General features: G+C 61.0%; 55 protein-coding genes (2 of these 55 cut by a window edge). 41 read left to right on the plus strand and 14 right to left on the minus strand.

The window, feature by feature from the left end:
* On the plus strand, positions 1-661 hold the 3' portion of the coding sequence (locus HUK72_RS22720) for an integrase arm-type DNA-binding domain-containing protein (RefSeq protein WP_176598774.1). The gene continues 626 nt to the left of window position 1, outside the view; only the last 661 of its 1,287 coding nucleotides appear in the window; the start codon falls outside the window, past its left edge; the stop codon is at positions 659-661.
* Here the strand turns inward: HUK72_RS22720 and HUK72_RS22725 are convergent.
* The gene (locus tag HUK72_RS22725; RefSeq protein ID WP_176598775.1) at positions 646-843 is read right to left on the minus strand and encodes an AlpA family transcriptional regulator; all 198 of its coding nucleotides are present in this window, start codon (positions 841-843) and stop codon (positions 646-648) included. The two genes, HUK72_RS22720 and HUK72_RS22725, sit on opposite strands and share 16 nt — an antisense overlap.
* 180 nt (positions 844-1,023) lie before the next feature.
* On the opposite strand from HUK72_RS22725, the gene HUK72_RS22730 reads away from it, so the two are divergent.
* Positions 1,024-1,827 (plus strand): fructosamine kinase family protein, encoded by an 804-nt coding sequence (locus tag HUK72_RS22730; protein WP_176598776.1) that lies wholly within the window; start codon positions 1,024-1,026, stop codon positions 1,825-1,827.
* A gap of 187 nt (positions 1,828-2,014) precedes the next feature.
* On the opposite strand, the gene HUK72_RS22735 is transcribed toward HUK72_RS22730, so the two are convergent.
* Complete coding sequence (locus tag HUK72_RS22735) at positions 2,015-2,482, minus strand: hypothetical protein (protein ID WP_176598777.1); 468 nt, start codon at positions 2,480-2,482, stop codon at positions 2,015-2,017.
* A gap of 175 nt (positions 2,483-2,657) precedes the next feature.
* Here HUK72_RS22735 and HUK72_RS22740 point away from each other — a divergent pair, with 175 nt between their 5' ends.
* From HUK72_RS22740 to HUK72_RS22780, 9 genes are all read left to right on the plus strand, one after another.
* Positions 2,658-4,376: an ATP-dependent endonuclease gene (locus HUK72_RS22740; RefSeq protein WP_176598778.1), complete on the plus strand. Its 1,719-nt coding sequence runs from the start codon at positions 2,658-2,660 to the stop codon at positions 4,374-4,376.
* 203 nt (positions 4,377-4,579) lie between these two features.
* Positions 4,580-5,706 (plus strand): IS3 family transposase gene (locus tag HUK72_RS22745; protein WP_218035957.1). Its coding sequence is split into 2 segments (ribosomal slippage): positions 4,580-4,811 and positions 4,811-5,706, totalling 1,128 coding nucleotides; the frame shifts between segments, so codons are not numbered across the junction.
* A gap of 123 nt (positions 5,707-5,829) precedes the next feature.
* Entirely contained in the window at positions 5,830-7,500 is a 1,671-nt protein-coding gene (locus HUK72_RS22750) for a helicase-related protein (RefSeq protein ID WP_255325923.1), read from the plus strand.
* A gap of 292 nt (positions 7,501-7,792) precedes the next feature.
* Positions 7,793-8,083: a type II toxin-antitoxin system ParD family antitoxin gene (locus HUK72_RS22755; protein WP_176598779.1), complete on the plus strand. Its 291-nt coding sequence runs from the start codon at positions 7,793-7,795 to the stop codon at positions 8,081-8,083.
* Positions 8,084-8,452 (plus strand): type II toxin-antitoxin system RelE/ParE family toxin, encoded by a 369-nt coding sequence (locus HUK72_RS22760; RefSeq protein ID WP_176598780.1) that lies wholly within the window; start codon positions 8,084-8,086, stop codon positions 8,450-8,452.
* A 344-nt stretch (positions 8,453-8,796) separates the two neighbouring features.
* A complete protein-coding gene (locus HUK72_RS22765; protein ID WP_176598781.1) occupies positions 8,797-9,999 on the plus strand; it encodes a DUF932 domain-containing protein in 1,203 nt (400 codons plus the stop codon).
* A gap of 167 nt (positions 10,000-10,166) precedes the next feature.
* Positions 10,167-10,385: a hypothetical protein gene (locus HUK72_RS22770; protein ID WP_176598782.1), complete on the plus strand. Its 219-nt coding sequence runs from the start codon at positions 10,167-10,169 to the stop codon at positions 10,383-10,385.
* A gap of 78 nt (positions 10,386-10,463) precedes the next feature.
* Positions 10,464-10,664 (plus strand): hypothetical protein, encoded by a 201-nt coding sequence (locus tag HUK72_RS22775; RefSeq protein ID WP_137708834.1) that lies wholly within the window; start codon positions 10,464-10,466, stop codon positions 10,662-10,664.
* Positions 10,665-10,749: 85 nt separating this feature from the next.
* Complete coding sequence (locus tag HUK72_RS22780; protein ID WP_176598783.1) at positions 10,750-10,956, plus strand: hypothetical protein; 207 nt, start codon at positions 10,750-10,752, stop codon at positions 10,954-10,956.
* Positions 10,957-11,083: 127 nt separating this feature from the next.
* Here HUK72_RS22780 and HUK72_RS27050 read toward each other — a convergent pair whose 3' ends face one another.
* The gene (locus tag HUK72_RS27050) at positions 11,084-11,422 is read right to left on the minus strand and encodes a hypothetical protein (RefSeq protein WP_218036211.1); all 339 of its coding nucleotides are present in this window, start codon (positions 11,420-11,422) and stop codon (positions 11,084-11,086) included.
* Complete coding sequence (locus HUK72_RS22790) at positions 11,419-11,640, minus strand: hypothetical protein (protein WP_176598785.1); 222 nt, start codon at positions 11,638-11,640, stop codon at positions 11,419-11,421. The genes HUK72_RS27050 and HUK72_RS22790 overlap by 4 nt, the downstream gene beginning before the upstream one ends.
* Before the next feature lie 223 nt (positions 11,641-11,863).
* On the opposite strand from HUK72_RS22790, the gene HUK72_RS22795 reads away from it, so the two are divergent.
* From HUK72_RS22795 to HUK72_RS22845, 11 genes are all read left to right on the plus strand, one after another.
* Positions 11,864-12,325 (plus strand): hypothetical protein, encoded by a 462-nt coding sequence (locus tag HUK72_RS22795; RefSeq protein WP_176598786.1) that lies wholly within the window; start codon positions 11,864-11,866, stop codon positions 12,323-12,325.
* Between the two features lie 23 nt (positions 12,326-12,348).
* A complete protein-coding gene (locus tag HUK72_RS22800; RefSeq protein ID WP_176598787.1) occupies positions 12,349-12,561 on the plus strand; it encodes a hypothetical protein in 213 nt (70 codons plus the stop codon).
* Between the two features lie 2 nt (positions 12,562-12,563).
* The gene (locus HUK72_RS22805; protein ID WP_176598788.1) at positions 12,564-13,004 is read left to right on the plus strand and encodes a hypothetical protein; all 441 of its coding nucleotides are present in this window, start codon (positions 12,564-12,566) and stop codon (positions 13,002-13,004) included.
* A 150-nt stretch (positions 13,005-13,154) separates the two neighbouring features.
* On the plus strand, positions 13,155-14,855 hold the full coding sequence (locus HUK72_RS22810) for an ATP-binding protein (RefSeq protein WP_176598789.1): 1,701 nt from the start codon (positions 13,155-13,157) through the stop codon (positions 14,853-14,855).
* A 76-nt stretch (positions 14,856-14,931) separates the two neighbouring features.
* Positions 14,932-15,360: a hypothetical protein gene (locus HUK72_RS22815; RefSeq protein ID WP_176598790.1), complete on the plus strand. Its 429-nt coding sequence runs from the start codon at positions 14,932-14,934 to the stop codon at positions 15,358-15,360.
* Entirely contained in the window at positions 15,357-15,557 is a 201-nt protein-coding gene (locus tag HUK72_RS22820; RefSeq protein WP_176598791.1) for a hypothetical protein, read from the plus strand. The genes HUK72_RS22815 and HUK72_RS22820 overlap by 4 nt, the downstream gene beginning before the upstream one ends.
* Before the next feature lie 64 nt (positions 15,558-15,621).
* Entirely contained in the window at positions 15,622-15,810 is a 189-nt protein-coding gene (locus HUK72_RS22825; protein WP_176598792.1) for a hypothetical protein, read from the plus strand.
* A gap of 216 nt (positions 15,811-16,026) precedes the next feature.
* Positions 16,027-16,605: a hypothetical protein gene (locus tag HUK72_RS22830; protein WP_176598793.1), complete on the plus strand. Its 579-nt coding sequence runs from the start codon at positions 16,027-16,029 to the stop codon at positions 16,603-16,605.
* A 504-nt stretch (positions 16,606-17,109) separates the two neighbouring features.
* Positions 17,110-17,625, plus strand: coding sequence for a DUF736 domain-containing protein (locus HUK72_RS22835; RefSeq protein WP_176598794.1), 516 nt, complete (start codon positions 17,110-17,112; stop codon positions 17,623-17,625).
* An 81-nt stretch (positions 17,626-17,706) separates the two neighbouring features.
* Positions 17,707-18,873, plus strand: a complete 1,167-nt coding sequence (locus HUK72_RS22840; protein ID WP_176598795.1) for a DUF2493 domain-containing protein — start codon at positions 17,707-17,709, stop codon at positions 18,871-18,873.
* Between the two features lie 48 nt (positions 18,874-18,921).
* Entirely contained in the window at positions 18,922-19,128 is a 207-nt protein-coding gene (locus HUK72_RS22845; protein ID WP_176598796.1) for a hypothetical protein, read from the plus strand.
* 184 nt (positions 19,129-19,312) lie between these two features.
* Here HUK72_RS22845 and HUK72_RS22850 read toward each other — a convergent pair whose 3' ends face one another.
* Entirely contained in the window at positions 19,313-19,549 is a 237-nt protein-coding gene (locus HUK72_RS22850; RefSeq protein ID WP_176598797.1) for a hypothetical protein, read from the minus strand.
* 456 nt (positions 19,550-20,005) lie between these two features.
* On the opposite strand from HUK72_RS22850, the gene HUK72_RS22855 reads away from it, so the two are divergent.
* Genes HUK72_RS22855 through HUK72_RS22870 form a run of 4 tightly spaced genes read left to right on the plus strand, consistent with a single transcriptional unit; the run spans position 20,006 to position 25,783 of the window.
* Positions 20,006-20,305, plus strand: a complete 300-nt coding sequence (locus HUK72_RS22855) for a CopG family transcriptional regulator (RefSeq protein WP_176598798.1) — start codon at positions 20,006-20,008, stop codon at positions 20,303-20,305.
* Complete coding sequence (locus HUK72_RS22860; protein ID WP_176598799.1) at positions 20,302-22,368, plus strand: type IV secretion system DNA-binding domain-containing protein; 2,067 nt, start codon at positions 20,302-20,304, stop codon at positions 22,366-22,368. Before HUK72_RS22855 ends, HUK72_RS22860 begins: the two co-directional genes overlap by 4 nt.
* Positions 22,365-25,274, plus strand: a complete 2,910-nt coding sequence (mobF, locus tag HUK72_RS22865) for a MobF family relaxase (protein ID WP_176598800.1) — start codon at positions 22,365-22,367, stop codon at positions 25,272-25,274. Before HUK72_RS22860 ends, mobF begins: the two co-directional genes overlap by 4 nt.
* On the plus strand, positions 25,271-25,783 hold the full coding sequence (locus HUK72_RS22870) for a lytic transglycosylase domain-containing protein (RefSeq protein WP_255325924.1): 513 nt from the start codon (positions 25,271-25,273) through the stop codon (positions 25,781-25,783). Before mobF ends, HUK72_RS22870 begins: the two co-directional genes overlap by 4 nt.
* A gap of 464 nt (positions 25,784-26,247) precedes the next feature.
* On the opposite strand, the gene HUK72_RS22875 is transcribed toward HUK72_RS22870, so the two are convergent.
* Positions 26,248-27,192: an NAD(P)-dependent oxidoreductase gene (locus HUK72_RS22875; RefSeq protein WP_176598801.1), complete on the minus strand. Its 945-nt coding sequence runs from the start codon at positions 27,190-27,192 to the stop codon at positions 26,248-26,250.
* 220 nt (positions 27,193-27,412) lie between these two features.
* On the opposite strand from HUK72_RS22875, the gene HUK72_RS22880 reads away from it, so the two are divergent.
* Genes HUK72_RS22880 through HUK72_RS22895 form a run of 4 tightly spaced genes read left to right on the plus strand, consistent with a single transcriptional unit; the run spans position 27,413 to position 30,673 of the window.
* Entirely contained in the window at positions 27,413-28,195 is a 783-nt protein-coding gene (locus tag HUK72_RS22880; RefSeq protein ID WP_176598802.1) for an SDR family NAD(P)-dependent oxidoreductase, read from the plus strand.
* Positions 28,196-28,208: 13 nt separating this feature from the next.
* Positions 28,209-29,414 carry an acetyl-CoA C-acetyltransferase gene (locus HUK72_RS22885; protein WP_176598803.1) on the plus strand — a complete coding sequence of 402 codons (1,206 nt, stop codon included), beginning with the start codon at positions 28,209-28,211 and terminating at the stop codon, positions 29,412-29,414.
* 15 nt (positions 29,415-29,429) lie between these two features.
* Positions 29,430-30,359: an enoyl-CoA hydratase-related protein gene (locus HUK72_RS22890; RefSeq protein ID WP_176598804.1), complete on the plus strand. Its 930-nt coding sequence runs from the start codon at positions 29,430-29,432 to the stop codon at positions 30,357-30,359.
* Entirely contained in the window at positions 30,356-30,673 is a 318-nt protein-coding gene (locus tag HUK72_RS22895; RefSeq protein WP_176598805.1) for a 2Fe-2S iron-sulfur cluster-binding protein, read from the plus strand. The genes HUK72_RS22890 and HUK72_RS22895 overlap by 4 nt, the downstream gene beginning before the upstream one ends.
* Before the next feature lie 4 nt (positions 30,674-30,677).
* Here the strand turns inward: HUK72_RS22895 and HUK72_RS22900 are convergent, their stop codons facing one another.
* From HUK72_RS22900 to HUK72_RS22920, 5 genes are read right to left on the minus strand one after another with little or no spacing between them, the layout of a single operon-like run.
* Positions 30,678-31,001, minus strand: coding sequence for a multidrug efflux SMR transporter (locus tag HUK72_RS22900; protein ID WP_176598806.1), 324 nt, complete (start codon positions 30,999-31,001; stop codon positions 30,678-30,680).
* Entirely contained in the window at positions 30,998-32,197 is a 1,200-nt protein-coding gene (locus HUK72_RS22905) for an MFS transporter (RefSeq protein WP_176598807.1), read from the minus strand. The genes HUK72_RS22900 and HUK72_RS22905 overlap by 4 nt, the downstream gene beginning before the upstream one ends.
* Positions 32,198-32,216: 19 nt before the next feature.
* The gene (locus tag HUK72_RS22910; protein ID WP_176598808.1) at positions 32,217-32,576 is read right to left on the minus strand and encodes an EthD domain-containing protein; all 360 of its coding nucleotides are present in this window, start codon (positions 32,574-32,576) and stop codon (positions 32,217-32,219) included.
* A 2-nt stretch (positions 32,577-32,578) separates the two neighbouring features.
* On the minus strand, positions 32,579-33,649 hold the full coding sequence (locus HUK72_RS22915) for an aldo/keto reductase (protein ID WP_176598809.1): 1,071 nt from the start codon (positions 33,647-33,649) through the stop codon (positions 32,579-32,581).
* A 14-nt stretch (positions 33,650-33,663) separates the two neighbouring features.
* Positions 33,664-34,383 (minus strand): ester cyclase, encoded by a 720-nt coding sequence (locus tag HUK72_RS22920; RefSeq protein WP_176598810.1) that lies wholly within the window; start codon positions 34,381-34,383, stop codon positions 33,664-33,666.
* A 246-nt stretch (positions 34,384-34,629) separates the two neighbouring features.
* Here HUK72_RS22920 and HUK72_RS22925 point away from each other — a divergent pair, with 246 nt between their 5' ends.
* The 3 genes from HUK72_RS22925 (at position 34,630) to aldA (ending at position 38,604) form a co-directional block, all read left to right on the plus strand.
* Positions 34,630-35,874 (plus strand): cytochrome P450, encoded by a 1,245-nt coding sequence (locus HUK72_RS22925; RefSeq protein ID WP_176598811.1) that lies wholly within the window; start codon positions 34,630-34,632, stop codon positions 35,872-35,874.
* 67 nt (positions 35,875-35,941) lie between these two features.
* Positions 35,942-37,159 carry an alpha-hydroxy acid oxidase gene (locus tag HUK72_RS22930; RefSeq protein ID WP_176598812.1) on the plus strand — a complete coding sequence of 406 codons (1,218 nt, stop codon included), beginning with the start codon at positions 35,942-35,944 and terminating at the stop codon, positions 37,157-37,159.
* 17 nt (positions 37,160-37,176) lie between these two features.
* Positions 37,177-38,604, plus strand: coding sequence for an aldehyde dehydrogenase (gene aldA / locus HUK72_RS22935; protein ID WP_176598813.1), 1,428 nt, complete (start codon positions 37,177-37,179; stop codon positions 38,602-38,604).
* Positions 38,605-38,619: 15 nt separating this feature from the next.
* Here the strand turns inward: aldA and HUK72_RS22940 are convergent, their stop codons facing one another.
* Entirely contained in the window at positions 38,620-39,675 is a 1,056-nt protein-coding gene (locus tag HUK72_RS22940; protein ID WP_218036212.1) for an AraC family transcriptional regulator, read from the minus strand.
* Positions 39,676-39,854: 179 nt separating this feature from the next.
* On the opposite strand from HUK72_RS22940, the gene HUK72_RS22945 reads away from it, so the two are divergent.
* From HUK72_RS22945 to HUK72_RS22955, 3 genes are read left to right on the plus strand one after another with little or no spacing between them, the layout of a single operon-like run.
* Positions 39,855-40,163 carry a Rieske 2Fe-2S domain-containing protein gene (locus HUK72_RS22945; RefSeq protein ID WP_176598815.1) on the plus strand — a complete coding sequence of 103 codons (309 nt, stop codon included), beginning with the start codon at positions 39,855-39,857 and terminating at the stop codon, positions 40,161-40,163.
* Positions 40,150-40,857: a glutathione S-transferase family protein gene (locus HUK72_RS22950; protein WP_176598816.1), complete on the plus strand. Its 708-nt coding sequence runs from the start codon at positions 40,150-40,152 to the stop codon at positions 40,855-40,857. The genes HUK72_RS22945 and HUK72_RS22950 overlap by 14 nt, the downstream gene beginning before the upstream one ends.
* Positions 40,850-44,329, plus strand: a complete 3,480-nt coding sequence (locus tag HUK72_RS22955; protein WP_176598817.1) for an indolepyruvate ferredoxin oxidoreductase family protein — start codon at positions 40,850-40,852, stop codon at positions 44,327-44,329. Before HUK72_RS22950 ends, HUK72_RS22955 begins: the two co-directional genes overlap by 8 nt.
* 3 nt (positions 44,330-44,332) lie before the next feature.
* Here HUK72_RS22955 and HUK72_RS22960 read toward each other — a convergent pair whose 3' ends face one another.
* Entirely contained in the window at positions 44,333-45,058 is a 726-nt protein-coding gene (locus HUK72_RS22960; protein WP_218036213.1) for a TetR/AcrR family transcriptional regulator, read from the minus strand.
* 64 nt (positions 45,059-45,122) lie between these two features.
* On the opposite strand from HUK72_RS22960, the gene HUK72_RS22965 reads away from it, so the two are divergent.
* Entirely contained in the window at positions 45,123-46,373 is a 1,251-nt protein-coding gene (locus HUK72_RS22965) for a cytochrome P450 (RefSeq protein ID WP_176598819.1), read from the plus strand.
* A 158-nt stretch (positions 46,374-46,531) separates the two neighbouring features.
* Complete coding sequence (locus tag HUK72_RS22970; protein WP_176598820.1) at positions 46,532-48,922, plus strand: TonB-dependent receptor; 2,391 nt, start codon at positions 46,532-46,534, stop codon at positions 48,920-48,922.
* Between the two features lie 267 nt (positions 48,923-49,189).
* Here HUK72_RS22970 and HUK72_RS22975 read toward each other — a convergent pair.
* Positions 49,190-50,340 (minus strand): IS3 family transposase gene (locus HUK72_RS22975; RefSeq protein WP_176598821.1). Its coding sequence is split into 2 segments (ribosomal slippage): positions 49,190-50,088 and positions 50,088-50,340, totalling 1,152 coding nucleotides; the frame shifts between segments, so codons are not numbered across the junction.
* Between the two features lie 248 nt (positions 50,341-50,588).
* Between HUK72_RS22975 and HUK72_RS22980 the strand changes: the two genes are divergently transcribed.
* The 3 genes from HUK72_RS22980 to HUK72_RS22990 form a co-directional block, all read left to right on the plus strand.
* Positions 50,589-52,706, plus strand: a complete 2,118-nt coding sequence (locus tag HUK72_RS22980; RefSeq protein ID WP_176598932.1) for a PQQ-dependent dehydrogenase, methanol/ethanol family — start codon at positions 50,589-50,591, stop codon at positions 52,704-52,706.
* Positions 52,707-52,790: 84 nt separating this feature from the next.
* Entirely contained in the window at positions 52,791-54,995 is a 2,205-nt protein-coding gene (locus HUK72_RS22985; RefSeq protein ID WP_176598822.1) for a TonB-dependent receptor, read from the plus strand.
* Positions 54,996-55,057: 62 nt separating this feature from the next.
* Positions 55,058-56,242 carry the 5' portion of an aldehyde dehydrogenase gene (locus HUK72_RS22990; RefSeq protein ID WP_176598823.1) on the plus strand. 288 nt of this gene lie beyond the right edge of the window, so the window shows 1,185 of its 1,473 coding nt (coding positions 1-1,185); the start codon lies at positions 55,058-55,060; the stop codon falls past the right edge of the window.

Raw genomic sequence — 56,242 nt, forward strand, 5'->3', positions numbered from 1 at the left:
GGAACTGCCGCGCTTCTATGCTGCGCTGAACGCGGACACCGGCTCACGGCTCAGCCATCTTGCCCTGCGGTGGACCATCCTCACTATGGTGCGGACCCAGGAAACCCGCCACGCCCAATGGAGCGAGTTCGAAGGGCTGGGCGGACCCAAGCCGTTGTGGCGCATTCCCGCGGCGCGGATGAAGATGCAGTTGGAACATCTGGTGCCGCTGCCGCTACAGGCCGTCGAACTGCTCCGCGAACTCAGGGAGCTCAACGTCTACGGCAAGTTCGGTAACGAGCGGTTCGGGCAATATCTTTTCCCGGTCATCGGCAACAATGATGACACGATCAGTTCGAGCCGGATGCTGGTCCTGCTGCGGCGCCTCGGCGTCGGGGACAAAGCGACCGTCCATGGCTTCCGCTCGGTTGCGAGCACGATCTTGAATGAGTCCGGCCTCTTCAACGCCGACTGGATCGAGATGCAGCTTGCCCATGTCCCCCAAGGGGTTCGGAGCGTTTACAATGCCGCGCTCTATCTCGATCCCCGCCGCAAGATGTTGAAATGGTGGGCGGACTATCTCGATGACGCCGAGCGCGCTTCGAAGGCTATCGTCATCGAGGACAAGACCCCGAAGAAGAAGCCGGTCGAAGCGCTGGGCTGGTTTCAGTCGTCTTGGTAATTGGCCGGAGATCGCATCCAACGCATGATCCGCGACAGGCGCCAGGCAACCGCCCTTGCGCCTATTTTTTCAGGCGCGGGAAAGGTACCAAGGTGGATGTCGCGATAGATGGAAGCTTTGGGCTTCCCTGTTTTCTGGATCACCGCCTTGAGGCGAAGAAATTGCTCACTCATATCGTCCATTGCAAACCAAGCTCCTGTCCCGGTCTGCCCGCGCCCATATTGTGCCGCTTTTACAATGGCCGATCAAGGGCATGTCGGCGCATAGGGGAGGCGTCCTGGCACGGTTTGAGCCGCCCGTCGTCGCTATGCCTGACAGCGCAAACCGCCTATCACCGATCGGAGATAATAAGGGATCGCTGTGTGAGGTCGATATTTGTGCGCGCGGGCCATTTGCTGGGAGCTGGCGTCGAAAGCGTGACGCAAATTTCCGGCGGCAGCCTTTCGTCGGTCAGCCGGCTTGGTCTGGTTGGTGGCGGGACCGCGATCGCGAAGACCGGTTCGCGGGTGACCGTGGAGGCCACGATGCTGGGGGCGCTCCGCAGCAAGGGGGTGCCGACGCCGGCGGTCCTTGCAGGGGAAGCCGAATTGCTGATCCTGGAGGATCTGCCGGCTGCGGGGCAGCTTGCACGGGCATGGGCGCAGCTCGCGGATGTGCTCGATCATCTGCATGTGCCGATCGACAACCCCTATGGTTGGGATCGTGATTATGCCTTCGGCAACGTGGCCATTCCGAATGGTCCGAGAAGCAGCTGGGTCGAATTTTGGGGCGACAATCGGCTGCGGTGTCATCTTCCCCATGTTGATCGCCATCTGGGCGATCGCCTTGAGGAACTGGTCCGGCGGTTGGGCGACTTCCTACCGGACCATCCGCCGGCCGCCCTGCTTCATGGCGATCTCTGGGGTGGCAACATCCTGGTCAACGACGTCAGCATTTCGGGCTTGATCGATCCGGCAGCCTATTACGGCCACCGGGAAGTCGATTTGGCGATGCTCAGCTTGTTCGACAATCCTCCGGTCGCATTCTACGAAGCCTGTGGTCTTGAAGAAGGGTGGCGTGAGCGGCAGCCCATATATCGCTTATGGCCGCTCCTCGTGCATGCACGCTTGTTCGGCGGTAGCTATGTCAGGCAGGCATCGGCCTGCCTGGGTGAGATTGGGTTTTAAGTCGACCCTTCTTTGCCGTAGAGGGACCAATTTTCGATCTCCAGGTCCGGATGGGCAGCTATGCAGTTCACGCACCTCAAAGTGGCCGTTAGCGGGCTGTCAACTGGTGGGTAGCATATGCCAAAAAGGGGACGTTGTTTCATGTCTTTCTCAGACCCACTGCGGCGGGCGTAATCGCGACCGCCGGTCAATAGAAACGGTCATAGTCACCGCCGAAATCACCCAGCGCGGCCAGCTCGGCCAGCACGGTGATGGTTAATTTGAGCAAGCGGCGCATGCGGGCCGGATCGTCCCACTGGTCGTGACCGTGTTTGCCGCCATGGAAAAGATTGTTCCGCACCGTCTTGGCGTAGGCCACGACCTTGTCGAGGTCGGCAGTGTTCGGAGAGAAGGGCAGATCCTCGAAGTCATGTTCCAGGTCGCCGACGATCTGGCGCCGGGGCTTTTCTGTAAGGAGCGCCTCGGCGGCAGGTGATACGACATAAGCGGTGCGATGCACTTTCACGAACTTGTCCCAACTGGGATCGGCACGCGCGCCGATGACCTCGTTCTTCAGGAAGCGCTTTTCCTTGAGCGCGAACTCGAAGCGGGAGAACCAGTAGAAGAAGTCAAAGGCTAGATTGCGCATGTCCTGATCGATATCATCGTGGCGCATTGCTTTTTCGGCTCCAAATGGTTGGTCCGGTCAGACCAAATTCCAGGGTAGGCAGATGGATGCGGACAGGGACCTAATGATCAGGTGGCTGACCCACACCAGCGGCGGACTTGACTATCGACAGACCGAGTTAACCGCTAGTCCTTCCCCTGCAGTATTGGAGGCATTGGACTGAATGGCGCGGATTCGTAAAATCGAAATCAGGAATTTCCGGTCGATTGCGCGGCTGGACTGGTTTCCCCTTGCCGGCATCAATTGCCTGGTGGGTCCAGGAGACAGCGGCAAATCGACGATTCTCGATGCGATCGACTTCTGCCTCGGCGCGCGGCGGAATCTCGCTTTTTGCGATGATGATTTCCACCGGCTCCAGCTTGAGCAGCCTATCCAGATCAGCGTGACGCTGGGGGAACTGGACAGCCATCTGCGTTCGATGGAGGCCTATGGCCTGTATCTGCGGGGCTTCAATTTCCAGAGCGGCGATATCGAGCCGGAACCCGGTTCGGGCCTCGATACGGTGCTGACCGTCGAGCTCGCGGTGGGCGACGATCTCGAGCCGCAATGGCGGCTTGTCTCCGATCGGGCAGCAGAGCTCGGGCAGTCGCGCAGCTTGAGCTGGGCGGATCGTGTGCGCCTTGCGCCCACCCGGCTGGGGCAATCGGGCGAGCATAATCTGAGCTGGAAGCGCGGCTCGATCCTCAACAAGGTCTCCGAGGAGCGGGCCAGCGCCGCTTCGGCGATTGCGCAGGCCGCGCGCGATGCGCGCATCGCCTTTGGCGACAAGGCCAAGGATCAGCTGGGCGAAGCCCTCGCCGCGGTCCAAATGACGGCCGGCAGGCTAGGCGTACCGATTGCCGGGCAGGTTCAGGCTCTGCTCGACGCTCATGGCGTGAACTTTACCGGTGGCACGATTTCGCTTCATGGCGGGGACGGCGTGCCGCTGCGCGGTCTCGGGCTGGGATCGGTCAGACTGCTCGTCGCCGGATTGCAGCGGCATGTCGCGGGCGATGCCCCTATGATCCTGATCGATGAACTGGAGCACGGCCTTGAGCCGCACCGGATCATTCGCCTTCTGACCGAGCTTGGTGCGAAGGAGACGACGCCGCCGTTGCAGGCTTTCGTGACCAGCCATTCGCCGGTCGCGGTGCGGGAATTGTCAGTACAACAACTCCATGTCGTGCGACCGGGGGCACTTGGGCATATAGTGTCCTGGATGGGCCGCGCGGGCGATGTGCAGGGCACAGTACGCAAATTCCCCGACGCGCTTCTTGCCCGGTCGGTCCTAGTTTGTGAGGGCGCGAGCGAGGTGGGGCTGATCCGGGGACTCGATCTCTATCGCCAGGCAACGAACCGGCCATCGCTGACCGCTCTCGGGGTGGCGCTGGTCGATGGCGGCGGTGACACGACGTTCGACCGCGCGATCGCTTTCCAGAAGATGGGCTATCGGACGGCGGTGTTGCGCGACAGCGACATCGCCGTACATGGCGATCTCGAGGCCGGCTTCCTTCAGGCGGGTGGGCAGGTCTTCAAATGGACCGACGGCCATGCGCTGGAGGATGAACTTTTCATGTCCCTGTCGGTAGGGGGAGCGAAGCTGCTTCTCGAACGGGCGATCGATCTCAAGGAAGAAAGCGTCGTTGGCGATCATATCCGATCGGTTTCCCAAAATGCCTATCAGCTGGAGAATGTGCGGAACCTGGCGGCCTTCGGCAGTCTCGACGCGCAGACGCGCGCCATGCTCGGCCGCGCCTCGCGGGTTCGAAAAGGATGGTTCAAGAGCGTCAGCGCCATGGAAGCGGTGGCGCTGGAGATCGTCGCGCCCGATCTGCATCAGACCATTGGTGGCCAATTGCTCCCGACCATCGACGCCCTCTTCACCTGGTTCGGCCATGTCTGACACCACGCCCGATTTGCTAACGATCGCGCTCGGTGCAATCGTTGCGCCTGCCGGCTGCGGGAAGACCGAATTGCTGAGCCGTGCGCTGGCGCATCATGGGGGAAGCAAGCCGATCTTGGTGCTCACCCATACCAATGCTGGACTTGTAACGGTTTTGTGCCGGTCACCTGAGAGTTTAAGGCTCATTCAAGGAGACCGACGAGATGATCAAGCATAGTGAAGAGTTCAAGCAGGAGGCGGTGCGTATTGCGCTGACCAGCGGGTTGTCGCGCGAACGGGTCGCGTCGGATTTGGGCGTAGGCAAGTCGACCTTGAACAAATGGGTGTCGCACTATCGGCCGTCGGACCTGGTGGCAGCGCCGCAGGCAGATCTGGCTCGAGAGAATGAGCGACTTCGCCTTGAGAACCGCGTGCTCCGGGAGGAGAGGGAAGTGCTAAAAAAGGCAACTCAGTTCTTCGCGGGCCAAAGGCCGTGAGGTTCGCCTTTGTGCACAGCTGGCGGCATCGTTGGCCGGTAGAGCTGATGTGCCGTGTCTTGCAGGTCAGCGAGCGTGGCTATCGTTCCTGGCGTTCGCGACCGATAAGCCACCGGGAGCGGACGGACATGAGGGTGCTGGCCCATATCCGGGAACAATATAGCCTGAGCCTTGGCAGCTATGGTCGTCCAAGAATGACGATGGAGTTGAAGGAGGCGGGGCTCGATGTCGGCGAGCGTCGTGTCGGCCGACTGATGCGGATCAACGGGATTAGGCCGGTCCGCACGCGCAAGCACAAGGTGACGACAGACAGCCACCATCGTTTGGGTGTCGCGGCGAACTGGATGGACGGCGACTTTGCGGCCGATGCGCCCAACCGCAAATGGGCGGGCGACATTACCTATATCTGGACGTCGGAAGGCTGGCTCTATCTTGCCGTCATCCTCGACCTGCATAGCCGTCGCGTCGTTGGCTGGGCGGTCAGCGACAGAATGAAGAAGGACCTGGCGATCCGGGCACTCGACATGGCGGTCCGGCTGCGAAGGCCACCACAGGGCTGCCTTTTCCATTCAGATCGCGGCAGCCAATATTGCTCCTATGATTATCAGAAGAAGCTGCAGGCCTACGGCCTGCTTCCATCGATGAGCGGCAAAGGCAATTGCTACGACAATTCCGCCGTCGAGACATTCTTCAAATCCCTGAAGGCGGAAATGATCTGGCGGCAGAGCTGGCCAACCCGGCGGCAAGCAGAGACCGCCATCTTCCAGTACATCAACGGCTTCTACAATTCCCGCCGGCGCCATTCATATCTGGGCGGCATCAGTCCGCTCGCATTCGAAGCCAAGGTGGCATAATGAGATAGGTGATCGGCGCAAAACCGTTACAAGTCCATAGCGGCGAATTTCGGCGATACGCGTACCGAACTCGAACTCCAGCCGAGCGGCAGCTACAAGCCGGTCACGCGCTTCTGCGAATTCGTGAACGTCGCCGACCTGATGGCGATGTACCGCTCCGTCGCCGACGTGGTGCTGAAGGACGATCTGCGCCAATATGTCCAGCTACCAACCATCAAGGGTGGGAAACGGCAGATCATCGTCGCAAAATCGGGAGCGCCCTTCAAAGCCTATCAGCGGGTTCTCGCCGGGCGCATCAAGGCGATCGAAAACCGCACTGGCCGACCGCAAAAGGGCGACGACATTCTCCTCTCTGTCATCACCGATGGCAGGCACTCCGCGATCGACCTGCGGTTCGTCGATACGGGTGTTGGAAACGAGGAGGGCAACAAGCTCAATCTCCTGATTGAGAACGCCTATCGCATCTGGGACGAGACGAGCGACCATCGCTACACCGACCCGGAAACCGGGAAACCCTATCCGCTGCCCGGCGCCGTTCAGATGATCTTCTCCGATCTCGGCACCGAAGCCGCGCTCGAGACGCGGGGCTTTTCCGCCTATGTCTGGATCCGCGATCGCCTGATCGAGATGGGCGTCCCCGCCGACCAGATCGCGTTCATGCAGCACTATAAGAAGAACAGCGCGAAGCAGCGCCTGTTCAACGACCTCAATCAGGGGCGCAAGCGCTTCGTTCTCGGCTCCACGGCGACCATGGGCACCGGAGTCAACGCGCAGCAGCGTTTGAAGGCTCTCCACCATCTCGATGTCCCCTGGATTCCCTCCGACATCGAGCAGCGCGAGGGCCGGATCGAGCGGCAGGGGAACCAGAATGAGGAAATCGAGCTCTACGGTTATGCTACCAGCGGCTCGATGGATGCCACCAACTGGCAAATGCTTGAGCGCAAGGCACGCTTCATCAACATGGCCATGTCGGGCGACCGCTCTATCCGGCGGATCGAGGACGTCGGTTCCAATGTGAACCAGTTCGCTCTCGCAAAGGCTCTCGCATCCGGCGACGAACGCCTGATGAAGAAGGCTGGTCTCGACGCCGAGGTTGCGAGGTTGCTGCGCCTGCGTGATGCGCATGTCGACGATCAGCTCAACATCCGCCGGACCATCAGGCGGACCACGGATAGCATCGAGGACTGCCACAGGCAGATCGCGAGGCTCGAATCCGACATTGCCCGGCGTATCCCGACGAACGGCGAAGAGGTCATATTCGATGCCGGTGCCGCGATCATCAGCGACCGCAAGGCTGTCGGCGAAAAAATCCTCCTGCGAGCGTACCAGATCCGGACGCATGGCGTGGCGGCGCGCGAGATGCTCGGCACCTTCAACGGCATCGACCTGGAAATCACGGGCCATGAGGCCATTGCCGATGAAGGAGATATCGTAATTTCCACCACGATCATCATGCTGCACCACGGGGAGCAACGCGGATTCGAGGTCACTGACAAGACGCGGTCGAGCACGGTCGTTGGCCGGATCGAGTCATCCATTCGCAACCTCGACACGGATCTCGCCAGTGTATGGGCGAACCTCGAAGCCAGCGAACGGCGCCTTCCCGCCTTCGAGGCACGTCTGGGCCAGACATTCCCCGACGCCGCATTGCTGGAAGATAAGCTCCAATTACTCGCCGAGCTCGAAGCGGAATTGGCGAATAGCAAGGGCGAGTTCGAACCGGGTAACGACGGCGAGGCCCCCGTGACCGATCGCGAAGGCATCGATGGCAAGCCGTTGTCGGAGGCGGCTTGACCGGCCCCAGGCGCCCTATCAGGCGGCAGGCCAGCGATACCAACAGCGTATCTCTACGGTGCAGCCTGCCTTCGATTGCCGGGTCTTGCTGAAAACCTGCGGAAATCCATAGTCCGGTCGGCTCCGAACCGTCCAAGCTCCAGGGCTATTCCGCCTCATAGCCCGACTGACTGGGACCTCGGTACGGTGGGATTGGGCTGTCGGACCGACAGCAACGGCGGGTAAAAATCGAACCCATTGGCATAATCTGCCATAAGATGTTATGACCTCACTGCCGGAGGAGATACCGTAAATGCCGACTCGCAATGTGGTGCTGACCGACCATCAGGCTGAACTCGTGGATTCGCTGGTTCGCTCTGGACGCTACCAGAATGCGAGCGAAGTCCTGCGTGAGGGGCTCCGGCTGGTCGAGCGAAACGCTGCTGAAGATGCCGCAAGGCTCGATGCCTTGCAAAAGGCGGCGCAAACCGGGTGGGATGACCTCGATGCAGGCCGCTTTGTCGATGTTGAAGAGCATCAACTCGGCGAATTCATTGCCGGCTTGGGTCGGCAAGCGAAGAAGCGGGCGCGCGTGGCGCAATAAATGGCGCGCTATCGGCTGTCCGCCTCGGCGCAAGCCGACATCATCGACATATTGGAATGGACGCAGGCCCGCTTCGGCGACGCAGCACGCGAGCGTTATGAGGTGCTGCTCGCCACCGCTATCCGGGATATCGCGACCCATCCTGATCGGCCCGGTGCGGTTGACCGCCCCGAATTGGGGAAGGATGCTCGCACTTGGCATCTGCGCCTTAGTCGTGAGCGGGCACGGACCGACGTCGGGGCCGTCCGTCGTCCGCGCCATTTCATCCTCTTTCGAGCTACCAATCCCGATGTCCTGGAGATTGGACGCGTCCTTTACGACGCAATGGAGCTGGCGCGCTATCGCTTGCGCGAAGAGGACTGGAACTGACCGCCGCCATATTGAATCGCGGCGGTCCAGGGTCAGCGAGGTCGCTATCGCGCGCCAACTAGGGAATTTGATCCCAGATTCCCTCCTTGCTTCTGGTTCTGGCCCTTGCAGTCTCTCTATCCCAAACCCGGCGGCAATGGCGTCCGCCCTGTCCTCGACAACATAATCGCAGAGCGGCAGCGATATCGCGTCTCTGACCGCGAGGTCCGTGCCGATTTCGCCGGCGCAGCAGCTTTCCTTCATCCCATCGCGATTGGAGGGAGGGGGAAGGGGGGGACGGCTGGATGGTGCTGATGGGCACGGGCTGGCCGATCTTGTAACCCACCTTCTCCGGAGAAACTCCCATGGCATCGCTTGCTCAAGCGCCCGCGCAAATTTCGCACGCCCCGTCCGGCGCCTATCACGTAGACGTCTCGCGCGGTACATCCAACACCCGCGTTTCCTCCGAATGGTTCTCCAGGCCGGACGACGAGCGCTTTCTCTCCCTTGGCGATCTTTACGTCAGCGTCCGGACCCGAGCGGAACAGTCGCATACCCGCATCATCGAGAGCCGCGCCATCAAGGTTGAAGCCCGTCGTGACGAGCCCGAGCGTCTCGCGCTGATCCTCCCCGACAACGACATGCCCGTTGCGCCCACCAACTGGTCATTCGGCCAGCTATGCAGTCTGGTGGGCGCGCCCGCCTCCTATATGCGCGAGCTGCCCGCGCCGCTTGCCGGCATCAATCTTCAATATGGTCTGCAAAATCACAGGAACGAGCATGTAAAGCTCCTCCAGACCAATATGGGACGCACGGAATTGCGCTCCGTGACCAGTGAATCGTACGGCCGGGTCTGGGACCACCGTCTCATCGAAGCGATCATGCGCTTTGCGGGCAACGGCACCGGCGACACGCGCTGGAAAGTGCCTGGCGTGCTGGACTGGCGAACGATGAACTATAATCCCCATGTCGATGTCACCAAGGAGACGACGACCTTCTATGCATCCGACCGCGATGTGTTCGTGTTCTTGGTCGATGATACGCACCCGATCGAGGCGGGTAAACTGCCGAATGGCGAACCGGATCTGTTCTTTCGCGGTTTCTATGCGTGGAACAGCGAGGTCGGCGCCAAAACCCTCGGCATCGCGACCTTCTACTTGCGCGCGGTGTGCGCCAACAGGATATTGTGGGGCGTTGAGAATTTCGAGGAGATCAAGATCCGGCACTCGAAATTCGCGGCCGGACGTTTCGCCCATCAGGCTGAACCGGCGCTCGCGCATTATGCCGACGCCTCACCTCGAACCTTCATCGACGGGATCAGGACCGCACGCGAACGGATCGTCGCGCGCAAGGACGAGGATCGCGTGGATTTCCTGCGCAGGCGCGGCTTCTCCAAGTCCGACACCTCCAAGGTGATCGAGGCCGTGCTGGCCGAAGAAGGAAGGCCCCCCGAGAGCGTCTTCGACTTCGTGAACGGCATCACCGCGCTGGCACGCGCCCGGCCGCACCAGGATGCGCGCATCGACCTCGAAAGCAAAGCCCGCGGGCTGCTTGAGCAGATCCACTGAGAGGAGATCGACCACGCCCGAATTCACGATCGAAACCACCTTCCGGCTGCCGGCCTATCGCCGGCGCACCTATCAGGCTGACACTGCCGAACAGGCTTGCGAGGCAGCACTGGAGGATGACGACTGGTCCGGCCAAAAGGAGGATTATGAGGTCCATGGGCCAGCCCATGTCAGAAGCCAACGAATGGCGCCTTCCCGCCTTTGAGGCACGGCTGGGCCAGACATTCCCTGACGCCGCATTGCTGGAAGACAAGCTCCAGTTACTCGCCGCGCTTGAGGAGGAACTGGCGAATAGCAAGGGTGAATTCGAACCGGGCAACGATGGCGAGGCCCCCGTGACCGATCGCGAAGGCATCGACGGCAAGCCGCTGTCGCAAGCGGCTTGACCGGCCGCCGGTCCCTATCAGGGGCCAGGCCGCCATCCCATCGCGATTGGAGGGAGGGGGAAGAGGGGGATCGGCTGAATGGTGCTGATGGGCACGAACCGGCCGATCTTGCAATCCACCTTCTACGGAGAAACTCCTATGGCATCGCTTGCTCAAGCGCCCGCCAGTCTTTTCGATTTCGTCCAGGGCATCACCGCCCATGCGCGGAAGAAATCCCATAAGGACAAACGCCTCGACGTCGAGGCCAAGGGGCGCAAGCTCCTGAAAAAGGCGCGCTGAGCGCCCGACGTAAACCCGCTTTTCCGAACCCCTTCGGCTCCGGCGCCCGCCGGGGCCGCAATTCTTCTTGCGAAAGGATTCCGCCATGAGCGCTTCCCCTCAAATGCAGACCTTCCTTGTCGAAGTCCAGTTCCTGAGCGGCGACGAGCAATATGGGATGGAACTCTACATGATCGACGCGCCGAACTGGTATCGCGCCGAGCAGCATGCGCTCGAACGCTCGGGCGAGAGCGTCTATGATAACCCGCTGATCCCTGATTTGCGTCGTCGCGTTGTTTCCAAGCAGGTCTGAGAAGCGGGAACCGATCTCCCGCGATCGGTCCCTCTTCTGCCTCTGCGTCGGACTCCTCAAATCCGGAGCATTTTCCATGTCCCGTTCCTCACGTGGGCTGGCATCCTTATTGTCAGCTTCTCCATCCTCAACCGGAACCCATCCAGAGCTGCGAAGTCCGAACGGCGAACTCCCAGCGCTGCCAGGGTCGGAAATCGGACGTTACTGCGTCCTTGCCACCACCCATCTTTCCATCGCAACAGCGGCCCTGCTCGACAGTTGGACCAATGGCCATGCGCATGAGGCGCCGATCATCGTTGCCCGAAACGCGCGTGGTTGGTTCGTGGCAACACGGCAGGCCGACGCCGCGCGCGAATTTTCGCTTCCCAACGATCTTCTGGAAGCGATCCGCCTGGCACGCAGCCGGGGTATCGGCCTGCTGCATTTCGACTGCGACGGTCCGGTGCTCGCGGAACTGCCCGTTCATGACGGGTAATCGGCTGATCCTGCCGATAGCGCTTTCAGGCGAGCGTTGAAATAGATCAAGCGGTCGGCGGCAAGCTCAGCCACATTCGCCTGGATCACATAGCCTTGCTGCCGCAGCACATCGCCAAGATCACGAACAATCGTGATCAGATCCCGTGTGGAAATTCCGCTGTCCAATATACGGAGTATCTCACGTTCGTCTTCGTCAAGTTCACGCATAAAGCCTCCCCGATCTGTGTCGATCCAGAGGGTGATTGAATTCCTGGAGCATGGCCGGGTCGGGCGCGATTGCCATCGGCGCCGAGTCCGCCATGCGCTGAGAATAGTATCTGATGCGCAAGACGACAACGGCGACTTCTGCCAGCGGTCAGTGATCATCTGATCGATCCGTCCTCGTCAGTCATTCGTGGCGTAGTCCCCCCCTTTCGCCGGAGGTTCAACTATGGACATTATCGTTACCCGCGTCCGGCTGCCGGGCGCGGCGCTCCTATTCGAATATCGCGCGCTGGTGCCATGGACGGCACTCTCAACTGACCGACAGGCTATCCTTCCTTCTGTCCTTGGCCCTCATATTGCGGGCCGGCCTCAATGTGTACGCCTTGCACCGCTGATCGCGCCCGATCCCTATTTCGCCATGCGGGAACCTGAGCGGTCCTATCTGGCTCGCCGCATTGGCCTGGTGGCCCGGCGGGTCGAGACGCTGCTCGTTCGAGCCGTCTTTCCCGAAATGACCGCTGATATGCTGCCGATCCATTATCGCGGCGATCATGAGACGGGCGATGCCTGCCATTGCGTTCCGATTATCGACCTCGCAACTGCGTTCGATCGGCTCGAGCCGGCTCTCGACGTGCTGATGGCAAGCGATCTCGGACTTTACCAGGGCTGCGCCCAAAATGCGGCCTGAGCTTCACACGAAAGGATCGGCATATGAACCAGAGTGATGAGTTCAGTCTTGAAACCGCGGCGTGCCTCTGGGATTTCGTGTCGGAGTGGATCGTTCGCCACATCGACTGGTCCGATCCCGCCCGTCCCACGATCAGAGCGCAGCCCCTGCCGAAGGGTGGCAAGCTGCTCACGGAGCCGGTCCTTCTGCCCGCTACGTCTCCTACCTCCGAAACGCCTATAAGCGAAGGAATTTGACCATGGGACGCTCGGTTTCCTATCCCAGCGGGGCGCATGTCGCGTACGCGCAATGGGACGCAGGCTGGATCGCCGACGACGATGACCCCGCCAGCGGCCATGTCGACGAACTTGTCGCACAGGACGACTGGCAGTTCATCGTCGAGGACTTCCGCGAGCAAATCCTCGTGCACTATCCTTCGGCCTGGATCGCGAACGGCTGGATCGGCCGCGAAGACCGGACTGTCGCCATGAACCGCTACGCCACCTTCGGCATCTCGGAATATTGCGGCTGCATCGCTTACTGGGTGGTGCTGCGCGAGGATATCGACGCTGATCATCAGGGACTGGCGGAGCGCTGGTTCGACCGGATCGCGGCGAAATTCGAGCAGCGGTTCGCAACGCTCGTCCGTCTCGGCACATTCTCCAACGGCGAGGCGATCTATCGGCGCATCGCCGCCTGACTGCGGGATCGGGCAATCGCAGTCGCCTCGCAAATCCATATCAGCCGGTCCTTTCATGCCGCCAGATCCCGGAGGCGAGTCCGGGCGATGGAGTGGAGGAAGGTCGCAGTGAAGGGCAACGAATAGGTTGCTGCAATCCCGGAGGCTTACATGACCTTTCCCACCATGATCCACACCTCGGTCAGCCAATCCCTGCTCACCAGGATCGGACGATTCCATAATGGCGGTGCCCTGGATATGCTCCTCGAAGCCATCCAGAACGGACGTAGAGCAGGCGCGACGCGCATCGATATCGGCCTGACTGTGACCGATCGAGGCCCCGTGCTGCATATCTGCGACGACGGCCGCGGCATCGCCGATCCCGCCAAGTTTCTGACGCTTGGGGATTCGGGTTGGGATGAGAATATCGCGCGCTCCGAAGACCCCGCGGGCATGGGTGTGTTCAGCCTCGCGGGCCGCCATGTGATCGTACACTCTCACGCTGCCGAACGCGGTGCAGCCTGGCAGGTCACCATCACGCCTGACGCATGGGAAAGCGGCCAGCCGCTCGATGTCACCCCTTCCGCCCTCGACAGGGGGACTGAAATCCAGATCGACTTGCCCGAAGCGTGGGCACAGCAGCTAGAACAGGCGGTGAAGGATGCTGCGCGTTTCTGCCCGGTACCGATCTGGTTCGGTGGAAAACTGTTGCCCCAGGAAAGCTTCCTTCGCGAAGCGAGACGGATAGAGGAATGGAACGGCTGTCGCATCGGCATTTTCGCCGACAAACATCATGTCTACCGCGAAAAGCCCCGGATCAACTTCCACGGCCTCACCGTGCCCTGCCGACTGCCGCATATCCAAGACGCGAATGGCGGTTGCGGATGGTATGTGAAGGTCGACATCGTCGATGCGCCTGACCTCAAGCTCGTGCTCCCCGCGCGCAAGGAGATGGTGCAGAACGCGGCGCTCGATGCGCTGCGCGAAGCCTGTGAAGCCGCGGTCTTTCGCACAATCGCCTGCGAGGGCCACCATCGGCTTTCCCATGCCCATTGGTTAAGGGCGCAGGCGCTCGGAATATTCCTGCCGGAAGCCGCGCCCTGGCTCTCGGCCTGGACGCCGCGCACCGCCGAGGCGAGCAGCGATCTTTTCGGTGACCGGGTGGCGGGCGAGCCGATGATCCTGATGCGAGTGGGCGAAGCCCATATCGAGCAATGTGTCGGTCGTGCCATCGCTTCGGGGCGACCGCTCGGCGCTACCCCTGTTGACCCCGTCGGTGAATTTGTGGGTTACAGCTGGTACGACGCCCTTCCGCGCATAGTAGGCTCCTCCTTTCGCATCGAACAAGGCGAAGGTAACATCGTCGATTATGCCGCGGGCAAGCCAGTGCCCCCGGGATTGATCACCGGACGGGTCGATAGGATATCGCTCGAACTTGCCGTGCAGATGCCGGACGTTCCCTGCGAAGCTGCGGAGGTGCTCGCACTACCCGCCGATGTCGTGATCATTCCGCCCGATTGCTGGACCGATCTCGATGACGTCATTGTTCTGCTCGGTGCCGATTGCGTGATCGAACCTGGCGATCTCGCTTCATTGCTGGCATCCGCCTATTTCTCTCCTAGCGAGGATTGCGAGGCCGACAGCTATCATAGCCAGCAAGCGGCGTTCGACATGCAGGCGCGTTTTGTCGCCAACATGCTGCTGCTCGGCGAGGACGCCGCGATCATCCAGCGGGTCCGCGAAGCGATGCGCGAGCATGTCTCTTGGCTGATCCCCCGGGATCGACCGATCACCGTGCGCGCCGTCAATTATCTGGTCGATGTCGCCTTCGCGGACAGTGACCAGACACCCGCGCCGGAAGCCGCCCAATAGGGCATGCGCCGGACCAGTCATTACCCGGACGGTGCCCTGTGCATCGCGCACGGACATAGCTTTCAAGGAGCGCTATATGAACGACGATCAATTCGACACGCTGGTCGACGACGCCACACATGCCGTCAACAACCTCATTCCCGACAAATATCTGGACCGCATGGGCGACGATGCGCGCAGTGGCTTGCTCGTCTCCATCAACGATGCCCTGACCGCCATCCTACGTGACGTGATCGGCCATGCCGACGTCAGCAACGGCAATCCAACCCGAGCCTGTACGATTGCCGCGATGATCGGTGAACTCATCGAGGTCCATATCGACAAGTGCGATAAGACCGAAGGCGGCGAGACTGACCATCCGCCCCATGTGATTTCGGAAGTTCACGGCACCAGAGCTAATATTGACAGCATAGCCAGCTGCGAGGTCGAGGCGGTAACGCAAATCTATCTGGTACTCGACGATGGCGCAGCGTTCCGCATCACCGTGGAGGCCGTGGCTCCATGATCGACATGCATTTGGCGCTCCGCGCGCTAAGACGACTCGCCCTTGCTTCGACGCAGGACGAGATCGACGCCGCAAGAATGGAAGCCGCCGACGTCCTCGACCAGGCCGGTTGGGAGAGGTCAGCGCGCATCGTCGTTGAAAGCATTGGCCGCTCGGTTGTTTCCGATTCTCGGGCCAGCTCCTCGCAAAGGGTCTGATCCCGGCAACCGATCCATCCGGCCGACCCCAAAGCTTCCTCACCGCAATCCCATGGAGGATATCATGCCAGCACTGTCTCCGCTCAGGGCACGTTTGGCTGGGGTCTCCCACAGCTACGCGATCGCCATCCGGCGCAGGGCAGCCACCGGCCGCAACCAGTTCGTCATCCGCACCGGCGACCCGATGCAGCCCTTCCGCGTAACCGAAACATGTCCCGCAAATGGGGAGGAACTGCTCCTGTGCGTCGTCTGACCCAAAGATACTGCCACTGCGGACGCCGCCGGTAGGATCAAATATGAGGCCTCCGGCCGGTCGCTGCTGTTCCCTTTCGGGCAACGGTTGCCCCGGCAGACTGCCCCTCAGGGGCGATTGGCATCCGCGTGGGTCCAGCGGTACGGTCCCCACGACATAGTGTGGATACCCGCCCTGAAAATGGCATCCCGGCATCGGTCGGGAGGCCATTTTTTTATGCTGCCAAGGTCTGAATCCGAAGGGGCGGCCAGCGATCGGCCCGCCCGATTTCTCTTCTATATGACGGTCGGTGCCAGGCTTTCGCGGGATGCGGGCACCCGCTTCGCGGAGCGTCCGCACCATCCGAGCGCCTCCATGGAGGAGATCGGTCAGCCATTCGAGATCCCGGAACGCGTCCATCACCATCCGCTCCGACAGGATATCGTCAAGCCGCCGCTGATAGGCGTCGCCTTTCCCGTGGCGGATAAGCGCGATGTCTCTGGCCTTGCCCAGATGGCATTGGTGATCGGCAAGGGTATGGCGCGGATTGGGAAGGATCGGCGCGTCGGGCGGGGCGGGGTGTGGCAGGGCAGAGGGAGGGAAGAAGGGACGGCGGATCCCGGCAAGCCGGGACCGGGCTCTATCTCCGCGAGCTACGCTCGCTCCGACCGGACCCGCGTTCCGCGGTTCCGTCCTTCGGTAACGATCCCTTCCGCGGCGCGCGCGGCGAGGGCGCCCATTCCCGCCGATATCACCACTGCGGCACCGGCACCGCAAGGCAGGCTTCGCCTGAGGAATCGCGCTGGCGCGCGATAGCGTCTTTGGAGCCCACAATCCCATCGCCCCCTTCGCCGCCTCCCAGTGTCCCTGGCGTGCCACACGGATTTTCGTCGCCAAGAATTGCGTCGGGGGGAAGCTCCGCTAGGCAAAATGGGGCCGGCGGCGTTTGTCTGTTTCAAGAGCAGCGCCGGCCCCATTTTACCAAGCTGCGCTAACATCCCCCCTCCCGTGCTTCTTGGCGACAAGAAATCCGCGCGGCCCTTGGGACCCTGCGAGGACGGCTCCGGGTGCGATGGGATCGAGGGCGCGCTTCGCTCCACGACGCGGTCGATCGAAAGAATTGCCCGCTGGCGCGGTCAATGCGTCTTTGTATTGGTTCCGCTTCGCGGAGATTTATGCTCGGACTCACCAAGTACGATGTAAATCTGTCAAAAAATCAATGCCCTGTAACGACAAGAGGGGAGGGGGTATAAAGAAGATGTCGGAAGGGAATGGTCCCAAAAGACAGGGTAATATACCCGGCATCTTGGAGTAATTGTTATGCAGATCGGTTCTTTCAAGCCTAATAATGGCACGCTGTTCGGTTCCATTGCGACCGCCAGCCTGCATCTACCGCGCCTTGGTCTCAAACCCGTTCAGAGCAACCATGAACGCGCCCCGTCCTTCGAAGTGATGGCGCTCAATCCCGCGCGGCGCTGGGTCCAGATCGGCGCACTTTGGGAGGCAACCGCCAATTCGACCGGCGAAACCTTCTACCAAGGACAGGTTGACGATCCGAGCTTCAACGCCCCCCTGTCGATCGCGCTTTTCGGCGACGGGGAAGATGGCTTCAACGTCGCTTGGAACCGTCGCCGCAAGCGTCAGGAAGACAACTTCAATGACGCCGAAGGCGGCCCAGAGGAAAGCGGAGGCGATCCGTTCGGTGCGGAACCCGGCAATGATCCGGCCCCCCGCCGTGCGCGTCGCGGCCGCAAAGCGGACAGCTTCGAGGGGAACGCCGACGATAGCGGCAACCTCACCGAACGGCAGGGGATCGACGACGAAATCCCGTTCTGATCGACCGTCCGACGGGCGGGGGAAGCGTTAGCCGCGCTCCCCCGACCCTGAGCCGAAACCCCCTCGATAGGTGCTGATACCATGAGCAAGGAAACGACCTCACGCCGCTATAGCAACTTTGCCGACATGCGCGAAGCCTTCAACCCATCCCAACCGTCCGCGACCGATGACCCGGCCCGCGAAGGCGATCCGCTGGACGATCTTCAACCCGACAATGCCGAAGCGACCCGCCAGCGTCTCGGCCATTTCAGCGATGTTGGCGAAGTCTATGCCGAGGAAACCGCCATCCCTGAAATCGAGGCCGCGTTTGGCGACGTCCAGCCGCTCGCCATCATCGAAGGCGCGCGCGATCCCGAAGAAGTCGACATGCCGCACCCGATGCAGGCGCAGCAGGATTGCGGGGCGATCATCGCAACCCTGTTCGACCTTTTCCGGGATTCAAGGATGGAGGCAACCGCCCAGCCAATCGCATGGGGCTTCGTCAACAGCTTCCATCATAAGGCGCGGAAGCTGGCGGGCATAGAGGATAGCCTAGCCTTCAAGCTGGGGGAGATGGTCCGCGATCCCGAAGCGGGCGAAGTCTGGAACAGCAATGTCGAGGAATTGCAGGCCCGTTGCTATACGGTCGCGGAACAGCGCGCCGCGATAGAGGCGATGCGCGATTATGCCGCCGCCGTCTATCGCGCCGAAACGGGTTACCCTTGGAGCGCGGCCCGCGGTTCCAGAGCGTCCAGCGTCACCACGGCAAGTCAAATCGCTGCCGCCGATTTTTTGCGCGAACGTGCCCTTGAAGCGCGCGAACGCTACAAGCCACAAGGTCCCATCGTCGTCTTTTCGGGCGGGCAGGAATGGCACGACTGGCGGATGATCTGGGACAAGCTCTATCAGATCAAAGCCCGCGTGCCGCACATGATCCTTGTGACCACCGGGCAGCGCAAGGGAGCCGACGCCATCGCCGCCGCATGGGCCGCAGCGGCAGGTGTCCCGCTTGTTGCCTTCACCCCCGAAAGCCGCCTTGGACGGCGCGCCGGGTTCGTCCGCAACGAGAAGATAGTGAATCTCCGTCCCCGCCCCGTCGAGGCGCTTGTCTGCCAAGGCTCCGGCATACAGGCGAACCTGCTCGACCTTCTCAAGGATGCGGGTATCCCGACCCATGCTTTCCGTGTGGATAGCCAGCGGCCCGATACCGAGGGGATCGACGCAATCCGTGCCGCCAAGCGCGAACGCCAGACTCTCCTCGCAGCCTAACCCACGGTCCGCCCTTCGGGGCGGGCCACCTTTTCCGGGAGAAGTTTCATGGTCAGAGTCTACGGAAGTTGTATCGAACCGGGCGGCATGGAACTGGACGACGAGAGCTTCGAGGCTCCATGCCCGACCTGTAGCAAGCCCGCCCGCCATCACTATTTTCAGCAACTCGACGGCGGTTGTATCAACCCCTATCACACCATCGATTGCGACCATTGCGGACACCAGAGCGGCTATGAATTTCTAGGGCCGCCATAGGCCGCTATTCCCATCTTTCACCTGGCGGGACCGGCGTGAACACACCCGCGCCGGTCCTTTGCCGTGCTGTTGCGTCAGGTGGGGGAAACCCGAACGGTTTCCCCCACGCCGCTCCTTTTGACGGACCTGGCGGCCCGTCAACGTCGCTCCCCTTTCCGCTATGGATGAAACGGATATGGGACCATCAACGGGCGTTCGGCAGGGGCTTGAGCGCGGCAAGCGCTGCGGCACCACCGACCCGCACCACCTGTCCCAGCACATCGCGAAACTCGCGCTCGCTCAACCCCTCGACGGGCAGTTCGCTAACGATCCGGGCATAGCGCTCGCGCAGCTTCTGCCGTGTCGCCTCTATCTCCGTATCCATCCGCTTTTGACGCTCGACCAGATCAGCGAGTTTCTCACGTTCCGATATTTTCGGCATGACCATCTTCCTTCGGCATGGTCTGCCCGCCACCGCTCCATTCTTCCCGGTCTGTCAGCGCGATGCAATCCCCACCAGCAGCAGAAAAGTGGCCCCGCCCGTGCCCGGACGTGGCTTCGCAGCGACGTTGTCGCTGCGCAAGGCAGGACGCACGGCCATGGCCGTTTGTAATGCACCCCACGCACGGGTGCTGCACGGCGTTTTCCCAGCATTTCTGCGGCTTTGCGGGCGTCATACGGGTGTTACCGATGCACTGCCGATTGTCATACTGGTATGACCGGACCATCGCATTTTCTCGATAAGATACTGAAATGACGCGGTATGATCCATATTACTTTGCCGCATCCTGACATTCTCAACGTGCTGTCCTCGAGGCGTTGAAAAATCCGGTTATTTCAACTATAAAGGCTGTGCTTCACCTCCCCGGCAGGGGCTCCGTATCATCGGAGCTTGTGCATGGTCACAGTTACTTTTCGTCTCGACGACGCCCTCCATCGGCGTCTGCTGCGTCGTGCCCATGGGGCCGATCTCAGTTTGTCCGCGTTCATCCGATCGGTTCTGACCCGGGCCGCCGATCCCGACCGTACCTATATTTACTCGTCAAAAGACGAGATCCTGGCCGTGGCAATCCAGACCTTCGCCATCCTCGTGACCGCGATCGGCGAACGATCGCCACAGGCCCTCGAAAAGGGGCAAGGCTATGCCCGCCAACTGCTCGATGAGCGGGGCCTGTTGGCCGAGGAGGGACGCTCATGAGCATCTTCCGCAATGATACGCTCGGCAGCTGGACGAGGGGTGGGCAGGCCATCGTTCACAATGTTCGCATGACCACCCAGGTCTTCTACCAGACATGCCTTGCAGGGATGGTGATCTGGATCGGCGGCATCATCTGGTATGCGCTCGAAAAATCCTCCGATTATGAGCGCTTTGTCCTGGTGAAGATCGGTCAGGCGACCTTCATGGGCGATACCGTTCCCGGCAACGTCACGCCGATCCTGTTCAGGACACCGGCGGGCCTGCAATATTGGACGACGCCCAAGGCCCTGCTCGACTCCAGGCTTGCCCATAACACCCTTGCCGCCTTTGAAAGCTACCTCCTGCACGGGGCTGCTCTGTCGGGTGTCTTCGCCCTCGCCATGCTGTTTTGGGCCTGGTTCTATTTCACCCGCACGGGGCGCGGCCTGGGCTCCAATCAATTCATGCGGGGCGCCCGCTTCGGCACCGTCGGTCAATTGAAGCGCGCACTGATCTGGCAGAAAAAGGGAGCGCTTACGATCGGCGGTGTACCCGTGCCGGAGGCTTTCGAGCCTGAGCATATCCTCCTCTGCGGAGCGCCCGGCACCGGCAAAACCAACCTCATCGTCAAGATGCTCGACGGCATTCGCGTCTCGGGTCGACGGGCGATCGTCTATGATACGGCCGGCACCTTCGTCGAGAAATTCTATCGGCCGCAATATGACACGCTGCTCAATCCCCTCGACCAGCGGACCGCTCGCTGGTCCCCCTGGGTCGATGTCCCGCGCGACTATCATTATGACCAGATCGCCGAGTCCACGATCCCGGACAAGGGCGGTGATCCCTTCTGGGCGAAGGCGGCGAGAGGGACTCTGGTAGCAGTCCTGCGAAAGCTCGCCCGGCAGAAGCACACCTATGTCTCCCTGCTCCTTGATCGGCTGCTCCGGTCCAAGCTCAAGGATCTTGTGGCGTTTGCGGCGGGCACCGATGCCGCAGCCTTCCTCAGCATGGAGGGAGACCGGACCTCGGCCGGCATCCAGGCGGAACTGGCCTCGGTCATGCGCAGCTTCTCTTATCTCGACGACACCGAGGACGGCTTCTCCATCCGCGACTGGGTCGAAAAAGGGAAGCCGGGAAGCTGGCTGTTTATCACCGTAAAAGCGGACCAGCTCCCCTCGCTCCGTCCCCTGATCACGGTCTGGCTCGACATCGCCATCAGCGCCATCATGAGCCTCATGCCGGATCGGGACCGGCGACTCTATTGCGTCATCGACGAACTTCCAACGCTCCAGAAGCTGCCCTCCTTGAGCGACTTCCTTGCCCGCGCGCGCAAATATGGCGGCTGCGGGATATTGGGATTTCAAAGCTACCCGCAGCTTGAGGCGACCTATGGCATTCAGGACGCCGCCGCCATCACAGGTTACTGTTCGACCTGGGTGGCGCTGCGCGCCAATGATACCCCGACCGCCAAGCATGTTTCGGAAAATCTTGGGCAGGTCGAACAGGTCGAAGCCAATGAAGGCATGAGCTATGGCGTCAACGACATGCGGGACGGCGTCAATCTCTCCCGGATACAGGTGACCCGGCCGCTTGTCATGCACACGGAGGTGACGAACCTTCCCAATCTTTCCGGTTTCCTCCGGTTCGGGCGTGATCTTCCGGTCGTCAAGTTCGCGGACCGGTACAATGTCGTCTCCTCTGACGAACCTGCATTTGTCGAACGTGTGGGTCCGCCGGCGCAGCTCAGCAAGGCGGACGAATTGGTAAAACTGGCCAAGGCCGAGGCCCGGGTGCGCGAGGCGCTCGATCGGGAAAGGGAGCAGGGTGATGATCTGCGTCCTCCCGCTAAGGAGGGGCAGGGCTCCAGTGCTTATGCCACCGGTGCGCCGAGCGTGGATGGGTCGCCTGCGGTCGAGAGTGAGGCGGCGCAGGTCGACGCCATTCTCGGCGCGGAGCAGGGTGAATTGCCGATCCCGCCGCGCGATGCCTGGACCTTGCTGGCGGCGCGACAGGGAAGCATCCAGTCGAACCTCGTCCAGCATGGCCGCGCCGATGGTCCCCGCGAAGAGGCGAGGCCGGCATGATCAATCCCGTGCGCCTGCATGGCAAACCCGGTAACATCGCGCGCTATTATGCGCTCGGCGATTATTACAAAAAAGGTTTCGATGAGCATTCCGAATGGGGAGGGTCCCTAGCCCGCGACCTTGGTCTGGAAGGAATGGTCGATCACGAGATATTCGAGCAACTGCTCTCCGGCCGTGTTGGGGAGCAGCAGCTTGGAAGACACCGCAAGGGCGGGGAGATCGAGCATCACCCCGGTTGGGATTTCGCGGTCAACGCACCCAAGTCGGTTTCCATCATGGCGCTGGTCGCGGGAGACGAGCGGATACTGGCTGTACATGAAAATGCCGTTGGGAGGGCGTTGGACTATCTGGAGGAACATGCCGCCCTGCGGCACCGCGTTGCAGGCGAGATCGTCCATGAGACGACCGGCCGACTGATTTTTGCTCGCTTCACCGAACATGCCAGCCGGGAACTCGACCCCCATCTCCACACCCATGTGGTTGTCATGAACATCACCGGCCGGGACGGTGAGGCGCAAATGGCAAGTCTGGAAACCCGCGCCATGTTTGCGGAGCAAATGACCGCGGGACAGGTGTATCGCAACGACCTGGCCCATGGCCTTCGGGAGCTGGGTTATGAAATCGAGTATGATCCGCGCACCGGCCTTTTTGAAATCAAAGATGTCCCGCAGGATCTGGTGAAGGCATTTTCCAGGCGTGCCGAACAGATCGATGTCCATGCGCGGGAAGAGGGGTTGACCGGGCAGGCCGGACGCCAGGCCTCCTTCTATGCGACCCGGCCTCCCAAGCAGAAGGTCGATATCGAGGCGCTGCGGGAGCAATGGCAGCAACGATCGGAACGGTATCGCGAAGGTCTTGACCTGTTGAGCCGAAAGGAGAGGAGGGAGATCGTTCCACGGACCGCTGACGTCGGCCGGGCCGCCCTGTTCGGCATGCGACAGGCGGAATCGCGCGAAGCGGTGAACAATCTGGGACGCATATTCCGTCTCGGCCTCGCTTCCCATGTTGGGGAAGTGCGCTTGTCTGACGTCCGCCCGATGATCGAAGCCCATGAGGCACGGCGCAAGCTCCTGGCAACGCACGAGCAAACGGGCGACCGGATACTGACCCGGGGGCGCACGACGAGAAAAACCGCCCGTCTTGAGCTGGCATTGACCCAGCATCTTGCCCTTGCGCTGAACGATGCTCGGCCCATCGCGTCTACGGACCGGCTGCTGGTCGCGCTCGACAAGGCAGGCTTGACGCCTGCCCAGGAACAGGCGCTGGTGGATGTCGCGATCTCGCGCGATCGGGTGAATGGCATCCATGGGGTGGCCGGTTCGGGGAAATCAACGCTGGTCAAGACGCTCAAAGAGGCTGCGGAGCCAGGGACCATCCTCATCGCGACCGCACCGACCTCGTCGGCGACATTGAAGCTCGGGCAGGATGCTGGCATAGAGTCCCGGACTGTTGCCAGCCTGCTTGCCGGGGGCGGGCATGGTATCAGTGACCGTCATGTGCTGGTGCTGGATGAGGCCGGGCAGCTCGGCAATCGGCAAGCTTCCCGTGTGCTGGGGATCAGCCGGAAAACGGGGGCTCGCCTTCTCCTCTTGGGTGACGATCACCAGACCGGTGCCATCGAGCAGGGCAAAACCTTCTGGTTGCTGCAACGACTGGGGTTGCCGACCGCGGAACTCAAGGAGTCGGTACGGCAGGAAACCAAGTCGATGAAGGCGGCGGTTACGTACGCGCGCGAGGCTGACTATCCCGCTTCGATCGCCGCTCTCGATAAGGTCGTAAGCGGGGAGAGCGTGGACATACTCGCCAAGGACATGGTGAGGGAGTGGACCCGGCTCAAACCGGAGCATCGCGCTGGCACGAACATTCTCGTGCTTGAAAATGCCACTCGTCTGGCTGTGAACGCCCAGATACGGGAAGCGCTCCAGAAGGAGGGGGGCATCGCCATCGAGGAGAGTCGTGTCCAGATTTTGTCGCCGGCGGGGATGACCGATGAAGAGAAGCGGTTCGCGCGCTTTTATTCGGGTGGGCAGGTCGTGAAATTTGGGCGTGACATTGCCGAGGCCGGTATCGCCCGGGACGCGGAATATCGCGTGGCAGGACTTGGCCGCAATGAGAACGGCCGGCAAATCGTTCGCCTTGCCGATGAGCAGGGACGGATTATCCGATGGGATCCCCGATCGACGCGACCCCGACAGATCAATGTCTTTGACCAAGGTGAGCGAGACTTGGCGTCCGGGGATCGCGTTCAATGGCGACTGGCCAACAAAGAGCTTGATCTGAAAAATGCAGAGCGGGGCACGGTCGAGAAGCTCCATGGATCAATTGCGACCATCAGGTGGGATCGGGATGCCAGAATCCAGACCGTTGATCTGTCCATCCACAAGACCTGGGACCATGGCTATGCCGAGACGGTGTATTCGTCGCAGTCGAAGACCTATGCGCGTGTCTATGTCTTGGCTCCGATAGGATCAAGTCTGGTCAATGGTCAGAATTTTTACACGGCGATTACCAGAGCGCGCCTGGGGGTGAAGCTCTGGACGGAAGACAGAGATAAGCTCGCGCAGAAATTGGAGCGGAACTCAGGCGAAAAGACATCGGCACTTGAAGGGCTTGGTCGCCTGGATCGAGATAGTCGAACCATTTTCATCGAGCGCCATGGGGAAGAACTGCGCCGTCAACGCATCGAACAGGAAATCCAGCGGCGGGAGAGGCGAGAACGTTTGAGTTCGGCAAATCCTCGATCGCGCGTGGACGGATTGAGTTTGCCTGAAAAGCTGGCAGGTCGCGCGCAATCGGCCACCGAGCAGATTGACTCATTCTTGCGTTCATTCATTGGGGGTGATCGGCCTACGCCGGAACCGACCCACAATCAGGGGCTTCATCGGACGAGGGGGCAGGATCGATGAGCAGGCTTTGGGGCCTGCTGACGGCAGCAATGATCGTTATGAGCGCGTCAATCGTGCATGCAACTCCCGCTAACGCCGCCCAGCTTGCCGGGGATGTCGAGGTGGCACGGTGCATTCGGCTTGCATCGAATGGCAACGGCTGGTTGGAAAAGACGCTCTGGGGGCTGCGAGATCAGGAAGCGGGGTGGATTGGAGCAAGGATCAGGAACGCTGACGGCAGCTATGATTTGGGTCCCTTGCAGATCAATAGTTGGTGGGTGCCGAGAATCTCGATCTTGGTCCATCGATCGGAATCTGAGGTATGGCATCGGCTTCAGCATGACGCTTGCTTCAATGTGTACGCCGCGCGCTGGATATTTCTGACCGAATTGCAGGGCGTGCGAAATTACTGGACAGCGATTGGTCGCTATCACAGCCGGGTTACATGGAGGAAAAATCTTTATATTCAGAATGTAGGGATGAGGCTTATTGCGCGCTTTGGAGCTGATACTTTCGGAAAAGAAAAATAACCTCTGATACCTATTCCTCTACATTCCTGCTCAAGCGGATGCAGACGTATGGGAGTCGCCGCCGTCTTCCCCCGCTAATATGCGTGACACCGGTTCGATTCCTTCGAGCATTCCTAACTTGAAGCGAACGGCGGATTGACCGCTCACGGCGGGATGGCTCTGGCAGGTTCAGACTATTTGCCAACTCGAGACAGATAGCATTGTTCAGGATATGTAAGCGACTTTTTGAAAAGCACAGTGCGCCCATTGGTATGTTCCTAGGCCAAATTCTGGTCAAACTTAAAAAGTGCGTTCTCTTTGAGGAATTGTTTCCCCATCTCAAGTTCATGGAGCTTACGGGAAACCCGCGACTGGTCGATGGCAATTTCATCGGCGGCTACAATTCATTCCCGATCCGCTTTTCCAAGATATGGTTACTGCCGTGAAGAGAAGGTTGCGGCTACATTCAAAGGGCGTCAGTGCATCTATCGATTGAGAATTGTTGGCATTATCGAGCCTTTCATGGCGGCCTGGACATTGGTCACAGCGGTGGCGAACAGAGCGCTCAGATTCTCGCTGGTATGAGCCACTTCGTGGTTGGTCAGGATGGCCCTTGGGTGCCCTCGGAGAGGGCTGTCACTCGGTAATGGTTCGTTTTCGAACACATCCAGCGCTATCCCTCCCAGGCGCGCCACGACCTCCGGATCACACAATGCGCCCTCGTCGATGATTGCGCCTCGCGAAAGATTTACAAGAATGGCGCCCTCCTTCATCGAAAGCAGTCTTTCTTTGGACAAAATGCCATGAGTTTCGGCGGTGAGGGGCGGGAGAGGGACGACGACGTCGCTTCGTTCAAGCAATGTCTCCAGATCGCATTGTTCCGCTACGGCGACTCCAACATGGCGGCGAGTGTGTATCAACATGTCGACATCCCAGCCTTCAAGTCGTTTCACGACAGCACGGGCTATGTTGCCGAATCCCAATATGCCGATGGTCTTACCCTTGAGCATACGAGCTCTGGGGGGGCCTACGCGCACGAGATCGCGTTTAAGGCGCACCTGTGTCGCCTCGATGTCGTACAGCGACATCAGGATGAACAGAATCGCTGCCTCCGCAACCGTTTCGAAATTTTCAGCGACATGTCCGTTTGCCACAGCAATACCTCTTCGGGTAGCGGCATCGACATCGATGCCTTCGAATCCGAGAGAGGGCAGAACGATCGCGCGCAAATGTGGAGCGCGCTGCATGTCTTCGTGATCGCAAGGCCTGGCGAAGGCGACAAGTATCTCCACCTCTTGCCAGTTCTCATAGTCGGATGGTCGCTCTAGATCATAACGGCAGACGATCTGCGCCGCCTGACTATCAATCGCGCGGGCGAGCTGCTCCAAAAATGCTTTGGAGCCCGCCGGCCCGGTGATGAGTATATGCATTTATCCTCGCCAACTGATTGTCAGGATGCGGCAACAATCGGTCGTTCCGCGTTTTCTCACCATGGCACGACGCGACACTCATTGGCGCATCACGCCAAAAATATGTGGCGCGCAGAAATTGTCCTGAAAGGTCATCACTTGTCACATCGCGCCGTTTGCCGCCGGCGCTGCCAGTGACAGACACGGAGGAAATGCAGCGTTACTTTTGGAGTGGGTGAGGATGCGAATAGACGGAAATGTTGCCGCTGTGGTGACAGGCGGTGCCTCGGGCCTGGGCGAAGCAAGCGCGCGAGCACTTGCGCAGGCGGGCGCGCGAGTAGCGATATTCGACATGAACGAGGCAACAGGCATAGCGGTTGCGCAGGAGATTGGTGGCATATTCTGCCAGGTCGACGTGACCTCCGACGAGCAGGTCGACGCGGCTTTTGCAAAGGCGCGCCATGCGCATGGGCAGGAACGCATCCTCGTCAACTGCGCCGGCATAGCCAACGGGATAAAGACCGCGTCAAGGAGCAAGGGAGGCGGCGGCACCGCCCGATTTCCGATGAAGGATTTCGAGCGGGTTGTGCAGATCAATCTGCTCGGCACCTTTCGCTGCATCGCTGCTTCCGCGCAGGGGATGTTGGATCTTGAGCCGCTGGCCGATGGCGAGCGAGGCGCCATCGTCTGTACGGCCAGCGTCGCGGCGCAGGACGGGCAGATGGGGCAGGCGGCCTATTCAGCATCCAAGGCGGGCGTCCTTGGCATGACGCTGCCAATTGCCCGCGACCTGATGGGTGAGGGTATCCGCATCAACACCATTCTGCCGGGTCTGTTCCTGACCCCGATGATGCGGGGCCTTCCTGAAAATGTGCAGGTTGCGCTGGGCGCTTCGGTGCCCTTCCCCAAACGTCTTGGCGCGCCGGAGGAATATGCCGCGCTGGCGCTGCACATGATCGGCAACAGCTATCTGAACGGTGAGTCCGTCCGCCTCGACGGCGCGATCCGGCTCGCGCCGCGCTGAACAGGGGATCATCATGGTTGAGGTCTATATTTACGATGCCGTGCGCACCCCGCGCGGCAAGGGGCGGCCGGACGGCGCGCTGCATGAGATCACCGCACTTTCGCTGGCGGCGCAGATGTTGCAGGCGGTCCGGGATCGCAATGGCCTCGACACCGCGCTGGTGGACGATGTCATCCTGGGTTGCGTCATGCCGGTGGGTGAGCAGGGCAGCGACATCGCCCGCATCGCCTCACTGGTCGCGGGTTATGACCAGCGCGTGCCGGGTGTGCAGGTCAACCGCTTCTGCGCCTCGGGTCTGGAGGCATGCAATATGGCGGCGGCCAAGGTTGCGCTGGGTGAAGCGCGCTTTGCCATTGCGGGGGGCGTGGAATCCATGTCTCGCGTCGCGCTGGCGGCCGATGGCGGCGCGATGATGGTCGACCCGACCTTCGCCTTCGATCATTATTACGCGCCGCAGGGGATTGGCGCAGACATGATCGCGACCATCCATGGCTTCGGCCGTGAGGATGTTGACGCCTATGCCGTCGAAAGCCAGCGGCGCGCTGCGCTGTCTTGGCAGGAGGGGCGGTTCGCGCGATCGATCGTGCCGGTGCTGGACCAAGCGGGAATCGTCATCCTCGACCATGACGAACATATGCGGCCGCAATCCGATCTTCAGTCGCTGGGCTCGCTGAAGCCCGCCTTCATTAAGATGGGCGAGTCGGGCTACGACGCGGTGGCGCAGGCGCGCTATCCCGAAATGGGGCCGATCAACCATGTCCATCATGGCGGCAATTCTTCCGGTATCGTCGATGGCGCGTCGGCCGTGCTGATCGGGTCCAAGGGAGCGGGCGAGGCCGCCGGACTCAAACCTCGGGCGCGCATCCTGGGCACTGCGTCGATCGGGTCGGACCCGACGATCATGCTCACCGGCCCCGAGTTCGTCACGCGCAGGCTGCTCGACCGGCTCGGCATGGAGCGCGGCGACATCGACCTGTTCGAGCTTAACGAAGCCTTCGCGGCGGTGGTGCTGCGCTACATCCAGGCGCTCGACATCGATCCAGCGAAGATCAACGTCAATGGCGGCGCGATCGCCATGGGTCATCCGCTGGGCGCGACTGGGGGCATGATCCTGGGGACGATGGTCGATGAACTGGAGCGATCGGGCAAGGCGACGGCGCTCATCAATCTCTGCGTCGGCGCAGGCATGGGCACCGCCACGGTCATCGAGCGCGTCTGACGGGAGGGACGAAACATGGAAAATTTCACATTGGACGTCGGCGCGGACGGCGTTGCCATCGTCACCTTCGACATGCCGGGTCGGTCGATGAACACCATCAGCCATGCTGTCCAGCATGATCTGGGCGAACTGGCGGAAATCATCCGGCAGGATGAGCGGATCATTGGCGCCATCCTCTGTTCGGGCAAGCCGAGCGGATTTTGCGCGGGTGCAGACCTCCATGAACTCCAGGCCGATATCGAGCGGTGGCGTGCGGCGGGCACACAGGAGGAGTTGCAGGCGGCCTTATTCGAGGCGGGCCATTTCAGCGGGCGCATTCGCGACCTGGAAAGGGTGGGCAAGCCCCTGGTCGTCGTGATTGCCGGCGTGGCGCTGGGCGGCGGGCTGGAACTGGCGCTGGGTTGCCACTATCGGATCGCGATAGAGGAGGAGGGGCTGCGCCTTGGCCTGCCGGAAGCGACGCTGGGCCTAATGCCGGGAGCAGGCGGCACGCAACGGCTCCTGCGGCTGGCTGGTCTGATGCCGTCATTGCCCTATCTGCTCGAAGGCAAAGCGATGAGCATTGAGGATGCGGTGGCTCTGGGCGTGATCGATGAGACTGCCAGCCGCGAGCAGGCGTTCGACCGTGCGCACCAGTGGATCGCCGCAGGCGGCCGAAGCAGCGCGCCATGGGACGAGAAGGGCTTCCGCCTTCCTGGAGGTGGTCCTCATATGCTGGCGGGCTATGCGCTTTTCGGCCCGGCAATCGCCGCGAGGCGCGGGGGTGAACGGACGAATGATGCGGACGGGAATATCCTGAAGGCGGTCTATGAAGGATCGCAGGTGCCGATCGACGCCGGGCTGAGGATCGAAAGCCGCTATTTCCTCAATACATTGCGCACACCGGTGGCGGCTGAACGTGTCTCGGCTTTTCTCAACCGCAAAACCAAGGCGCCCGCGGCATGAGCGGGATCAGGATCACGTCACGCCGGGGCGAGGTGCATGAAATTGCCATCGTCCCCGGCATGAACCTGATGGAGAGCATCCGGGACGCGGGGCTGGACGAGCTGCTGGCACTGTGCGGGGGATGCTGTTCCTGCGCGACCTGCCACGTTTATGTCTTGCCCGATCATGCCGGGCAGTTCGAGGCGATGAACGATGATGAGAATGATCTGCTCGACAGCAGCGACCACCGCACCGCGCGATCGCGGTTGGCCTGCCAGCTGGTGATCGGCGATGCGGTCGAACGGCTCGACATCACCATCGCGCCGGAGGACTGAGGGTTTAGCGCACGATAGGCAGCCGCATCAGCGCAATGCCTGATAGAATGAGGGCCAGTCCGGCAATTTGCGGGGTCGTGAGCGACTGGCGAAAGGCCAGCCAGCCTATCAGCGCCAGCAGCGCGATCCCGGCCCCGGACCAGATTGCATAAGCAAGGCCCAGCGGCACCGTCCGCAAGGCCATCGACAGGCAGATGAAGGCGACCACATAGCCCGGGATCGCGACGGCCGCCGGGGCAGCGCGGCTGAAGCCCGCGCTCGCATTGAGGGCGGAGGTGGCGATGACCTTCGCGATGATGGCAAGGCTGAGCCAGGTCCAGCCGGTCATGATCGAAGCTGCCGCAAGGAAAGGATGATCGCGGCGGCGCCCGCCACCAGCGCGACCGGAATGATGCCGCGCAGCACCGCGCCCATTCCCCCGCCGGAGGCTACGAGCAGGGCACCAAGCAAGGGCCCTGCAATCGAGCCGATGCGACCGGCGGCAACCGCTGCGCCGACGCCGACGCCGCGCGACGACGCGGGATAGAGGCGGGGCGCGAGCGCATAAAGATAGGATTGGGTAACAAGCACTGCTCCCCCCAGCAGGAACGCGAACAGGATCGCGGCACCTGCATCCTCGATAGCCGAGGCGCGCAAGAGCAGGATTGGGATGGCCGTGAAGGCCGCCAGCGCAACGAGCCACCCCCGACGCAGGTCCAGCAGGGGAGCAGTGACGGCGCACAGCACAAGCCCGCCGCAGTTGAAGGCAAGCTGCGCGAGGAAGGATGTCTGGCGGCTGAGGCCAAGCCCGGTCAGCAAGGTCGGCAGCCAGTTGAGCACCAGATAGAGGATGATGAGCGTGGCGAAAAAGCTGGTCCAGATCAGCAACGAAGCAATCAGCCGGCCCTGGCCGAAAAGCGCCTCCGCGATGCCCTGCGGCTCTTCGCGAGCCTGTGCCGGCGCCTGGCCGGGAGGCATGACACGCCATAGCAGGGCAGCCAGCAACAGCGGCAACAGGCCGCCGATCACGAAGGGTGTGCGCCAGTCCGTGCCCAGCGCCGCGCCGATCAGGCTGACCGAAGCGCCGCCAACAGGAACGCCGCAATAGAGCAGGGCGACGGCCCGCCGTTCCCGGCCCGGTGCCGCATGTTCCGAGGTGAAGGCGAGCAGATTGGGCAGTGCGCCGCCCAGGCCCAGGCCGGTGGCGATACGAGCGCCGATCAGCATTGCCGGGCTTTGCGAAAGGCCGGTGATGATCGATGCCGCGCCAAAGCCTGCGACGGACCAAAGCAGAACCCGCTCCCGGCCGATCCGGTCCGACAAATGGCCTCCCACAAGCGCGCCGATGAGCAGACCGATGGTGCTCGCGCTGAAGAACCATCCCAATGTTGCGGGATCGAGGGCGAACTGGAGCTTCAGATTGGGCGCGGCGATGCCTGCGACCTGCAGATCGAACCCTTCCAATATAGCGATGAGGAAGCAGAGGAAGGCCACGAGCGGAGAGCGCGGCGCGTGAGCCTGTCTATACGCCAGTGTCTGCGTCAATGCGGTCCCCTCCGGACGTCTACCCTTTGATTAGTTCTGGGCTGGCAATGAAGGAAAGGCAATTGTGAAGATCGACGAAATGGGGCTCGTCCGGCCGGACGTCCGCCAGGTAACGCGGCTCGGCAAAGGCTTCTTCGAGCGCTTCGGCATTGGCAAAGGTGATGGCCGCGACGCCGTCAAAATCACCGGAAGCGCCGAACATGGCACCCAGAGCCGCGGTCTGCGCCGTGCCGTGAAATTGCTCGTAGCGCAGAATGTGGCGGCTGAAATCGGTGCAGGCCAGCAGCAGAGGGGCGTGGACCTCGCGCCAGTAGCGGGAGAAGGCTTCCGGCACCATGCCCGGGCGGCGCTTGATAAAGACGATTAGCGTCGTCGCCATGCTCAATGCTCCTGCGGCCCGAAATCATGGGGAGGGAAGCGCGGAATATCAATCTGGTCGAACATGCCCGCATAGCCGAGTGCCATCGGCATGTCCCAGTTCAGCATCGAATAGGGATGGCCGGCGTCGAAGGCGCTGGCGGCGTTCAGGCGTGCTATCGCCGTTTCGGGCAGTTCCAGCGTCACCGCGGCCAGATTTTCCTTCATCTGCTCCACCCGGGTCGCACCGGCGACGGGGATCACATCGCGTGCGATGATCCAGGCAAGGGCGACCTGCGATGTCTTGACCCCCAGTTCGTTGGCAACCTCCTCGACCGCCACTGCGATTGTGCAGTTGCGGGCATTGAGCTGTTGCAACTGCATGGAGTCCATGCGCTTAGACGATCCGTCATCGGCCGTGCCGGGGCGGGTATATTTGCCGCTCAATATGCCGCCCGCCAGCGGCGACCAGGCGGTGATGCCGATGTCATGCGCCTGCGCGAGCGGTATATGCTCGCGTTCGATCGAGCGCTGCACCAGGCTATATTCGAGCTGCATGCAACTGATCGGCGCGAGGCCGCGCAGGTCGTGGAACGTTTGCGCGCGCGACACGACCCATGCGGGTACGTCGGAAAGACCGATGTGAAGAATCTTGCCTGCCGCGATGGCGTCGGTCAGTGCCCTCTGCACCTCCTCCACCGGCGTGGTGAAGTCCCACCAGTGAACGAAATAGAGATCGATATAGTCGGTTCCGAGCCGTTTCAGGCTGGCGTCCAGCGACCGGACGAGGCTTTTGCGATGGACCCCCGCTTCATTGGGATCGCTTCGGCCGGGGACGGCATTGGCATATTTGGTCGCAACGACGAAGCGGTCGCGATCGGACGCGATGAAACGTCCGATCATCTTCTCGCTCTCCCCGCCGGTATACATGTTCGCGGTGTCTATGAAATTGCCACCCGCCTCGACATAGGCGTCGAAGACGGGGCGGCATTCCTCTTCGGGACGCGACCAGTCGGCCGCTGTTCCGAAGGTCATGGTGCCCAAAGCGAGCTTCGAAACACGAAGCCCGCTGCGGCCTAGCAGGGAATAGCGCATAGCGTCCTGTCCAATCAGGCGTTGAGGCCCGGATTGTTGCGCCATGCTTCATCCGGCGGCGGAATGATGCCGAGCTGCATGGCGAATTCACGGAAATTCCAGTGGGTGCGGCAGCGGACGATCTTGCCGTTCTTGTACATCTGGGTGGTTGTACCGCGCGTCACCGTGGTCTTGCCGGCGGCGGGGATGCCGAAAAAGTCGCTGTTATGCGTCGCCTTCCACACCCATTGCATATAGCCCCACTCGTCATAGTCGAGGTCTGCGCCAAGATAGATATTGTTGGCAAAGCGGGCATAGTCGCCCTCAAGCCCGCCCTGCCATTCGGGCGGTGGGCCCTCGGTGCGGCGCACGCCGCGTGAGCGGCCGGCCGGGCCGCCATCATAGGTCAGAACCTCGAACTTGTGCACGCCGAACGGGCTTTCCGGACCGCTGTTGTTGAAAACGACGAAGGCCTTGTAGAGATCTTCCTTCGTGGTGATCGTCTGCATGAACTCGATATCTTCCCAGACGAAATCATCGGCATAATAGCCCAGCACCTCTTCGGCGCCCTTGTCGAAAAAGGCTGTGACCCAATCCTGGGCGGCCTCGAAGCTCTTATGCTCGCGCGCGCCGCCGCCCTGAGCGATCGGGGCGTCGGCCGTGATCGATGTGCCGCTCCGCAGCCGTTGCAGCACGTCCTGCTGCTCGGGCGACAGATGGGCGTCATTCACCAAGGGGGCGTACAAAATATGCATGGCTCTGGGCCTCTCCTGCTACCGGTCGTTATTGCCTGTCTGGATCGGAGTGTGTCGGTTGAACCGTAAGGAATCTACAGCCGATTGGGTCAGTTGAGGGCGAAACGTGACAGCAAGGGCATATCTGGCACATCCTGCCTTTGACTGGCACGAACCGCCCTTCGATCCCGGCCCGGAATAGCGCAGTCTCGCCCCAACAACAGCGCTGTCCCAACGGCTGGCGCGATAATGTGGAGTTGGATGACGATGACGGCGATCATGGAAGCCAATGCCGGCGGCGCAAGCGGAAAACTGGATTATGATCCGCTGAACCCGGATGTGAAGCATGAGCCTTATCCCTATTATGTCGAACTTCGCCGCAATGAGCCGGTGAAATGGCTGCCTGGCCTCCAGGCCTATGGCGTGGCGCGCTATGATGACATCGACGCGTTGCTGAAGGATGGACGAACGTTCAGTTCTGGCCAGTTCTGGCCGGCGCTGCTGGGCGAATATGATCCGGTGCCTGAGGAAGCGCCGATGATCTCCATGGACCCGCCCGGCCACATGCAGCTTCGCAGGATCGCCAACAAGGCGTTCGTGCCCTCCAAGGTGAATGGTCTTCGCGATCGTACCTATGAGATTGCCAACCTGCTGGTGGACGACATCATCGCTAAGCACGGGCCGGAAGGGGAGTTCGATTTCGCCTGGGAATTTACCGCCCTTTACCCGGTGACGGTCGTGGCCGAGGTTCTGGGTGTGCCAACCGAGCGCCGCGCGGAGTTCAAGGTCTGGGTCGATGATGTGCTGTCAGCGGCCAACCGGGCTGCCTATGGACCTGAAAAGCTCGCTCATATCGCAGCCAGCACCAAAAAGATGCGGGACTTTTTCGAGGATCTGTATGACGAGCGGGTGAAGAATCTGGGCGATGACCTGATCTCCACCTTCATCACCACCGAGGTTGACGGGCAGAAGCTGACGCGCAACCAAGTCCTCTCCATGGCGATATTGCTGCTGATCGGAGGCGTCGAGACGACGACCAACCTGCTTGGCACCACGCTGATCGAACTGAACCGGCATCGCGATGTGTTCGATCGTGTGCTGGCGGATCACAGCCTGATACCGGCCGTGCTGGAAGAAGTGCTGCGGTACAATCCGCCGGTCCAGATCATCTTCCGTCACACGACGATCGATACGGAAATCGCCGGCGTGAAAATCCCAGCCGGGTCGGCGATCATGCCTATCCTTGCTTCGGCCAACCGGGACGAGAGCAAGTTCGACAATCCTGAAGTGTTCGATATAGACCGCAAGATCGAGGTGCCGCTCATGTCCTTCGGGCAGGGGCCTCATTTTTGCCTCGGCAACTATCTCAGCCGGATGGAAGCCAAGTCGGCGCTGGAAGTCATCTTCTCGCGCTTCTCCCTGATCGAGCCGGTTTCGGATGAGGTTCATTGGCTAGATTCCTATTTCGCACGCGGACCGCATGTCCTTCCGGTGCGCTACAGGGTGCGGTGACTTTCTTAGCGCTGCGATGACAAGAAAAGGGCGCCCGAAGGGCGTCTGTTAGGGAGGCCTGACGGGCATGGCTCGAACCGGCAATTGCCATAATATCGCCGATTTCGAGCGGCTGGCGCGCAAACGCCTGCCTGCGCCGCTCTATCATTATATCGCCGGGGGCGCCGATGATGAGCGCACCATGCTGGCCAATGTTGAAGGATTTGACCGGTATAATCTGGCGCCTGACTATCTGAAGGACATACGTTCGGTCGATATGGGGCGAAGGGTGTTGGGGCGCGACCTTGCCTGGCCCCTTTTGCTTGCGCCCACCGGCATGACCCGCATGTTCCATCGTGATGGCGAGTTGGGCGTGGCGCGCGAGGCTGAGCGGAGCGGCGTCGGCTATGCGCTGTCGACCATGGCGACCTCCAGCATTGAGGATGTGGGCAGAAGCAGCGCGGGCCCCAAGATATTCCAGCTTTATCTGTTGAATGACGAGCAGCTGAATTTCGCGATGATCGACCGCTGCAAGGCAGCGGGATTCGACGCGCTTTGCCTGACGGTGGACACGATCGTTGCAGGCAATCGGGAAAGGGATTTGCGCACGGGCTTGACCGTGCCGCCCCGCCTGACAGCAGCCAGTATTCTGTCCTTCGCATTGCGTCCTCGCTGGTGCGTCAATTATCTGACGAGTCCTGCTTTCAGCTTGCCCAACGTCGGTCCGGCGAACGCGGAAAGCGGCGATCTTTCGACCCTTGCAACCTATTTCGCAGCGCGCATGGAACGGAACATCACCTGGGCTGCGGTAGAGCGTGTCGCGCAATATTGGGGTGGCCCGTTCGCCATCAAGGGCATCCAGTCCGTGCGCGACGCGCGCATGGCGGCAGCGGCCGGAGCAACGGCCGTCATCCTGTCCAATCATGGCGGTCGTCAGCTTGATGGCGTGCCGCCCACGATCGATCTGCTGGCGGACATAGTCGATGCGGTCGGCGACCGGTTGGAGGTGATCCTGGATGGCGGCATCCGGCGGGGCAGTCATATCGTCAAGGCTCTGGCGATGGGGGCGACGGCGTGCATGGCGGGGCGGCCTTATCTCTACGGCCTCAGCGCCTTCGGTGCTCCCGGTGTAGGGCGGGTGCTTGAATTGCTGCGAGCGGAGACGGAACGGACTTTGGCGTTGCTCGGTTGCGGCAGTCTCAGCGAACTTGGCCGCAACCATATCCGGCTCGCGAGCGAAGTGCCGGACTTCCTTCGCACGCAGGAGTCGGCTCGTTCGGCGACCCCTTTGCGCAATATCCTTTGATGACGGCGGGACGGACCATGAATCTGAGCTTCGAAAATTATATTGGCGGCGAATTCACGTCGGCGAACGGCGTGATCGATGTCCTCAATCCCGCTACGGGAGATGTGATCGGGCGGGCGCCTGATGCCGACAGGGGCGTGGTGGATGCCGCGCTGCGCGCTGCTGAAGCGGCGCAGGCCGACTGGGCGCGCCTGCCGGCGCATACGCGCGGATTGGCTCTGCGGGCGATCGCGACGAAGATCAGGGAAAAGCTGCCCGAACTGGCCAGGATCACCGCGCTCGAGCAGGGCAAGATACTGCCGCTTGCGGAGATGGAAGTCGCGCTGACGGCCGAATATCTCGACTATATGGCCGAATGGGGTCGGCGGATCGAGGGCGAGGTCATCTCAAGCGACCGGCCAGGCGAGACCATGCTGCTGTTCCGGCGGCCGATGGGCGTGGTGGCGGGCATATTGCCCTGGAACTTCCCCTTCTTCATGGTCGCGCGGAAGGTGGCGCCCGCGCTCGTCACCGGCAATACGATTGTCGTGAAGCCGTCTGAAGAAACGCCATTCGGCGCGGCGGCTTTCGCGAGGCTAGTCGCCGAGACGGACCTGCCGGTGGGCGTATTCAATCTTATCTGCGGGCGGGGTGAAACGACCGGGGCGGCGCTGGTGTCGCATCCCACCGTACAGATGATCAGCTTCACCGGCAGTTCGGCTGCCGGTTCTGCGATCATGGCCAGCGCCGCCCGAAATGTGACCAAGGTCAACCTGGAACTGGGCGGCAAGGCACCGGTGATTGTTCTTGATGACGCGGATGTGGATCTGGCCGTCCAGACGCTCACCATGTCCAAGACGATCAATACAGGGCAAGCGTGCAACTGCGCCGAGCGGGTCTATGTTCAGAAGGGTGTTGCGCAACAATTCCGGGACAAGCTGGCCGCGTCGGTCGGCGGGATCAGCCAGGGCGATCCTCTGGGCGGGGCGCAAGTGGCGATGGGGCCGGTCATCAATCGGGCAGCGGTACAGCGGATCGAGGCGCTCGTCGACAATGCGCGCTCGCTCGGCGCGGAAGTCCTGGCAGGTGGCGCTGTGCTGGAGGGGGCGGGCTGTCATTACCGGCCGACTGTGCTCGCCGGGACCACGCCGGATATGGACATCATGCACCGGGAGATTTTCGGACCCGTCATCGTGGTGAACGAGATCGACGATCTCGACCAGGGTATCGCGCTGGCCAATGCCAGCGACTATGGCCTGTCTTCCTCCATCTTCACCCGCAGCCTGTCGTCAGCGATGAAGGCGATTTCCGACCTTCGTTTCGGTGAAACCTATGTCAACCGGGAGCATTTCGAGGCGATCCAGGGCTTTCATGCCGGGGTGCGCAAGTCCGGTATAGGTGGCACGGACGGCAAGCATGGGCTTTACGAATATACGCACACGCAGGTCGCCTATATCCAGACCTGATCGATCGGAGGCGGCTTAGGCCGCCTTCTCTCCCGGCTCTTCGCTGAAGATGGTGCTCGGGCGGCGCCCCGTCCACTGTTTGAAGGCGCGAGAGAAAGTTCCGTTGTCGGAAAAACCCAGTTGATAGGCGACTTCGCTCAGACACATGCCGCGCTGAAGATATTGGAATGCCAGCTCTTCGCGCAACTTCTGAAGTACATCTGCGAAGGTCGTGCCTTCATTTTTCAGCCGTCGCAGCAAAGTCCTTTCCGTCATGCCGAGGCGCCTGGCAGTCTCGACTTTGGACGGTACTTCATCGGGCAACTGCGCCATCATCAGGTCCCGGACCCGGGTCGCGAAGCGCCCAGCCATGCGCTGTTCCAGATGGCGATTGGCCGCCCCGTCAAGCAGGGAAGCCAGTTCCTCATCCGACGATAGGATGCGGCGTTCCAGATCCCGCTTGCGAAAGATGATGCAGTTCTGCGCGTCCTCGAACCGCACCGGACAGCCGAAAAATTTAGAGAAATTGGCCGTCTGTTGCGGCACTTCATGGGCAAAGCGGACCTCGACCGGCACCAGCCGTTCGTTGATGATCCAGCGAAGATAGGACAGGACGCTGGCGACCACGGTATCCACGGTCTGATAGATCGGAGGCGCGCCGCCAGTATCGAAGTGGAACTCCAGCATGGCCTGATCCTGCGTTTCCGTCAGGGTCGCGGCGGCCGAATCCGATATCAATCGGCAATAATAGGCAAAGCGATGTAAGGCCTTTGACAGGGTCGAGGAGCAGCTCATCGAATAGCCGACCACATGAAAGGTCGCCGGACGCACTTCGGCCGCGACCTTGAAGCCGAAATCGGGATCACCCGTGAGTTCGACTGCGCGGCGCCACAATTTCCCTACATCGGCTTGGAAATAGCGGCTGAAGCCGCCTTCCAGAAGCGCCGGGTCCATTCCGATCTCAGACAGAACGGCGTCGGTGTCCACGCCTTCGGTTCGCATGGCGCGGATGATCGCCAGCACCCAGCCGGTTGATGCCGACCGCGAAACGCCCATTCCAGTCACGTCACTCTCCTGAAGCGACAGGGACATATTGTCCCTTTTTGCTGCTCGTAGCGTCGCGCTTTCCCCCCGGTGCGTCAACGAATTTGTGGCAAAAATGGGCGTCCTGTCACGTTTTGCTGTGACATGGCGCTGTCCGCCATGCCCCAACGTCGGGCATCAGGTTAGGCCGGAATAAGGGCCTAAATGGCGCAAGGAGAGCGGGCAGGATGCACAAGGTAGGAACCATGGCAGATCTGGAGGTCGGTCAGCCGATCCGGGCCTCTGTCGACGAAACCAAGCTGTTGGTATTTCTCGTCGACGGGGAGCCGGTTGCCACGGCGGCGCGCTGCCCGCATGCGCAGGGACCATTGCATCAGGGCGAAATCTGCAACGGTCAGTTGATCTGTCCCTGGCATGGCTGGACCTTCAATCTTCCCTCAGGCAGCTGTGAAGAGGATCCTGACCTGCTCTTGACGACCTATGCCGTCACGCGGGATGGCGACGATATATTGGTCTCGGTCAATGTCCCGGCCTGATGCCTTGCGGCTGCACGGCTATGCCGTGAGTAATTATTTCAATACGGTGCGCGCTGCGCTGATCGAGAAGGATGTGCCGTTCGAGATCGTCGTGGAGCGGGCGAGGCAGGATGACGCATTTCTCGCCCGCAGCGCGATGGGCAAGATCCCCTATCTGGAGACAGGGCAAGGTTGCATCGCGGAGACGGTGGCGATCCTCGACTATCTGGAGGAGGCGACAGGCGGCATTCCCCTTTTGCCGGACGAGCCGTTCGGGCGGGCGAAGGCGCGGCAGGTCACGAACATCGTGCAGCTCTATGTCGAGACGCCGCTGCGTTCGCTATTTCCCGGTGTGTTCATGGGTGGCTGCAATGCGCCCGGCACCACCGAAGCGGCGCGCCAAACCCTTGACCGAGCAATGCGCGCACTCAGCCATCTGGTGGAATTGAAGCCCTTTCTTATGGGCGAAGAGCTGACGACGGCGGACCTCTTCGCCTTCTACACCTTCGACATTGGGGAGCGGGTGGCGCGTTTCACCTGGGACATGTCCCTGCTGGATCAGGTCGACGGCCTGCGCAACTGGTTCAACCTGATCGCCGACCGGCCGAGTAGCCGGACGGTTCTCACCGATTTTGACACCGCCTTTGCTGCCTATCTCCGCGACAAGGCGGCCGCCTGGCATGAGCCGGAGCTGAAAGAGACCCATCATGCGTGACGTGAAACTGGACGATAAATATACGGTCGAAGAAGGCCGGGTGATCATGAGCGGCACCCATGCGCTGATCCGCGTGCCGCTGCTCCAGAAGGAGATCGATGCGCGGGCGGGGCTCAATACGGCGGGCTTCATCTCGGGCTATCGCGGATCGCCGCTTGGCACCTATGACCTGGAACTGTGGCGGGCCAAGGATCTGCTCAAGAGCCACGACATATTGTTCCAGCCCGGCGTGAACGAGGATCTGGCGGCGACGGCGGTCTGGGGCACGCAGATGCTGGCGACCACGCCGGGCGCCCATCGCGACGGCGTGTTCGCGATCTGGTACGGCAAGGGGCCGGGGGTGGATCGTTCGGGAGATCCCTTCAAGCATGGCAATATCGCGGGCACCCATCCCCATGGCGGCGTGCTGATCGTTGCCGGGGACGATCATTCGGGCAAATCGTCGACCGTCGCGCATCAGAGCGAGATGGCGCTGATGCATGCGGGCATGCCGATCCTGGCGCCGTCCGACGTGCAGGATGTGATCGATCTGGGCCTGCTGGGCTTTGCCATGTCGCGCTATACAGGCCTCTATACCGGCTTCAAGCTGACCAACGAGACGCTGGAGCAGACGATGACGGTTGACATCGAGATGCGGGACAATGGCCCCGTCTGTCCCGATCGCGGTCCGGCCCCGGCCAATGGCTTCCACAATTACCCCACCCATCTCGACCGCATTGGGTCGGAGATCGTGCTCAAGCGCTATCGCTGGCCGCTGGTCGGCAAGTTCGTGCGCGCCAACGGCATCGACCGGACGCTGATCGACGCGCCGCAGCGGCGTCTGGGCATCGTGTCGACCGGCAAGGCGGTGCAGGATGTGCGCCAGGCGCTCAAGATGCTGGAGCTGGACCGGGAAGCCGCGGCGGCGCTCGGCCTGTCCTTCTACAAGCTGGGCTGCATGTATCCGGTGGAGCGCGAAGGGCTGGTCGAGTTCGCCGCCGGCCAGAGCGAGTTGCTGTTCATCGAGGAGAAGGACCCGCTGGTCGAGAACCAGGCCAAGGCGATCCTCTACGGCCGGCCGGACATGCCGCGCATCGTCGGTAAGACCGATGAAGATGGCGTTGCCATGATTCCGGCGGACGAACAGCTGGAGCCGGTGCAACTGGCGATCGTCATTGCCGAGCGGCTGCAGCGTCTGGGCGTCGAGGATGCAGCGTTGGCGGAGCGCGCCGAACGCCTGTCGCGGCAAATGGCGACGGTTGCGGCGCTGAAGCCCGCCGATGCCGGGCGGTCGCCCTATTTCTGCTCAGGCTGTCCGCACAATACAGGCACCCGCTTTCCTGAAGGATCGATCGCCGCGGGCGGCATCGGCTGCCATGCGATGGCGATGTATTCCGGCCCGGAAATGCTGCCCAATACGCAGATGGGCGGGGAGGGCGCGCATTGGTACAGCCTCGCTTATTTCAGCGACATGAATCACATCTTCCAGAATATGGGGGATGGCACTTATTATCATAGCGGCCTGCTGGCGGTGCGGGGCGCCGTGGCGGCGAAGGTCAACATGACCTTCAAGATCCTGTTCAACGATGCCGTCGCCATGACCGGAGGTCAGCCGGTGGACGGACCGCTGACGCCCGGTGACATCACCCGGCAGGTGCTGGCCGAAGGAGCGACACGCTGCGTCGTCGTGACGGACAGGCCTGAACTTTATGGGTCGCATAGCGGCCTTGGCGCCGGGGTCACGGTCCATCATCGCGACAGCTATGACGCGGTTCAGAAGGAATTGCGCAACGTGCCGGGCGTCACGGTCATCGTCTATGAACAGACTTGCGCCGCGGAAAAGCGCCGTCGCCGTAAGCGGGGCAAGTTCCCCGATCCGGCCAAGCGCATGTTCATCAATGCGGCTGTTTGCGAGGGTTGCGGCGACTGCTCGGTCCAGTCCAATTGCGTCAGCGTCTGGCCCAAGGAAACCGAACTGGGGCGCAAGCGGCAAATCGACCAGTCGAACTGCAACAAGGATTATAGCTGCGTGAAGGGCTTCTGTCCGAGTTTCGTGACGGTGCTGGACGCCGAGCCGCGCAAGCCCAAAAAGGCGCAGCTGGCGAGTGAGACCGACATCGCTCTTCCGTCTCCGGCTCTCGTTTCCCTCGAGGACGGCGCCTATAACATCATGGTGTCGGGCATTGGCGGGACCGGCGTCGTCACCATCGGCGCGCTGCTCGCCATGGCGGCGCATCTGGAAGGCAAGTCGACATCGGTGTTCGACATGACCGGCCTTAGCCAGAAGAATGGCGCGGTATATAGCCATGTCCGCATCGCCGCGCATAATGAGGATCTGGGTGCGCAGAAACTGGGCATCGGCGAGGCGGATCTAGCGCTGGCCTTCGATGCCGTCGCGGCTCTCTCCAAGGAACCGGCGATCACCCTGGACGGCGAGCGGACGAAGACCGTCGTCAACGCCCGTGTCACGCCAACGCCGGCCTTCCAGCGCAATCCAGACCTGACCCTGGATCAGGGGCTGCTGGTTCGCCGCCTCGGTAAAATGTCCGCGCAGTTGCAAAGCGTCGACGCCACTGGCCTTGGCCTGGCATTGCTCGGAGATACCATCGCCGCCAATCTGTTCATGCTTGGCTATGCGAGCCAGCTTGGCCTGTTGCCGGTCTCTCCGCAAGCGATCGAGCGGGCGGTCGAGATCAACGGCGTGGCGATCCCATTCAACAAGGCAGCCTTCGCGCTCGGGCGCCTCCAGGCGGTCGACCCGCAGCGGATCGAACAGGCCGTGGTGAGTCATGTGCAGGAGATCGAGTTCCAGCCGCTGACCAAACTTGACGATATTGTCGCCCACCGCACTGGCCTGCTTACTGGCTATCAGAATGCAGCCTGGGCCCAGCGCTATCGCGACCTTGTCGACCTGGTGAGACATGCGGAACAGCAGGCCGCGCCGGGCAAGGATACTCTATCGGTCATGGTGGCTCGCAACTTCGCCAAGCTGATGAGCTACAAGGACGAGTATGAGGTGGCTCGCCTGCACGCGGACCCAGCGTTCCAGCAGCAGCTGAAGGAGACGTTCGAGAATGGCGCGAAGCTGCGTTATAATCTCGCGCCGCCGCTCTTCTCCAAGCGCGATGCGAATGGGCACCTGATCAAACGCGAGTTCGGTCCATGGATGGGCAAGGCTTTCGCTGTCCTCGCCCGCTTCAAGAGACTACGTGGGACCGCCTTCGACATCTTCGGCTATACCGAGGAGCGTCGGATGGAGCGGGGGCTGATCGACCATTATGAAGCGCAGATGCGCATGGTCGCAGACCGGCTGACCCCCGCCAACCACGCCGCCGCTGTAGAACTGGCCTCGTTGCCTGCGCAGATTCGCGGCTATGGACATGTCAAGCACGCCAATGTCGAACAGGTGAAAGCACTCGAACCGACCATATTGCGCAAGTTTGAAGAAACCCGTGCAGTCGCGGCACCTGAGCGGGAGGTCGCGGTCAGCTGACCCTTAGCGCGGCTTTCCTCCCAGATAGCCGGTGAGCAGATGTTGTATTGCAAGCCGGGTCTGCGCAACCGTGGACCCGGTGAAACGCATCTGCGCAATCATGTGCGCGAGGCCGACGACCACTTCTGCGGCCTCCTCGACCACCAAATCTTTGCTGATGGTGCCGTCAGCCTTTCCTTCTTTCAGCTTTTTTCCGACCACGGCGCAGGCAGCCTCGCGAAAGGCGATATAGCGGGGCCATGTGGGGTGACGCGTGGCCGTGCTCCAGTCGAGCCACGTGCGCACAACATCTTGATGCGTGTCGATCGAACGCGCCAGCGAGACGAGCATTTCCTCCAACGCGGCAAGCGGATCAACCTGTTCTGCGGCGGCTCGCGTGGCAATTCCGTGCAGAAGGAAATTCGCGACTTCGTTGAGAACATCCCGCACAAGATCGTCATGATCTGCATAATAATGCATCATGGTGGGCAATGACACGCCCGCACGCTTCGCGATCATCGTGTGGTTGGTATGACCAAGGCCGTGTTCGGCCAGGAGCTCCAGCGTTATAGCCCGCAACTGTGCCTGACGCGCGCCTGGTGAGAGGCGGGGCGCCCTTTCCTTTCGCGAGCGCTGATTTTCCGCGTTCATCTCAAAAATCCATATGGTGCTCAAATGGCGATGCAATTGCCAAAAGCGGCGCAGCATCGTTTTGTCATGATCTGCCTGGACATGGCCCGTTTCGCTCATACCATGTTATTGAAGGTAAGTTCAATAATATCTAATCCAGCGGCATAATTTCTGGAGAGAGTGGATGCAGGAAGCTGGTGAACGTGTCTCGCTGGCGGTTCGGCCCGATCATGTGCCGCCGTCGCTAGTGATTGATTTCAACATGTATAGTGTTCCCGGCGGTGCTTGGGATGCTCAAGCTGCTTTTCACACCGTCCAGCTGGCGAGCCCAGACATTTTCTGGACGCCGCACAATGGCGGACATTGGGTTGCGACCCGGGCCGAGGATGTGGAAATGATGTTGCGTGATCCCGCGCGCTTTTCCAGCAAGCGGGTCTTTCTGCCACGCGATGACAATGCGCCACGCTCATTGCCTCTGGAGACGGACCCACCACTCCACACGGAGTTGCGAAAGCCTTTGAGTCGCGCTCTTTTTCCCAAAATCGTGGACGACATGGAGCCACGCGTGCGTCAGCTGGTCGATGATCTGATCGATGAGCTGATCGGCCAGGGCGAATGTGATTTCGTGGCGGATTTTGCCAACATCATGCCCATGAACATCTTCCTCGACCTGGTCGATCTTCCTCGGGAAGAGCGGCACCGGCTTCTTCCGCTCGTGGAAAAGTTCATCAAGGGTGGCACGCTGGAAGCTCGCCAGGAAGCGCAGCAGGCGATTTTCGTGTATGTGACCGACATCGTGCGCGCCCGCCGTGCCAATCCGGGCAATGACCTTGCCTCGATCGTCGTCAATGCATCAGTCGGCGACGAGATGATCAGCGAAATGGACGCGATCTCCTACATGACCCTGATCCTGTTCGGGGGACTCGATACGATCGCAGCCATGCTGTCGTACATCACGCTGTTTCTCGCTACGCATCCGGAGCACCGTGCGACATTGATCGAACGGCTGGATGACGATCGCTTTGTTCGCGACGCGATGGAGGAGCTTTTTCGTCGGTTCGGGATCGTCCAGGCGGCGCGCGTGATCCAGGAAGATTTCGAATATAAAGGCGTGACCTTCCGGAAAAATGACACGATATTGCCCATCAACATGCTCTGCGGCCTGGATGATCGCCGCGTCGACAATCCGCTGGAAGTCCGGTTCGATCGAGAGCGGCCGGCGCGGCACCTTGCCTTTGGGGCTGGGCCGCACAGTTGCCCGGGCGCGACACTGGCGCGTCGTGAGATTGGCATATTCCTGCGGGAGTGGTTGAGGCGAATCCCGGACTTCTCACTGAAACCAGGGGCAAAACCGTTCAATCTGCTTGGCGTAACTTGCGGGTTGGAGACGCTGGAATTGGTTTGGCCGACCGCAGGAAATGGGGCCTCTTCATGAGGTAGTGTGGCACATGGGATGCCAATCGCTCAACCATGGCGCGTTTCGCCCCGAACTGGCACGGTGCGCCCTGTTATCATCCTCCATATGGTCTATCACAGGATGCACAGTAAAAATGCGGCTTCCATCGAGTAAAGCCGCACGTTCTGGAGGGGAATATGATGACGAAATTCTCGTCGAGACTTCTTGCGACTGCAGCCTCTGTGATTGCGATCACCCATGTTGCTTCAGCCTTTGCGCAGGAACAAACCGCGCCACCTGCGCAAGCGTCTGAAGAAACTCCCTCCGGCGGTGTTGCAGACATCATCGTTACTGCGCAGAAGCGTGCGCAGAATTTGAACGATGTCGGTTTGTCGATCACGGCGGCCTCTGCCGATCAATTGGCGTCGGCGGGTGTGGGTAGCGCGGGCGATCTGGCAAAGATCACGCCCGGCTTCACATTCACCAAGAGTCAGGACGGGACCCCGCTCTACACGCTCCGCGGCGTAGGGTTCAATGATTACACGCTGGGGGCCAGCCCCGCTGTGAGCGTCTATGTGGATCAGGTTCCACTGGCCTATGGCGCATTCACGCAGGGCGTGTCTCTAGACCTGGAGCGTGTTGAGGTCCTGAAAGGGCCTCAAGGTATTCTCTTCGGCCAGAACTCGACCGGTGGGGCGATCAACTATATCGCGGCCAAGCCGACCAAGTCTCTTGAGGCCGGTATAAGGGCATCTTATGGTCGTTTCGATACCTTCGATGGTGAAGCCTTCATTAGTGGTCCGATCAGCGATACGCTGTCCGTGCGTCTGGCGGGAGCTGCGACCATTTCTGGCCCGTGGCAATATAATTATAACCGCGATGCCAGCCTCGGGCGACAGGACCAGTTGCGCGGGCGTTTCCAGGCGGAATGGAAGCCCAGCGAGCGCCTGACTCTCTTGTTCAGCGCCAATGGCTGGCGGGACAAGTCCGACACGCAGGCGGGCCAGCTTCAGGGCCTTTTCCTCCAGCTGAACGAGACAACAGCGCCGTTCGCGGCAGCAGCTGGCGCTGCGGATCTGACCGAGACGCTGCGTCGGATCGCCGTGTTCCGCACTCTCAGCCCTGCGCCCGAGAACGCCCGGGCCGCAGACTGGGATTCCGATCGGGACCTGACGCGGGACGATGGCTTCTATCAACTGTCGCTACGCGGCGATTATGAACTGACGGATGATATAACGCTCACGTCCATCACGGCCTTCTCGCGTTATAATGAGAATTACTCGGTCGACCGCGATGGTACTTCACTGAAGAATGCCGGCGTCAATGCCGACGGGCGGGTCAAGAGTTTCAGTCAGGAACTGCGGCTTTCCGGCGATATGCATGGCATCAACTGGTTGCTCGGCGGCAACTATGCGAAGAACAAGGTGCGTAGCGCCAACGACATTCTAACTGGCGACTCAACCAATACGGCCATTCTTCCTGGTGGGCCATGGATTGCGGCTTCCACGACGACGATCACCCAGGATATCAAGGACTGGGCGATCTTCGGTAATGTCGAGGCGGAGGTGACGCGGGAGCTTACCCTGTTGGCGGGCGCTCGCTATGCGAAGAGCAAGAATGACTACACATCCTGCATGACCGGTGACATTGGCATGCAGACCACATTCAAGATACTCTCGGATGCGATCTCAGGTACGCCAGGCGCTCCGCTTGGCCCGACATCCTGCCTCAGCATGGATGCGACAACCTTCGAAAACACACGCACGCCCTATACCGACAGTCTGAAAGAAGATAATTTCTCCTGGCGTCTGGGCGTCAACTATAAGCCAAATCGGGACATTCTTCTCTATGCTCTGGCATCGCGGGGCTATAAATCGGGCAGCTTCCCGACACTGCCGGCGTCCACGACTGCGCAGCTCTCGCCCGTCACGCAGGAATCGGTGACGGCCTATGAAGTCGGCGCGAAGATTTCGGCGATGGACCGCGCGCTTCAGTTCAATCTGGCTGCCTTCCATTATATCTATAAGGACAAGCAGATCCGCGGTCTGGTGATCGACCCTGTGTTCAACCAGCTGGAGAAGCTGGTGAATGTGCCGAAGTCGAGGATCAACGGCGCAGAGGTGGAAATCACGGCACGTCCGGTTTCCGGCCTGATCTTGCGTGGCGCCGTCACCTATGTCGACTCAAAGGTTCTGAATTTCTCCGGTATCAATAATGAGCGCGTGTCAGGCGACTTCAGCGGATCGGCGCTGCCCTTCTCGCCGAAATGGCATGTGGTGGGTGACATCAATTATGAGTGGAATCTGAACGACAGTCTTGGTGCCTTTATGGGAGCAAATATGCTGTACAACAGCAAGACGAGCTCCACGCTGGGCGTCGCGCCTTCTTCCGTCATCGGCTCATTCAAGACTGTAGACATGCGTGCCGGCATCAAGGCGCTGGATGACAGGTGGAGCCTGTCGGTCTGGGGGCGCAATGTCTTCAATGAATATTATTGGAGCAATCAGTTCGTCACCCAGGATGTGGTCGTTCGCTACGCCGCCCGGCCGGCTACCTATGGCGTAACCCTGAAGTTCGGTTTCAGATAATCCTCGACGGGCAGTGGAGGGTCGCTGGATGTGCTGTCATCGCAAGGTGGCAGCACATTCTTTGTCAGAGAGGTGTTTGGAAATGCGCCTTTTTAGCGCATGCGGCACCAGCCTTCTCCCCCATCCGGCCACCAATATGATACTGCCGTTGGGTGGTCGTGTAAGGGAGAAGGCTCGTGCGGCATCGAAATGCGATCTTTCGCGCATTTCCAAAAGTCTCTCAGCCAATCTGAAAAGGGACTGACGTGCTCCCCTGATTGTTACCATTCAGAGGTAGAGTCCGGCTCCTTCATGATGATTGGTTGAGGTGATGGCAACCTGTCCGGGGGCATGCCCCCGGACAGGTTGGCCGGCTTTCTCGGCGGGGGTTCTCCCGCCCAGTTTCGAGTGTGGCCTGACGTGGTTGTAGTCGTACCGCCAGGCATCGAGCACGAAGCGGGCATGCGGCAGCGACGTGAACAGCGTCTCGTTGAGGCATTCGTCGCGCAGACGCCCGTTGAAGCTCTCGACGAAGCCGTTCTGCATCGGCTTGCCGGGTGCGATGTAATGCCACTCGACCCGCCGCTCCTGCGACCAGCGCAGGATAGCCGACGAGGTCAGTTCGGTGCCGTTGTCGCTGACTACCGTATGCGGCTTGCCGCGTATCCCGATCAGCCGCGTCAGCTCCCGCGCGACCCGCACGCCCGAGAGCGACGTGTCAGCCACCAGCGCCAGGCATTCCCGCGTGTAATCATCGACCACGCACAGGATGCGGAACCGCCGGCTGCACGTCAGGGTGTCGGAGACGAAGTCCAGCGACCAGCGCTGGTTCGGGCCGTCCGGCAGCACCATCGGTGCTCGCGTGCCCAGGGCACGCTTGCGGCCACCACGGCGGCGGACCCGCAGGTTCTCCTCGCGATAGACCCGCAGCAGCTTCTTATGGTTGGGCGTCATGCCCTCGCGAGCCAGCAGATAGCCAAGACGCCGGTAGCCGAACCGGCGACGTTCAGCGGCCAACTCGCGCAGGCGCTGCCGCAGCGGACCATCGTCTGGCCGCGACGATCGATACCGGATCACCCGCCGGCTCACGCCGACCAGGTTGCACGCCCGACGCTCGCTCAAGCCGTGATGCTCACGGGCATGGGCGACGGCATCCCGCTTGGCGCCGGGCGTCACCATTTTTTTGATGCCAGATCCTTCAGCACCACGTTGTCGAGCATGGCTTCGGCCAGCAGCTTCTTCAGCCGGCTGTTCTCTTCCTCGAGCGTGCGCAGGCGCCGGGCCTCGGACACCTCCAGACCGCCATATTTCGACTTCCACTTGTAGAACGTCGCCGAGCTGATCCCGTGGCGGCGGCACACATCCGCTGTCGCCATCCCAGCCTCCTGCTCCTTCAAGATCGCGATGATCTGCTCTTCGCTGAACCTGCTGCGCTTCATCTTCGTCCGACTCCTTCGCGTCGAACTCTACTCAAAATCGGTCACATTTCAGGGGAGCACGTCAGGACGCGAACCCGGCCGGATCCAAACCAGACGGATTATATATAGATCCATTGATAAGCAATACTTCCAAACGGCTCAACTCCTGACGATGATGACCTAAGAGACGGCAAGAGCGTGATCAGGAGTGGGTGTTGTTCGGGAAGCTGCATGTCAACAGTCGGCCGATTGGGGCTTTGTGGCTGGACATGCCCTCTTTGTTCCTGGGCGTGATCTTCTTTGTGGGTGCGTGCCAGGGCGGGCGCGGGCAGCAGCGCAGCCAAGCGGCTGAAGCCGAAGCGCCAACGGCCCAATTATTGAATGCGGGTTCACGGCCGCAAGACTGGCTGATGCACGGCGGGACCTACGCCGAGCAGCGTTTCAGCGCCCTGGACCAGATCGGTGCGGACAATGTCAGCGATCTGGGATTGGGCTGGTCGCTTGAGCTCGATACCAACCGCGGTCAGGAAACAACGCCGTTGGTGCTCGACGGGCGGATTTATCTGACGACGGCCTGGTCGAAGGTCGTTGCGATCGACGGGGCGAGCGGACGCAAGCTGTGGCAATTCGATCCCAAAGTGCCGGGCGATACGGCGGTGCGAGGCTGCTGCGACGTCGTCAATCGGGGTGCTGCCTATTATGACGGGAAAATCTATGTCGGGACCTTCGACGGCCGCCTGATCGCCCTGTCCGCTTCGGATGGAAGGCAGCTCTGGTCGGTGAACACGGTGGATCAGGGACGGCCCTACTCGATCACCGGCGCGCCGCGCATCGTGAAGGGCAAGGTGATCATCGGCAATGCCGGCGCGGAACTGGGCGTGCGGGGCTATGTTTCGGCCTATGATGCGCAGACGGGAAAGCCGGTCTGGCGTTTCTACACCGTCCCTAATGCTCAGGGCAAAGCTGATGGAGCCGCTTCGGATGAAGCCCTTCGTAAGCTCGCCAGTGGCACTTGGTTTGACGGCGAGTGGAAGAATACGGGCGGTGGCGGTACGGTCTGGGACGCCATCGTTTATGATACCGAGCTTGACCAACTCTATATCGGCGTCGGCAACGGCACTCCATGGAACCACAAGATCAGGTCGGGCGGGAAGGGGGACAATCTGTTCCTTTCCTCCATCGTCGCGCTAGACCCGGATAGCGGGAAATATCTCTGGCATTCTCAGGAGACGCCTGCGGAAACATGGGATTTCACGGCAACGCAGCCGATTATTCTTGCTACGCTGACGATCGATGGCCGCCCGCGCAAGGTGCTGATGCAGGCGCCCAAGAACGGCTTTTTCTATGTGTTGGACCGCACCGACGGGAAATTGATCTCGGCCAGGCCCTTCTCTCGAGTCAACTGGGCGAATGGCGTCGATCCGGCAACAGGACGGCCGCGCGAGGTTCCCGGCGCCCGCTATGAGAAGGCGCCGTTTCTGATGTCCCCTTCGGCCTATGGCGCTCATAACTGGTATCCGATGGCCTTCAGTCCCAAGACCGGGCTTGTTTATCTTCCTGTTCAAGACGTTCCCTTTTATTATCAGCAGGACAGTGGATATCGATATCGGTCGCAGACTTTCAACCTCGGAACCTATTCCGAGAAAAATGCGCTTCCCGACAGTGAAGCTGCGCGAAAAACGATCGGGGCGTCGCTCAAGGGCGCGCTGATTGCCTGGGATCCCGTCCGGCAGAAAGAGGTCTGGCGAGCGGAACAGCCCGGGCCTGCCGCAGCGGGTGTGCTGGCGACTGCCGGCGGACTGGTGTTCGAAGGTAATCCAACCGGCGCCTTTGAGGCCTTCGATGCGCAATCGGGCAAGCGCCTCTGGAAATTTCAGGCTGAGACCCAGGTGGTCGGCAGTCCCATGAGCTATGCGGTCAAGGGGCAGCAATATATTCTTGTCGTCTCCGGCGCAGGCGGCGGTTACGGGCTGACATCACCCTTCACCATCGACAAACGCCCCAAGCCGAATGGCCGGGTGTTGGCGTTCAGGCTGGGAGGGAAGGACAGCCTGAACGCCTATCAAGCGCCAGCATTAAGCCCAGCGGTCATTCCTGCGGAAAGCTTTACGGCTGCTGAGGTCGGACGTGGCGAGCGCATATATGAAACGACGTGCGGATGGTGTCACGGCCCTGGCGGGGTTTCAGGCGGTGTCTTGCCGGACCTTCGTCGTTCGCCTGCGCTGGCGGACGATGCAAGCTGGAACGCGGTTCTGCTGGAAGGTTTGTTGCAGGATCGCGGGATGGTGACCTTTTCAAAGACGCTGACCCGGCAGGATGCGACCGATGTTCGCGCCTATCTGGCATCGAAGGCCCGCCTTCTGCATGGGCAGGAATCAGCAAAATAGAGAAATCGGCCGCTTAGGAGCGTGCCAAGTGAATGGGAGGATTAGAGAATGTCTCATGTTTTTCAGCCTAGCAAAGCCCGTCTTATGCTAGGAGTCGCAGGTCTGGCGCTGGCAACGGCCATGCCGCACCTCGCTTTGGCGCAGTCCGCGCCGTCGGTGCAGGATACGGCGCCGCCCGTTGCAACCCCGTCGGCAGAGCAGGCGGTCGCCGGTGACAATCAGCCCAATGCCGCCGGAGGACCGCAGGCCGGCGACATTATCGTGACAGCCCAGCGCCGCGAACAAACGGCTCTCAAGACTCCGCTGTCGCTCACCGCGCTGGACGACAAGCTAATCGAACAGAAGCAGGTGACGGGCCTGGTCGATCTGCAATTCGTGTCGCCAGGCATTCGCAGCGGCCAGCAGCAGGGCGTCAACCGCGTATTCATCCGCGGTATCGGGCTTTCCTCCTTCGCGTCGGGCGCGGATTCCAGTGTCGCCTTCTATGCCGATGGAGTCTATGTCGGCCGTCCGGCTGCCCAGCTTTCGTCCTTCTTCGATATCGGCCGCATCGAGGTGCTCCGCGGTCCGCAGGGCGCGCTCTACGGCCGGAACGCGACCGGCGGTGCAATCAACCTGATCACCAACAATCCCGAGAGCGAGGCGGGCGGCTATGTCAATGTCGGCCTTGGCAATTATTCGCTGCATCAGGCGGAAGGGGCGCTTAACCTGCCGCTTCAGGGTACGGGCGGCGATCTTAACGCGCGTGTCGCGTTCAAGCTGCTGGACCGCAACGGCTATGGCTATGATTTCGGCACCGATCATCCGGTCAATGATGCCCATACGCAGGCGGTGCGCGCGACGTTGCGGTACAATCCGTCCAAGGACGTCGATATCCGCCTGATCGGTGAATATAATCATGAAGCAGACAATAACAATTATGCCACCAATTTCGGCGCCTATCCCGGCTACCAGCTCTCCGGCGTCGTCGACTTCGGCGGCACGCAGATTGCAGGACAGCAGGATGCCGCCACGGCGCTGCGTGGCAATACCAACCGGCGCGAAGGCTATGCTGTCACTCTGAATGGCACGGTGTCGCTGACCGACAGCCTCAGCATGACCTCCATCACCGGCTGGCGGAAGTTCGAGCGTCACAATGACGCCAGTTCCGACGGAACGACGGCCGGGCTTGGCAGCACCTTCTACAATGAATGGTCGAACCAAGTCAGTCAGGAACTGGTGTTCAACTGGGATGCCGACCGGCTCCAGGTAACGGGCGGGCTTTCCTATTATCATGAGAAGCTGCGCAACTATGTCCTGGTGCCGTTCATCCAGCTGGGTAATGTCAACTATATTCAGCAAGGCGCGCTGAAGATCGACGCTTATTCTGCTTATATCCAGGGCACTTACTCGCTGCTCGATTCCCTGAGACTGACGGTGGCAGGACGGTATAGTTCGGAGACACGAAAATCGTCCGGCACCTTCAGCTTCGTGACGGTCACGCCGCTGGATGACAGGCGGACCTGGAACGCTTTCAATCCGAAATTCGGGTTGGAATATGATGTCGCGCCCGGCGTCCTGGTCTATGCTTCGGCGACCAATGGGTTCAAGAGCGGCACCTTCAATGTGGGCCAGGTCAACCCGGCGATTAACCCGGAAAAGATCTGGGCCTATGAAATCGGCGCCAAGGCGCGGTTGCTGGACAATGCCGTCGATATTTCGGCGGCCGCCTTCAGATATGATTATAAAGACCTGCAGGTGAACAAGATTTTGGGCCTGGCGACACTGACGACGAACGCGGCGTCGGCGACCAACAAGGGTTTTGAAATTGCGATCAACGCGCGCCCGGCCGAGGGGCTGACGCTCAATGCCAATTACACCTATCTTGACGCGACGTTCAAGGATTTCACCTCGATCAACCCGCTCGTCCCCACTGCGCCCGCAGAGGATCTGAGCGGCAAGATGCTGCCCGGCGCCCCCAAGCACGCAGTCACGCTGGGCGGCAGCTATGTCATTCCGGTTGGCGGGGATTCCAGCCTGACGCTGTCAGGTGACGCTTCCTACCAGTCGCGCATTTATTTCAGCGAATTCAATGACAAGGTTCTCAGCCAAAAGGGCGTGACCAAGCTGAATGCGTCTGTCAAATACAGCTCCGGCGATGATTGGTCGCTGACATTCTGGGGCAAGAACCTGACGGACGAGACGATCGCGGGCAACAAGACGCTGGGCATCGCGCTGTGGGGTTATCCGATCTACGGCAATCTGGAGGCGCCCGCGACCTATGGCGCCACGTTAGCGGTCAATTTCTAAGGTGTGGCGGTGCAGGCCTGCTTTTTGGGCAGGCCTGTGCCTTTTAATGGAGAAAGACAAGCATGGTAGGACCGGCCAACGCGCGGGGCATTCTCAAGGCGCCGGATAAGCTGTTCATCGACGGCCAATGGGTGGCGCCGCAGGAAGGCGGCACCCTCACCGTTCGATCGCCAGCGACGGAGGAGATTTTCCTGACCGTGGCCGAGGCTGGAACGGCGGATATCGATCGCGCGGTTGACGCGGCCCGGCGCGCCTTCGACGCCGGGCCGTGGCCGCGCATGACACCGGCCGAGCGCGCGCCCTATCTGCTGGCGATCGCCGATCGTCTGGATGCCCGGGTTGACGACATCGCGACCATCTGGCCCAATGAGATGGGGATCTTGCATTCCATCGCTGCGGCATTCGGTGGCACGATCGGCGGCGTCTATCGCTATTATGCGGGGCTGGCGGAAAGCTTCGCCTTCGAGGAGCGGTTCGACGCGCCTCCGGGGGGTGGAGATCACGCCTTCATCAGCTATGAACCGGTTGGCGTGGTTGGAGCAATCATTCCCTGGAATGCGCCGGTCAACATCATGGCCTATAAGGTCGCCCCGGCACTTCTGGCTGGCTGCACTATCGTTCTGAAACTCTCGCCAGAGGCCCCCGGCACCGGATTGTTGCTGGCGGAGATCGCCGAAGAGATCGGCCTTCCCCCAGGGGTGCTCAACGTCCTGACGGCGGATCGCGATGCGTCAGAGCGGCTGGTGCGCCATCCCGATGTCGACAAGATCGGCTTTACCGGGTCGAGTGCGGTCGGCAAGAGGATCGCCTCCATCTGCGGAGAGCGCATTGCCCGCTGCACGCTGGAACTGGGCGGCAAGTCGGCTGCGGTGATCCTCGACGATTATGATGTGGAATTGGCCGCTCAATCTCTTGCCGGATCGGCCTGCGCCATGACTGGTCAAATCTGCTCCTCATTGACACGCTACATCGTCCCGCGCAACAGGCATGACCGCTTTGTTGAGGCGCTCAAGGCGCAATTCGATGCCGTCACAGTCGGCGATCCCTTCGACCCCGGGGTCGGAATGGGTCCGCTCGCCATGGCGCGGCAGCGGGATAAGGTCGAGGCCATGGTGCAGGAAGCGATCCGCGACGGCAATGTCCTCGTGTCCGGCGGGCGTCGTCCGGCGCATCTCAATCGAGGCTTTTTCTTCGAGCCGACACTGTTCGCCCATGTCGACAATCACGACATGATCGCGCGGGAGGAG

It is taken from the genome of Sphingobium sp. 15-1, from assembly GCF_013375535.1.
GTDB classification, from domain to species: Bacteria; Pseudomonadota; Alphaproteobacteria; order Sphingomonadales; family Sphingomonadaceae; genus Sphingobium; species Sphingobium aromaticivastans.

Bases quoted from the DNA above. Each gene is read 5' to 3' on its own strand.
- HUK72_RS22725 (WP_176598775.1), bottom strand. From the start codon at position 843: ATGGACGATATGAGTGAGCAATTTCTTCGCCTCAAGGCGGTGATCCAG.
- HUK72_RS22735 (WP_176598777.1), bottom strand. From the start codon at position 2,482: ATGCGCCACGATGATATCGATCAGGACATGCGCAATCTAGCCTTTGAC.
- HUK72_RS22740 (WP_176598778.1), top strand. From the start codon at position 2,658: ATGGCGCGGATTCGTAAAATCGAAATCAGGAATTTCCGGTCGATTGCG.
- HUK72_RS22755 (WP_176598779.1), top strand. From the start codon at position 7,793: ATGCCGACTCGCAATGTGGTGCTGACCGACCATCAGGCTGAACTCGTG.
- HUK72_RS22760 (WP_176598780.1), top strand. From the start codon at position 8,084: ATGGCGCGCTATCGGCTGTCCGCCTCGGCGCAAGCCGACATCATCGAC.
- HUK72_RS22765 (WP_176598781.1), top strand. From the start codon at position 8,797: ATGGCATCGCTTGCTCAAGCGCCCGCGCAAATTTCGCACGCCCCGTCC.
- HUK72_RS22770 (WP_176598782.1), top strand. From the start codon at position 10,167: ATGTCAGAAGCCAACGAATGGCGCCTTCCCGCCTTTGAGGCACGGCTG.
- HUK72_RS22775 (WP_137708834.1), top strand. From the start codon at position 10,464: ATGGTGCTGATGGGCACGAACCGGCCGATCTTGCAATCCACCTTCTAC.
- HUK72_RS22780 (WP_176598783.1), top strand. From the start codon at position 10,750: ATGAGCGCTTCCCCTCAAATGCAGACCTTCCTTGTCGAAGTCCAGTTC.
- HUK72_RS27050 (WP_218036211.1), bottom strand. From the start codon at position 11,422: ATGAACGGGCAGTTCCGCGAGCACCGGACCGTCGCAGTCGAAATGCAG.
- HUK72_RS22790 (WP_176598785.1), bottom strand. From the start codon at position 11,640: ATGCGTGAACTTGACGAAGACGAACGTGAGATACTCCGTATATTGGAC.
- HUK72_RS22795 (WP_176598786.1), top strand. From the start codon at position 11,864: ATGGACATTATCGTTACCCGCGTCCGGCTGCCGGGCGCGGCGCTCCTA.
- HUK72_RS22800 (WP_176598787.1), top strand. From the start codon at position 12,349: ATGAACCAGAGTGATGAGTTCAGTCTTGAAACCGCGGCGTGCCTCTGG.
- HUK72_RS22805 (WP_176598788.1), top strand. From the start codon at position 12,564: ATGGGACGCTCGGTTTCCTATCCCAGCGGGGCGCATGTCGCGTACGCG.
- HUK72_RS22810 (WP_176598789.1), top strand. From the start codon at position 13,155: ATGACCTTTCCCACCATGATCCACACCTCGGTCAGCCAATCCCTGCTC.
- HUK72_RS22815 (WP_176598790.1), top strand. From the start codon at position 14,932: ATGAACGACGATCAATTCGACACGCTGGTCGACGACGCCACACATGCC.
- HUK72_RS22820 (WP_176598791.1), top strand. From the start codon at position 15,357: ATGATCGACATGCATTTGGCGCTCCGCGCGCTAAGACGACTCGCCCTT.
- HUK72_RS22825 (WP_176598792.1), top strand. From the start codon at position 15,622: ATGCCAGCACTGTCTCCGCTCAGGGCACGTTTGGCTGGGGTCTCCCAC.
- HUK72_RS22830 (WP_176598793.1), top strand. From the start codon at position 16,027: ATGCTGCCAAGGTCTGAATCCGAAGGGGCGGCCAGCGATCGGCCCGCC.
- HUK72_RS22835 (WP_176598794.1), top strand. From the start codon at position 17,110: ATGCAGATCGGTTCTTTCAAGCCTAATAATGGCACGCTGTTCGGTTCC.
- HUK72_RS22840 (WP_176598795.1), top strand. From the start codon at position 17,707: ATGAGCAAGGAAACGACCTCACGCCGCTATAGCAACTTTGCCGACATG.
- HUK72_RS22845 (WP_176598796.1), top strand. From the start codon at position 18,922: ATGGTCAGAGTCTACGGAAGTTGTATCGAACCGGGCGGCATGGAACTG.
- HUK72_RS22850 (WP_176598797.1), bottom strand. From the start codon at position 19,549: ATGCCGAAAATATCGGAACGTGAGAAACTCGCTGATCTGGTCGAGCGT.
- HUK72_RS22855 (WP_176598798.1), top strand. From the start codon at position 20,006: ATGGTCACAGTTACTTTTCGTCTCGACGACGCCCTCCATCGGCGTCTG.
- HUK72_RS22860 (WP_176598799.1), top strand. From the start codon at position 20,302: ATGAGCATCTTCCGCAATGATACGCTCGGCAGCTGGACGAGGGGTGGG.
- mobF (WP_176598800.1), top strand. From the start codon at position 22,365: ATGATCAATCCCGTGCGCCTGCATGGCAAACCCGGTAACATCGCGCGC.
- HUK72_RS22870 (WP_255325924.1), top strand. From the start codon at position 25,271: ATGAGCAGGCTTTGGGGCCTGCTGACGGCAGCAATGATCGTTATGAGC.
- HUK72_RS22875 (WP_176598801.1), bottom strand. From the start codon at position 27,192: ATGCATATACTCATCACCGGGCCGGCGGGCTCCAAAGCATTTTTGGAG.
- HUK72_RS22880 (WP_176598802.1), top strand. From the start codon at position 27,413: ATGCGAATAGACGGAAATGTTGCCGCTGTGGTGACAGGCGGTGCCTCG.
- HUK72_RS22885 (WP_176598803.1), top strand. From the start codon at position 28,209: ATGGTTGAGGTCTATATTTACGATGCCGTGCGCACCCCGCGCGGCAAG.
- HUK72_RS22890 (WP_176598804.1), top strand. From the start codon at position 29,430: ATGGAAAATTTCACATTGGACGTCGGCGCGGACGGCGTTGCCATCGTC.
- HUK72_RS22895 (WP_176598805.1), top strand. From the start codon at position 30,356: ATGAGCGGGATCAGGATCACGTCACGCCGGGGCGAGGTGCATGAAATT.
- HUK72_RS22900 (WP_176598806.1), bottom strand. From the start codon at position 31,001: ATGACCGGCTGGACCTGGCTCAGCCTTGCCATCATCGCGAAGGTCATC.
- HUK72_RS22910 (WP_176598808.1), bottom strand. From the start codon at position 32,576: ATGGCGACGACGCTAATCGTCTTTATCAAGCGCCGCCCGGGCATGGTG.
- HUK72_RS22915 (WP_176598809.1), bottom strand. From the start codon at position 33,649: ATGCGCTATTCCCTGCTAGGCCGCAGCGGGCTTCGTGTTTCGAAGCTC.
- HUK72_RS22920 (WP_176598810.1), bottom strand. From the start codon at position 34,383: ATGCATATTTTGTACGCCCCCTTGGTGAATGACGCCCATCTGTCGCCC.
- HUK72_RS22925 (WP_176598811.1), top strand. From the start codon at position 34,630: ATGACGGCGATCATGGAAGCCAATGCCGGCGGCGCAAGCGGAAAACTG.
- HUK72_RS22930 (WP_176598812.1), top strand. From the start codon at position 35,942: ATGGCTCGAACCGGCAATTGCCATAATATCGCCGATTTCGAGCGGCTG.
- aldA (WP_176598813.1), top strand. From the start codon at position 37,177: ATGAATCTGAGCTTCGAAAATTATATTGGCGGCGAATTCACGTCGGCG.
- HUK72_RS22940 (WP_218036212.1), bottom strand. From the start codon at position 39,675: ATGTCCCTGTCGCTTCAGGAGAGTGACGTGACTGGAATGGGCGTTTCG.
- HUK72_RS22945 (WP_176598815.1), top strand. From the start codon at position 39,855: ATGCACAAGGTAGGAACCATGGCAGATCTGGAGGTCGGTCAGCCGATC.
- HUK72_RS22950 (WP_176598816.1), top strand. From the start codon at position 40,150: ATGTCCCGGCCTGATGCCTTGCGGCTGCACGGCTATGCCGTGAGTAAT.
- HUK72_RS22955 (WP_176598817.1), top strand. From the start codon at position 40,850: ATGCGTGACGTGAAACTGGACGATAAATATACGGTCGAAGAAGGCCGG.
- HUK72_RS22960 (WP_218036213.1), bottom strand. From the start codon at position 45,058: ATGAGCGAAACGGGCCATGTCCAGGCAGATCATGACAAAACGATGCTG.
- HUK72_RS22965 (WP_176598819.1), top strand. From the start codon at position 45,123: ATGCAGGAAGCTGGTGAACGTGTCTCGCTGGCGGTTCGGCCCGATCAT.
- HUK72_RS22970 (WP_176598820.1), top strand. From the start codon at position 46,532: ATGATGACGAAATTCTCGTCGAGACTTCTTGCGACTGCAGCCTCTGTG.
- HUK72_RS22980 (WP_176598932.1), top strand. From the start codon at position 50,589: ATGCCCTCTTTGTTCCTGGGCGTGATCTTCTTTGTGGGTGCGTGCCAG.
- HUK72_RS22985 (WP_176598822.1), top strand. From the start codon at position 52,791: ATGCTAGGAGTCGCAGGTCTGGCGCTGGCAACGGCCATGCCGCACCTC.